53 protein-coding genes, 1 tRNA gene and 2 pseudogenes (2 of these 56 only partly in view) are annotated in these 55,175 nt (G+C 68.9%); 27 read left to right on the top strand and 29 right to left on the bottom strand.

Annotation, left to right across the window (positions count from 1 at the left end; genetic code table 11):
* The 3 genes and pseudogenes from dnaN to gyrB all read left to right on the top strand — a co-directional run.
* A pseudogene (dnaN, locus tag ACWPN8_RS02690) lies at nt 1-446 on the top strand (DNA polymerase III subunit beta); it begins 684 nt to the left of the window's first position.
* A 64-nt stretch (nt 447-510) separates the two neighbouring features.
* Entirely contained in the window at nt 511-1,689 is a 1,179-nt protein-coding gene (gene recF, locus ACWPN8_RS02685) for a DNA replication/repair protein RecF (protein ID WP_492241364.1), read from the top strand.
* Between the two features lie 90 nt (nt 1,690-1,779).
* A complete protein-coding gene (gyrB, locus tag ACWPN8_RS02680) occupies nt 1,780-4,263 on the top strand; it encodes a DNA topoisomerase (ATP-hydrolyzing) subunit B (RefSeq protein WP_109095914.1) in 2,484 nt (827 codons plus the stop codon).
* A 110-nt stretch (nt 4,264-4,373) separates the two neighbouring features.
* Here gyrB and ACWPN8_RS02675 read toward each other — a convergent pair whose 3' ends face one another.
* On the bottom strand, nt 4,374-5,144 hold the full coding sequence (locus tag ACWPN8_RS02675) for an SDR family oxidoreductase (protein WP_492239829.1): 771 nt from the start codon (nt 5,142-5,144) through the stop codon (nt 4,374-4,376).
* Between the two features lie 102 nt (nt 5,145-5,246).
* Between ACWPN8_RS02675 and ACWPN8_RS02670 the strand changes: the two genes are divergently transcribed.
* Nucleotides 5,247-5,741, top strand: a complete 495-nt coding sequence (locus ACWPN8_RS02670) for a winged helix-turn-helix transcriptional regulator (RefSeq protein ID WP_492239828.1) — start codon at nt 5,247-5,249, stop codon at nt 5,739-5,741.
* A gap of 19 nt (nt 5,742-5,760) precedes the next feature.
* Here ACWPN8_RS02670 and ACWPN8_RS02665 read toward each other — a convergent pair whose 3' ends face one another.
* The 4 genes from ACWPN8_RS02665 to ACWPN8_RS02650 form a co-directional block, all read right to left on the bottom strand.
* Complete coding sequence (locus ACWPN8_RS02665) at nt 5,761-6,570, bottom strand: transglutaminase-like domain-containing protein (protein WP_109095951.1); 810 nt, start codon at nt 6,568-6,570, stop codon at nt 5,761-5,763.
* Between the two features lie 232 nt (nt 6,571-6,802).
* Entirely contained in the window at nt 6,803-9,121 is a 2,319-nt protein-coding gene (ptsP, locus tag ACWPN8_RS02660) for a phosphoenolpyruvate--protein phosphotransferase (RefSeq protein ID WP_376957971.1), read from the bottom strand.
* 2 nt (nt 9,122-9,123) lie between these two features.
* A complete protein-coding gene (locus ACWPN8_RS02655; protein ID WP_109095952.1) occupies nt 9,124-10,209 on the bottom strand; it encodes an NAD(P)H-dependent flavin oxidoreductase in 1,086 nt (361 codons plus the stop codon).
* A 46-nt stretch (nt 10,210-10,255) separates the two neighbouring features.
* Nucleotides 10,256-11,491, bottom strand: a complete 1,236-nt coding sequence (locus ACWPN8_RS02650) for an aspartate kinase (protein WP_109095953.1) — start codon at nt 11,489-11,491, stop codon at nt 10,256-10,258.
* 183 nt (nt 11,492-11,674) lie between these two features.
* Here ACWPN8_RS02650 and ubiG point away from each other — a divergent pair, with 183 nt between their 5' ends.
* Nucleotides 11,675-12,469: a bifunctional 2-polyprenyl-6-hydroxyphenol methylase/3-demethylubiquinol 3-O-methyltransferase UbiG gene (gene ubiG / locus ACWPN8_RS02645; RefSeq protein ID WP_492239827.1), complete on the top strand. Its 795-nt coding sequence runs from the start codon at nt 11,675-11,677 to the stop codon at nt 12,467-12,469.
* A 163-nt stretch (nt 12,470-12,632) separates the two neighbouring features.
* Here ubiG and ACWPN8_RS02640 read toward each other — a convergent pair whose 3' ends face one another.
* The 10 genes from ACWPN8_RS02640 to ACWPN8_RS02595 all read right to left on the bottom strand — a co-directional run bounded on the left by ACWPN8_RS02640 (nt 12,633) and on the right by ACWPN8_RS02595 (nt 20,832).
* The gene (locus tag ACWPN8_RS02640; RefSeq protein WP_492239826.1) at nt 12,633-13,175 is read right to left on the bottom strand and encodes a Uma2 family endonuclease; all 543 of its coding nucleotides are present in this window, start codon (nt 13,173-13,175) and stop codon (nt 12,633-12,635) included.
* 150 nt (nt 13,176-13,325) lie between these two features.
* On the bottom strand, nt 13,326-13,784 hold the full coding sequence (gene ptsN / locus ACWPN8_RS02635) for a PTS IIA-like nitrogen regulatory protein PtsN (RefSeq protein WP_109095955.1): 459 nt from the start codon (nt 13,782-13,784) through the stop codon (nt 13,326-13,328).
* 34 nt (nt 13,785-13,818) lie between these two features.
* Nucleotides 13,819-14,409, bottom strand: a complete 591-nt coding sequence (gene hpf / locus ACWPN8_RS02630; protein WP_109095956.1) for a ribosome hibernation-promoting factor, HPF/YfiA family — start codon at nt 14,407-14,409, stop codon at nt 13,819-13,821.
* A gap of 152 nt (nt 14,410-14,561) precedes the next feature.
* On the bottom strand, nt 14,562-16,178 hold the full coding sequence (gene rpoN, locus ACWPN8_RS02625) for an RNA polymerase factor sigma-54 (RefSeq protein ID WP_492239825.1): 1,617 nt from the start codon (nt 16,176-16,178) through the stop codon (nt 14,562-14,564).
* A 33-nt stretch (nt 16,179-16,211) separates the two neighbouring features.
* The gene (lptB, locus tag ACWPN8_RS02620; RefSeq protein ID WP_109095958.1) at nt 16,212-17,003 is read right to left on the bottom strand and encodes an LPS export ABC transporter ATP-binding protein; all 792 of its coding nucleotides are present in this window, start codon (nt 17,001-17,003) and stop codon (nt 16,212-16,214) included.
* Complete coding sequence (locus tag ACWPN8_RS02615) at nt 17,000-17,896, bottom strand: LptA/OstA family protein (protein ID WP_492239824.1); 897 nt, start codon at nt 17,894-17,896, stop codon at nt 17,000-17,002. The genes lptB and ACWPN8_RS02615 overlap by 4 nt, the downstream gene beginning before the upstream one ends.
* Nucleotides 17,893-18,666, bottom strand: a complete 774-nt coding sequence (gene lptC, locus ACWPN8_RS02610; RefSeq protein ID WP_247872776.1) for an LPS export ABC transporter periplasmic protein LptC — start codon at nt 18,664-18,666, stop codon at nt 17,893-17,895. Before lptC ends, ACWPN8_RS02615 begins: the two co-directional genes overlap by 4 nt.
* 52 nt (nt 18,667-18,718) lie before the next feature.
* Nucleotides 18,719-19,756 (bottom strand): KpsF/GutQ family sugar-phosphate isomerase, encoded by a 1,038-nt coding sequence (locus ACWPN8_RS02605; RefSeq protein ID WP_492239823.1) that lies wholly within the window; start codon nt 19,754-19,756, stop codon nt 18,719-18,721.
* A gap of 241 nt (nt 19,757-19,997) precedes the next feature.
* Nucleotides 19,998-20,624 carry a ribonuclease D gene (locus tag ACWPN8_RS02600; protein WP_109095959.1) on the bottom strand — a complete coding sequence of 209 codons (627 nt, stop codon included), beginning with the start codon at nt 20,622-20,624 and terminating at the stop codon, nt 19,998-20,000.
* Between the two features lie 121 nt (nt 20,625-20,745).
* Nucleotides 20,746-20,832, bottom strand: a tRNA-Leu gene (locus ACWPN8_RS02595).
* Between the two features lie 278 nt (nt 20,833-21,110).
* Here ACWPN8_RS02595 and ACWPN8_RS02590 point away from each other — a divergent pair.
* Nucleotides 21,111-22,082, top strand: a complete 972-nt coding sequence (locus tag ACWPN8_RS02590; RefSeq protein ID WP_492239822.1) for a complex I NDUFA9 subunit family protein — start codon at nt 21,111-21,113, stop codon at nt 22,080-22,082.
* 197 nt (nt 22,083-22,279) lie between these two features.
* Entirely contained in the window at nt 22,280-23,467 is a 1,188-nt protein-coding gene (locus tag ACWPN8_RS02585) for an MFS transporter (RefSeq protein WP_492239821.1), read from the top strand.
* A 90-nt stretch (nt 23,468-23,557) separates the two neighbouring features.
* Here the strand turns inward: ACWPN8_RS02585 and ACWPN8_RS02580 are convergent, their stop codons facing one another.
* Nucleotides 23,558-24,358: an undecaprenyl-diphosphate phosphatase gene (locus ACWPN8_RS02580; RefSeq protein ID WP_109095962.1), complete on the bottom strand. Its 801-nt coding sequence runs from the start codon at nt 24,356-24,358 to the stop codon at nt 23,558-23,560.
* Nucleotides 24,359-24,743: 385 nt separating this feature from the next.
* On the opposite strand from ACWPN8_RS02580, the gene ACWPN8_RS02575 reads away from it, so the two are divergent.
* Nucleotides 24,744-26,192 carry an NAD(P)-dependent oxidoreductase gene (locus tag ACWPN8_RS02575; RefSeq protein WP_492239820.1) on the top strand — a complete coding sequence of 483 codons (1,449 nt, stop codon included), beginning with the start codon at nt 24,744-24,746 and terminating at the stop codon, nt 26,190-26,192.
* A 96-nt stretch (nt 26,193-26,288) separates the two neighbouring features.
* Nucleotides 26,289-30,836 carry a glutamate synthase large subunit gene (gene gltB, locus ACWPN8_RS02570; protein WP_492239819.1) on the top strand — a complete coding sequence of 1,516 codons (4,548 nt, stop codon included), beginning with the start codon at nt 26,289-26,291 and terminating at the stop codon, nt 30,834-30,836.
* A gap of 115 nt (nt 30,837-30,951) precedes the next feature.
* Here gltB and ACWPN8_RS02565 read toward each other — a convergent pair whose 3' ends face one another.
* The 3 genes from ACWPN8_RS02565 to ACWPN8_RS02555 all read right to left on the bottom strand — a co-directional run bounded on the left by ACWPN8_RS02565 (nt 30,952) and on the right by ACWPN8_RS02555 (nt 33,345).
* Complete coding sequence (locus ACWPN8_RS02565) at nt 30,952-31,458, bottom strand: GNAT family N-acetyltransferase (RefSeq protein ID WP_492239818.1); 507 nt, start codon at nt 31,456-31,458, stop codon at nt 30,952-30,954.
* Nucleotides 31,455-32,105: a glutathione S-transferase family protein gene (locus ACWPN8_RS02560; RefSeq protein WP_492239817.1), complete on the bottom strand. Its 651-nt coding sequence runs from the start codon at nt 32,103-32,105 to the stop codon at nt 31,455-31,457. Before ACWPN8_RS02560 ends, ACWPN8_RS02565 begins: the two co-directional genes overlap by 4 nt.
* Before the next feature lie 82 nt (nt 32,106-32,187).
* A complete protein-coding gene (locus ACWPN8_RS02555) occupies nt 32,188-33,345 on the bottom strand; it encodes a GGDEF domain-containing protein (RefSeq protein WP_492239816.1) in 1,158 nt (385 codons plus the stop codon).
* Between the two features lie 39 nt (nt 33,346-33,384).
* On the opposite strand from ACWPN8_RS02555, the gene ACWPN8_RS02550 reads away from it, so the two are divergent.
* The 4 genes from ACWPN8_RS02550 to ACWPN8_RS02535 all read left to right on the top strand — a co-directional run bounded on the left by ACWPN8_RS02550 (nt 33,385) and on the right by ACWPN8_RS02535 (nt 36,595).
* On the top strand, nt 33,385-33,540 hold the full coding sequence (locus ACWPN8_RS02550; protein WP_492239815.1) for a hypothetical protein: 156 nt from the start codon (nt 33,385-33,387) through the stop codon (nt 33,538-33,540).
* A 225-nt stretch (nt 33,541-33,765) separates the two neighbouring features.
* Nucleotides 33,766-35,145: a leucyl aminopeptidase family protein gene (locus ACWPN8_RS02545; RefSeq protein ID WP_492239814.1), complete on the top strand. Its 1,380-nt coding sequence runs from the start codon at nt 33,766-33,768 to the stop codon at nt 35,143-35,145.
* Nucleotides 35,146-35,222: 77 nt separating this feature from the next.
* Nucleotides 35,223-36,080 carry an AraC family transcriptional regulator gene (locus tag ACWPN8_RS02540; protein ID WP_492239813.1) on the top strand — a complete coding sequence of 286 codons (858 nt, stop codon included), beginning with the start codon at nt 35,223-35,225 and terminating at the stop codon, nt 36,078-36,080.
* Nucleotides 36,081-36,124: 44 nt separating this feature from the next.
* On the top strand, nt 36,125-36,595 hold the full coding sequence (locus tag ACWPN8_RS02535) for a DUF2000 family protein (protein WP_492239812.1): 471 nt from the start codon (nt 36,125-36,127) through the stop codon (nt 36,593-36,595).
* Nucleotides 36,596-36,626: 31 nt separating this feature from the next.
* On the opposite strand, the gene ACWPN8_RS02530 is transcribed toward ACWPN8_RS02535, so the two are convergent.
* Both ACWPN8_RS02530 and ACWPN8_RS02525 read right to left on the bottom strand, forming a co-directional pair.
* A complete protein-coding gene (locus tag ACWPN8_RS02530; RefSeq protein WP_492239811.1) occupies nt 36,627-37,823 on the bottom strand; it encodes a sensor histidine kinase in 1,197 nt (398 codons plus the stop codon).
* A 69-nt stretch (nt 37,824-37,892) separates the two neighbouring features.
* Nucleotides 37,893-38,390, bottom strand: a complete 498-nt coding sequence (locus tag ACWPN8_RS02525; protein ID WP_492239810.1) for a low molecular weight protein-tyrosine-phosphatase — start codon at nt 38,388-38,390, stop codon at nt 37,893-37,895.
* Nucleotides 38,391-38,499: 109 nt separating this feature from the next.
* Between ACWPN8_RS02525 and cobB the strand changes: the two genes are divergently transcribed.
* Entirely contained in the window at nt 38,500-39,240 is a 741-nt protein-coding gene (gene cobB / locus ACWPN8_RS02520; RefSeq protein WP_492239809.1) for a Sir2 family NAD+-dependent deacetylase, read from the top strand.
* Nucleotides 39,233-39,844, top strand: coding sequence for a uracil-DNA glycosylase family protein (locus ACWPN8_RS02515; protein ID WP_492239808.1), 612 nt, complete (start codon nt 39,233-39,235; stop codon nt 39,842-39,844). Before cobB ends, ACWPN8_RS02515 begins: the two co-directional genes overlap by 8 nt.
* A 68-nt stretch (nt 39,845-39,912) precedes the next feature.
* Here the strand turns inward: ACWPN8_RS02515 and ACWPN8_RS02510 are convergent, their stop codons facing one another.
* Nucleotides 39,913-40,209, bottom strand: coding sequence for a CCDC90 family protein (locus tag ACWPN8_RS02510; protein WP_492239807.1), 297 nt, complete (start codon nt 40,207-40,209; stop codon nt 39,913-39,915).
* Nucleotides 40,210-40,339: 130 nt separating this feature from the next.
* A pseudogene (locus ACWPN8_RS02505) lies at nt 40,340-40,631 on the bottom strand (metallopeptidase family protein).
* Nucleotides 40,632-40,833: 202 nt separating this feature from the next.
* Here ACWPN8_RS02505 and ACWPN8_RS02500 point away from each other — a divergent pair.
* Nucleotides 40,834-41,136 carry a 4a-hydroxytetrahydrobiopterin dehydratase gene (locus ACWPN8_RS02500; RefSeq protein ID WP_109452339.1) on the top strand — a complete coding sequence of 101 codons (303 nt, stop codon included), beginning with the start codon at nt 40,834-40,836 and terminating at the stop codon, nt 41,134-41,136.
* A gap of 60 nt (nt 41,137-41,196) precedes the next feature.
* Nucleotides 41,197-41,508: a polyhydroxyalkanoic acid system family protein gene (locus ACWPN8_RS02495; RefSeq protein WP_098740825.1), complete on the top strand. Its 312-nt coding sequence runs from the start codon at nt 41,197-41,199 to the stop codon at nt 41,506-41,508.
* A 60-nt stretch (nt 41,509-41,568) separates the two neighbouring features.
* On the opposite strand, the gene ACWPN8_RS02490 is transcribed toward ACWPN8_RS02495, so the two are convergent.
* From ACWPN8_RS02490 to ACWPN8_RS02480, 3 genes are read right to left on the bottom strand one after another with little or no spacing between them, the layout of a single operon-like run.
* Nucleotides 41,569-42,597 carry a site-specific tyrosine recombinase XerD gene (locus ACWPN8_RS02490; RefSeq protein WP_492239806.1) on the bottom strand — a complete coding sequence of 343 codons (1,029 nt, stop codon included), beginning with the start codon at nt 42,595-42,597 and terminating at the stop codon, nt 41,569-41,571.
* A 43-nt stretch (nt 42,598-42,640) separates the two neighbouring features.
* Nucleotides 42,641-44,575 (bottom strand): hypothetical protein, encoded by a 1,935-nt coding sequence (locus ACWPN8_RS02485; RefSeq protein WP_492239805.1) that lies wholly within the window; start codon nt 44,573-44,575, stop codon nt 42,641-42,643.
* Nucleotides 44,556-44,696, bottom strand: coding sequence for a hypothetical protein (locus ACWPN8_RS02480; RefSeq protein WP_167393297.1), 141 nt, complete (start codon nt 44,694-44,696; stop codon nt 44,556-44,558). Before ACWPN8_RS02480 ends, ACWPN8_RS02485 begins: the two co-directional genes overlap by 20 nt.
* A 308-nt stretch (nt 44,697-45,004) precedes the next feature.
* Between ACWPN8_RS02480 and ACWPN8_RS02475 the strand changes: the two genes are divergently transcribed.
* The 5 genes from ACWPN8_RS02475 (at nt 45,005) to ACWPN8_RS02455 (ending at nt 48,933) form a co-directional block, all read left to right on the top strand.
* Nucleotides 45,005-45,751 carry a shikimate kinase gene (locus ACWPN8_RS02475; RefSeq protein ID WP_492239804.1) on the top strand — a complete coding sequence of 249 codons (747 nt, stop codon included), beginning with the start codon at nt 45,005-45,007 and terminating at the stop codon, nt 45,749-45,751.
* Nucleotides 45,752-45,802: 51 nt separating this feature from the next.
* A complete protein-coding gene (gene aroB / locus ACWPN8_RS02470; RefSeq protein ID WP_492239803.1) occupies nt 45,803-46,948 on the top strand; it encodes a 3-dehydroquinate synthase in 1,146 nt (381 codons plus the stop codon).
* A 117-nt stretch (nt 46,949-47,065) separates the two neighbouring features.
* Complete coding sequence (locus ACWPN8_RS02465) at nt 47,066-47,554, top strand: SRPBCC family protein (RefSeq protein ID WP_109095977.1); 489 nt, start codon at nt 47,066-47,068, stop codon at nt 47,552-47,554.
* 167 nt (nt 47,555-47,721) lie between these two features.
* Nucleotides 47,722-48,183: a CBS domain-containing protein gene (locus tag ACWPN8_RS02460; protein ID WP_109095978.1), complete on the top strand. Its 462-nt coding sequence runs from the start codon at nt 47,722-47,724 to the stop codon at nt 48,181-48,183.
* A gap of 114 nt (nt 48,184-48,297) precedes the next feature.
* On the top strand, nt 48,298-48,933 hold the full coding sequence (locus ACWPN8_RS02455) for a DUF2889 domain-containing protein (RefSeq protein WP_109095979.1): 636 nt from the start codon (nt 48,298-48,300) through the stop codon (nt 48,931-48,933).
* A 60-nt stretch (nt 48,934-48,993) separates the two neighbouring features.
* On the opposite strand, the gene ACWPN8_RS02450 is transcribed toward ACWPN8_RS02455, so the two are convergent.
* The gene (locus ACWPN8_RS02450; RefSeq protein ID WP_247872779.1) at nt 48,994-49,461 is read right to left on the bottom strand and encodes a ribbon-helix-helix domain-containing protein; all 468 of its coding nucleotides are present in this window, start codon (nt 49,459-49,461) and stop codon (nt 48,994-48,996) included.
* A 301-nt stretch (nt 49,462-49,762) separates the two neighbouring features.
* Nucleotides 49,763-50,038 carry a BolA family protein gene (locus ACWPN8_RS02445; protein WP_085087049.1) on the bottom strand — a complete coding sequence of 92 codons (276 nt, stop codon included), beginning with the start codon at nt 50,036-50,038 and terminating at the stop codon, nt 49,763-49,765.
* 150 nt (nt 50,039-50,188) lie between these two features.
* On the opposite strand from ACWPN8_RS02445, the gene ACWPN8_RS02440 reads away from it, so the two are divergent.
* From ACWPN8_RS02440 to cobT, 5 genes are all read left to right on the top strand, one after another.
* Nucleotides 50,189-50,833, top strand: a complete 645-nt coding sequence (locus ACWPN8_RS02440; protein ID WP_348770320.1) for a J domain-containing protein — start codon at nt 50,189-50,191, stop codon at nt 50,831-50,833.
* A gap of 74 nt (nt 50,834-50,907) precedes the next feature.
* Nucleotides 50,908-51,912, top strand: coding sequence for a cobaltochelatase subunit CobS (gene cobS / locus ACWPN8_RS02435; protein WP_109095981.1), 1,005 nt, complete (start codon nt 50,908-50,910; stop codon nt 51,910-51,912).
* 45 nt (nt 51,913-51,957) lie between these two features.
* Nucleotides 51,958-52,506 (top strand): ribbon-helix-helix domain-containing protein, encoded by a 549-nt coding sequence (locus ACWPN8_RS02430; RefSeq protein WP_492239802.1) that lies wholly within the window; start codon nt 51,958-51,960, stop codon nt 52,504-52,506.
* The gene (locus tag ACWPN8_RS02425; RefSeq protein WP_492239801.1) at nt 52,503-52,901 is read left to right on the top strand and encodes a type II toxin-antitoxin system VapC family toxin; all 399 of its coding nucleotides are present in this window, start codon (nt 52,503-52,505) and stop codon (nt 52,899-52,901) included. Before ACWPN8_RS02430 ends, ACWPN8_RS02425 begins: the two co-directional genes overlap by 4 nt.
* 4 nt (nt 52,902-52,905) lie before the next feature.
* The gene (gene cobT, locus ACWPN8_RS02420; RefSeq protein ID WP_492239800.1) at nt 52,906-54,777 is read left to right on the top strand and encodes a cobaltochelatase subunit CobT; all 1,872 of its coding nucleotides are present in this window, start codon (nt 52,906-52,908) and stop codon (nt 54,775-54,777) included.
* Nucleotides 54,778-54,842: 65 nt separating this feature from the next.
* Here cobT and ACWPN8_RS02415 read toward each other — a convergent pair whose 3' ends face one another.
* Nucleotides 54,843-55,175, bottom strand: partial view of an adenylate/guanylate cyclase domain-containing protein gene (locus ACWPN8_RS02415; RefSeq protein ID WP_492239799.1) — the end only. The gene runs 1,680 nt beyond the window's last position; only the last 333 of its 2,013 coding nucleotides appear in the window; its start codon lies beyond the right edge, outside the window — the gene reads right to left on this strand; the stop codon is at nt 54,843-54,845.

The following is a 55,175-nucleotide window of genomic DNA, read 5'->3' as shown; positions in this document are numbered from 1 at the left end:
TCCGACAACAAGATCCGCTTCGGCTTCGACAGTGTCGTCGTCACCTCCAAGCTGATCGACGGCACCTTCCCCGACTATGAGCGGGTGATCCCGGTCGGCAACGACAAGGTGATGGAGGTGGACGCCAAGCTGTTCGCCGCCGCCGTCGACCGCGTCGCCACCATCTCCACCGAGAAGAGCCGGGCGGTGAAGCTGTCGCTCGTCCGCGGCGCGCTCACCCTGTCCGCCACCAGCCCGGAATCGGGCAGCGCGACCGAGGAGCTGGAGGTCAGCTACCAGGAGTCCCCCTGGAAATCGGCTTCAACTCTCGCTATCTGCTGGACATCACGCAGCAGATCGAGGGCGAGGGCGCCCAGTTCACGCTGGCCGACGCCGCGTCGCCGACCATCATCCGCGACGTCGCCGACTCGACCGCGCTCTACGTCCTGATGCCGATGCGCGTGTGATGGGGCTGCGGGGATCCTCCCCGCCCCAGGCGGAACGGACCAGTTGCACCACACGGCAGTTTCGATGAGCGGCGGCGTGTCCGCCGCGACCCCGGCTTTTGCTCCGGCCCTTGCGGTCAGGCGGATGACGCTGACGCGTTTCCGCGGCTACGACTCCGCGCGGCTGGAGCCCGACCGCCGGCCCGTCGCCTTGATCGGCCCGAACGGCGCCGGCAAGACCAACCTCTTGGAAGCCGTCAGCTTCCTTGCCCCCGGCCGCGGCATCCGCGGCGCCCGGCTGGCCGAAGTGGAACGGCTGGGCTCGCCGCCCGGCGCCGGCTGGGCGGTGGCGGCAACGCTCGACACCCCGCTGGGGCCGGTGGAGATCGGCACCGGCCGCGAGCCGCATGACGGAAGCCGCAGTTCCGAGCGCGACCGCCGGCTGGTCCGCATCGACGGCCACCCGGCCAAGGGCCAGACGGCACTCGCCGACCATGTCGCCATGGTCTGGCTGACCCCGCAGATGGACCGGCTGTTCCTCGAAGGGTCGAGCGGACGGCGGCGTTTCCTCGACCGGCTGGTCTTCGGCTTCGACCCCGCCCATGCCGGCCGGCTGTCGCGCTACGAGCATGCCTTGCGCGAACGCGCCCGGCTGCTGCGCGACGGCCGCTTCGACGAGGGCTGGCTAGGCGCGCTGGAGGACCAGATGGCGACCACCGGCATCGCCGTCGCCGCGGCAAGGCGCGAGGTGGTGCAGCGGCTGCGCGCCGCCTGCGCCCGCTCGGTCGGCCCCTTCCCCGGCGCCGACCTCGCCGTCGCCGGCACGGTGGAGCGCTGGCTGGACGAAGGCCCGGCGCTGGCGGCGGAGGATGCGCTGCGCGACAGCCTGCGCAGCGGTCGCCGCGCCGATGCCGACGGCGGCGGCGCCACCGTGGGTCCGCACAAGAGCGACCTCGCCGTCCGCCATGCGCCCAAGGACATGCCGGCGGCGCTGTGCTCCACCGGCGAGCAGAAGGCGCTGCTGATCGCCATCGTTCTGGCCAATGCCCGGCTGCTGGCGGCCGAACGCGGCGCCGCACCCATCCTTCTGCTGGACGAGGTGGCCGCCCATCTCGACCCCGAGCGGCGCGCCGCGCTGTTCGGCGAAATCCTGGCATTGGGCGCCCAGGCCTGGATGACGGGCACCGACGAGGGGGTTTTCGACCCGCTTGGGGACAACGCCCGCCGCTTCCACATCGAAGACGCGCACATCCGCCCCGGATAGGGGCGGAAATCGGGGAAAAATCCCGGAAAAAAAGCATGCCGACGCACGCTAAACCGCCGTATCCGCAACCGAATCTGTTATAGTCGACGCATGGCACAGGAAGCACTGAAGAACGACCTCCCGCAGTCGGAGCCCCAGCAGGCGGACTACGGGGCGGAATCGATCACCGTTCTGCGCGGGCTCGATGCCGTGCGCAAACGCCCCGGCATGTACATCGGCGACACCGATGACGGCTCCGGCCTGCACCACATGGTGTACGAGGTGGTCGACAACGCCATCGACGAGGCGTTGGCCGGCTATTGCGACAAGGTCGAGGTCGTGCTGAACGCCGACGGATCGGTCACGGTGCGCGACAACGGCCGCGGCATCCCGACCGACATCCATTCGGAGGAAGGCGTCTCGGCGGCCGAGGTCGTGATGACCCAGCTTCATGCCGGCGGCAAGTTCAACCAGAACAGCTACAAGGTCTCCGGCGGCCTGCACGGCGTCGGCGTCTCGGTGGTGAACGCCCTGTCCGAGACGCTGGATCTGCGCATCTGGCGCGGCGGCCGCACCTGGACCATGCGCTTCCGCCACGGCAACGCCGAGGCGCCGCTGGCCGACGTCGGCGAGGCGCCGATGGTGCCGGAGAAGGGCAGGCCGCTGTCGGGCACCGAAGTCACCTTCATGCCCTCGACCGAGACCTTCACCAACATCGAGTTCGATTTCGCCACGCTGGAACACCGGCTGCGCGAGCTGGCCTTCCTCAACTCCGGCGTCCGCCTGCTGCTGACCGACGCCCGCGGGGTGGAGCCGAAGGTGCAGGACCTGCACTACGAAGGCGGCCTCGAAGCCTTCGTCAGCTGGCTCGACCGCTCCAAGACGGCGCTGCACAAGCCGGCGATCACGCTGAAGAACGAGCGGCCGACCGAGCATGGCGGCGTGGTGACGGTGGAATGTGCGCTGCAGTGGAACGACAGCTACCACGAGACGACGCTCTGCTTCACCAACAACATCCCGCAGAAGGACGGCGGCACCCACCTCGCCGGCTTCCGCGCGGCGCTGACCCGTGCGATCAACAATTACGCGACCGAGTCCGGCATCGCCAAGAAGGAGAAGGTCAGCCTGTCGGGTGACGACGCCCGTGAAGGCCTGACCTGCGTCCTGTCGGTGAAGGTTCCCGATCCGAAATTCTCCAGCCAGACCAAGGACAAGCTGGTCTCGTCGGAAGTCCGCCCCGTCGTCGAGGCGGTGGTGGGCGAAGCGCTGGCCCAGTATTTCGAGGAGCATCCGGCCGACGCCCGCCGCGTCATCCAGAAGGTGGTGGAAGCCGCCGCCGCCCGCGAGGCCGCCCGTAAGGCGCGCGACATCACGCGTAAAAGCTCGCTCAGCATGTCGTCGCTGCCGGGCAAGCTGGCCGACTGCCAGGAGCGCGATCCGGCGCTGTCGGAACTGTTCATCGTCGAGGGCGATTCGGCCGGCGGCTCCGCCAAGCAGGGCCGCTCGCGCCAGTCCCAGGCCATCCTGCCCTTGCGCGGCAAGATCCTGAACGTGGAGCGGGCGCGGCTGGACAAGATGCTGTCGTCGGCGGAGATCGGCACGCTGATCGCGGCGCTGGGCACCGGCATCAGCGACGAGTTCAACGCCGACAAGGCGCGCTACCACAAGATCATCATCATGACCGACGCGGACGTGGACGGCAGCCACATCCGCACCCTGCTGCTGACCTTCTTCTTCCGGCAGATGCCCGACCTGATCGAGCGCGGCTATCTCTACATCGCCCAGCCGCCGCTCTACCGCATCAAGCGCGGCAACGCCAAGGAGCGCTACCTGAAGGACGACCGGGCGCTCGAGGAGTATCTGGTCGAGGCGGCGCTGGGCGACCTGTCGGTCCGGCTGTCGGACGGCTCGCTGCTGATCGGCGAGCAGCTGGCCGCCCTGGTCGAGCAGGCCCGCACCGCGCGCCCGGCGATCGACACGCTGTCGCGCAAGGTCGGCAACGCCATGGTGGTGGAGCAGGCGTCGGTCGCCGGCACCCTGTCCGCCGTCCTGGCCGACGACAAGGCGGCGGCCGAGGCCGCGGCCAAGGCGGTGGCCGAGCGGATGAACGGGCTGGACGCCGACGGCGGCTGGCGCGGCGAGGCGCTGCCCCAGGGCGGCTATGCCGTGATCCGCGCCCGGCGTGGCGTCACCCACCGCCACCTGTTCGACACCGACCTGCTGAAGAGCGGCGAGGCCCGCCGCCTGGACGCGCTGGCCGCCGACCTGAAGCGGGTGTTCGGCACCGCCGGCAAGGCCTTCGAGAAGCAGAAGGAAAGCCGCGCCCTGACCGGCCCCGTCGCCCTGTTCGACACGGTGATGGAGCTTGGCCGCCGCGGCGTCACCATCCAGCGCTACAAGGGCCTGGGCGAGATGAACCCGGACCAGCTGTGGGAAACCACGCTGGACCCGACCAAGCGCTCGCTGCTGCAGGTCCGCGTCAGCCACGTCGATCAGGCGGAGGAGGTCTTCTCCACCCTGATGGGCGACGTCGTCGAGCCGCGCCGCGAGTTCATCCAGGACAACGCGCTCAAGGTGTCGAACCTGGACGTGTGATCATCGGGGTGGCTGGTTGAGCGAAAACGAAAAAAGCGGAGCCTCCATGGCTCCGCTTTTTTTATGCCCTGACTTTTTATGCCCTGACGCAGCCGCCCTCGCCTGCGTCCTTACTGCTGCGCCTCGCGCGCTTTGCGGGCCATCTCGTTGAGCGTGGTTACCGCCTCGTCGAAGCGGTGCTCCGCCTCGGCCTGGCGCTGGAAAGCGACGCGCTGCACCAGGATCTCGCGCGGGGTCGGCTGCTGCCGGAACAGCGCCATCACCTCGTCGATGAAGTCGGCCAGCGGCAGATAGCCCGGACGGGTGGCCTGCCCGGGGGTGAGGTCGGTCTGGACCGCCGGCGGCACCAGCTCGATGACCTCTACCTTGCCCTTCAGCGCCTCGCGCAGGGCGACCGTGTAGAGGTGCATGGCCGCCTTGGTCGCCGAGTAGGTGGGCGCTGCCACGAGCGGCACGAAGGCCAGGCCGGAGGTGACGTTGACCAGGGCCGCGTCGGACTGGCGGCCAAGATGCTCGACCAGGGCGTCGGTCAGCCGGATGGGGCCGAGCAGGTTGGTGGCGACGGTCGCCTCCGCATCGCCAAGGTCGCGCTGCCGGTCGAGCGCCTCGAAGCGCATGATCCCGGCATTGTTGATCAGCACGTTGAGAGCCGGATGCTCGGCCGTCAGCCGTCGGGCGAAGTCGGCGATGCCCGCGGCGCTGTCGGCATCGAAGGTCATGGCGTGCATGTTCGGACGGCCGGAAATCGCCTGTTGCAGCACATCGTCGCGGCGGCCGGCGACGATCACCGTGTTGCCGAGATCATGGAAACGGTGGGCCAGAGCCTTGCCGATCCCTGAGCCGCCACCCGTGATCAGGATGGTGTTCCCTTCGGTCTTCATGGGCGTGACTTTCGCTGTTGTCTGTCCGTAAGCTATCGCCCACACTCTCCAGACAGAAGTAGGCACCGAAAAGATTTATACGCACCAAAAGGAGAGTGTGGGATGCGCAAGGCTTTGCCCGACCCGCAGATCGAGGCACGGCGCCGGCAACCGCCCCCCGACACGGTCGATCCGGCCATCAAGGCGCTGGTCCACGACATCATCGGCAAGGTGGCCGACAAATGGACCATGCTGATCCTCGAAGCCCTGCATGAACATGGCACCTTGCGCTTCACGCAGCTCGGCAAGGCGGTGGGCCGCATCAGCCAGAAGATGCTGACCCAGACCGTGCGCCAGATGGAGAGGGACGGGCTGGTGCGGCGGACGGTGCATCCGGTCATCCCGCCGCATGTGGATTACACGCTGACACCGCTCGGCGAGAGTCTGGGAGCGGCCTTCTGCGGCGTGTGGATCTGGGCGGAGACGCACCATGCCGAGATCGAGCAGGCGCGGGCGGCCTTCGCCGAGCGCGAGGCGGCATCCGGCACCCCGGCGATCCCGGCGCCGGACATCCTGCCGCCAGGCACCGGGCGGGGTCCCCACCCCGGCCCGGCTTGAGCGACGGGACAGGCGTCGATTACGCGCCCACCTCGTCCGTCCAGACCCGGAACTCCGTCAGCGTGTTGGGGCCGAAGGTGTGGGTGAGCGGCACATCGGCCGCATCGCGCCCCTGCGCGATCAGGATGCGCCCGATCCGGGGGGCGTTGTTGCGCGGGTCGAACACATGCCAGCGGCCGCCCAGATAGACCTCCATCCACGCCGCGAAATCCATCGGCCCATAAGGGGGCGGCAGCCCGATGTCGCTGATGTATCCGGTGCAGTAGCGCGCGGGAATGTTCATCGCGCGGCAGAAGGCGATGGCGAGATGGGCGAAGTCACGGCAGACCCCGCGCTTCTCGGCATAGGTCTGGGCGGCGGTCCGCGTCGGGCGCGAATGCTCGTAGCCGAATGTCACGTGGTTGTGGACGAAGTCGCAGATCGCCTGCACCCTGGCCCAGCCCGGCGCCGTGCCCGCAAACATCCGCCATGCCTCGTCCGACAGGACATCGGTCTCGCAATAGCGGCTTCCCAGCAGGAACAGCAGCGTGTCGGCCGGCAATTCGTCGACGCGGTGCTGGACGGCGCCGGGATCGACCGGGTCGAACGCCCCGCTGTCCCGGATGATGCTGTCGGCGCTGATGGTGACGGGACCGGCGGGCGCGACCAGCCGGCTGCACCAGTTGCCGAAGCTGTCGCGATAGCCCTGGATCGGCGCCGGAACGCTGGTGACGATATGGTCTGGCCGCTCCAGGTCGCCGACGCGGGAGTAATGCACGTTCAGCATCACGATCATGGGGGTAGGGGCGGGAAAGCTGAAATTCAGCTGGTAGCCCAGGCGTATGCGCATGAATGCCCTCCGATGAAAAAGCGTGCTGGCGCTGCCGGATACAGGTGTCGCCTCCGAGGCTGAAGAAGATCGAGGGAAAAGGATACTTATTTTATGGTATCGGCCGGCCAGCCTGGCAGGAATGGAAAATAAAAAAGGGCGGACCACACCGGCTCCGCCCGTTCTTTTCGCGACCTGCCTGAAAAAAGAGCAAACTTCCCAAACCGGCGGCACTGCGCGCCACCATCCGGCATCAGAAGATCACGCCATGATCCTTGCCGAAGGTCTTCAGCTTGTCGCGCAGGCTGTGGTCGGCACCGGTATAGAGCCCGCTCATATATTGCCGCAGGGCGGCGACGTCGAGCGAGCGCAGCATGGTCTTCACCGGGCCGACGGACGGCGGCGACATCGACAGGGTGCGGAAGCCGACGCCGATCAGCGCCATGGCGTCCAGCGGCCGCCCCGCCATCTCGCCGCAGATGCTGAGCGACACCTTGTGCCGGCTGCATTCGTCGACCAGACGGCGCAGCACGCACAGCATCGACGGCGACAGCGGGTCGTAGCGGGTCGAGGTGCGCGGGTTGCCGCGGTCGGCGGCGAACAGATACTGGGTCAGGTCGTTGGAGCCGACCGACAGGAAGTCCAGCTTCGGCAGCAGGGCCGGGAGTTGCCACAACAGCGACGGCACCTCCAGCATCGTGCCGACGCGCAGGCTGCTGGGCGCCTCGATCCCCTGGGCGGCAAGGCGCTTCAGCTCCAGCTCCAGCAGGCGGCGGGCGCCGTCGAACTCCGCGACCTCGGCGATCATCGGGAACATCACCGACAGCGGCCGGCCGGCGGCGGCCAGCAGCAAGGCCCGCAGTTGCTGGCGCAGCAGCGACGGGTGGTCCAGCCCGATGCGCACCGCACGCCAGCCCAGCGCCGGGTTCTCCTCCTCGCCGCCGGTCATGTAGGGCAGCATCTTGTCGCCGCCGACATCCAGCGTGCGGAAGACGATCGGCTTGTGGCCGACCTCGTCCATGATGCGGGAATAGAGGGTCGTCTGCGCCGTCACGTCAGGATATGACGCCCGGACCATGAAGGGGATTTCGGTGCGGTAGAGCCCGACGCCCTCCGCCCCGCTGGCGGTCAGATGCGGCAGGTCGATCAGCAGGCCGCAGTTCAGCTGGATGGAGATCGGCACGCCGTCGCGCGTCACCGAGGGCAGGTTGCGGATCTCCGCATACATCTGCTCCTTGCGGTGCTGCAACGCCACCGCCTCGCCGAAGGCCATCTGGATGTCTTCGGCCGGGCGGATGAAGACCGAGCCATGGTCGCCGTCGACGATCAGCTGGTCCAGCGGCTCGATCCGGTTCAGCGCGTCGGCGGCCTGAACCACCGGGATGTTGAGCGCGCGGGCGACGATGCAGACATGGCTGGCCGGCGACCCCTCCTCCAGCAGCAGGCCGCGCAGGCGGGTGCGGTCGTAATCCAGCAGCTCCGCCGGCCCCATCGAGCGGGCGACCAGGATCATGTCGTCCGGCAGGGTGGCGCCGTCGGTGGTGCCGGTCTTGCCGGCCAGATGTTGCAGCAACCGGTTGGTCAGATCCTCGAAATCCATCAACCGTTCCCGGATGTAGGGATCGGTCAGATGGCTCATGCGGGCGCGGGTGTCGTTCTGGACCTGCTGCACCGCCGCTTCCGCGGTCAGGCCGACGCGGATCGCCTCGCGGATGCGCGACAGCCAGCCGCGGTCCTCGGCGAACATCCGGTAGGTCTCCAGGATGTCGCGCGGCTCGCTCAAGCCCGCCAGCGACGCCGCCTCCAGCAGATCGTCGATGGCACTGTGCATGGTCTGGAGCGCCGTGTTGAAGCGCTCCAGCTCGGCATCGGCGTCCTCCGCCACCATCTGGCGGACGGTCAGCTGCGGCCGGTGGATGACGGCGAGGCCCATGGCCAGCCCGGCGCTCATCGCCGTGCCCGACAGGCGGGCCGGCGCCAGCACGGGGTCGCCGGTGGTGGTGACCTCGACCGGGTTGACCAGCTCGCTCTGCGCCACCAGTTCGGCGACGACCATGGCGATGGTCTGGAGGGTCTCGACCTCCTCCTCGACATAGCGGCGGCGGTCCTTGTGCTGGATCACCAGCACGCCGCGCACCTTGCTGCCGCGCAGGATCGGCACGCCGGCCAGCGACTGGAACGGATCCTCGCCGGTTTCCGGACGGTAGGCGAAGCTGGGGTGGGAGGGCGCGTTGTCCAGCGCCACCGGGCGGGCATGGCCGGCGATGTAGCCGACGATGCCCTCGCCCACGCGCAGGCGGGTGTTGTGGACGGCGGTCTTGTTCAGGCCCTCGGTGGAGAACAGCTCCAGCACCTCGCCGGCGCGCATGACGTAGCAGGAGCAGACGTCGGCCTTCATCTCGGCGGCGATCAGCGTGACGATCTTGTCCAGCCGGTCCTGCCCCGACCCCGACCCGGCCATGATGTCGCGCAGCCGGGCGAGCAGCCGGCGCGACGAGGTGCCGTCGAAGCGGGGATGCACACCCCCGCCCATACCGCCGTCACCGGCTGCCGTGTCGAGGGTGTCGGTCATCGCTACAGCGCTCCCACCGTCGGCTCCGTCATCACGCTTAACGATGCCTCATCCATCGCCCGCCGTGCCAGCGCCGATTCGGCCTGGGCGATCAATTCGGCCAGGATTTCGGCCACCGGCTGTTCGCGGGTGACCAGCCCGACGCTCTGCCCGGCCATCAGGGAGCCGCTTTCCACGTCGCCCTCGATCACCGCGCGGCGCAGCGCGCCAGCCCAGAAATGCTCGATCTCCAGCATGCCCTCGTCGCGGCTCATCGCGCCGGAATCGACCCTGGCGATGACGTCGCGCTGGAACTCCATGAAACGCTTTGACGCCTCGTTCGCCAGCGCGCGCACCGGGATGACGGGGAAGCGCGGGTCGATCTGCACCGACGGCTGGGCGTCGCGGGCGGACGCCCGGATGAAGGCCTGCTTGAAATTGGCATGGGCCACGCATTCGGTGGCGCAGACGAAACGGGTGCCGACCTGCACGCCGGCGGCCCCCAGCTCCAGATAGGAGAGGATCGTCTCGCCCCGGCCGATGCCGCCGGCGACGAACACCGGGACCTCGCGCAGGTCGGGCAAGATTTCCTGCGCCAGCACGGTGGTTGAGACCGGGCCGATGTGCCCGCCGGCCTCGGTTCCCTCGATCACCAGCGCGTCGGCGCCATGCTTCGCCAGCCGCCGGCCGGCGGTCAGGGTCGGGGCGAAGGCCATCGCCTTGGCCCCGCCATCCTTGATGCGGCGCAGGGTGGCGCCGGTCGGCAGCCCGCCGGCGACGACCACATGACCGACCGCCTGCTCGCGGCAGACGTCGATCAGCTGGTCCAGCGCCGGGTGCATGTTGATGAGGTTGACGCCGAACGGCTTGGTCGTAAGCGCGCGGGTGCCGGCGATCTCAACCGCCAGCTGGTCCGGGGCCATCGAGCCGCAGGCCAGCACGCCGAAGCCGCCGGCATTCGAGATGGCGGAGACCAGATGCCGTTCCGACACCCAGCTCATCGCACCGCCCATCACGGCGGTGCGGGTGCCGAGAAAGTCCCGGCCCCGCTGCCAGAGCCGGTCGAGCCGGGCCGATGCTGCCGCCGCGTAAGATGTGGCGTCGGTCATGGCCGGCCCTCTCCTGATGTTCCCGTCCCCGGCACCCACCTTGCGATCAGGCGGCGTCCAGGCCGTAGGCGGTGTGCAGGGCGCGCAGCGCCAGCTCCGCATACTCTTCGGCGATCAGGACCGAGATCTTGATCTCCGAGGTCGAGATGACCTGGATGTTGATGCCCTTGTCGGCCAGCGCCTTGAACATGCGCTGGGCGACGCCGGCATGGCTGCGCATGCCGACGCCGATGACCGACACCTTGACCACGTTGGCATCCGACACGATGCGCTTGTAGTTCAGGGTGGACTGCGCATCCTCCAGCACCTTCACGGCGCGGGCGATGTCCGCCTTGCCGACGGTGAAGGTCATGTCGGTGGACTTGCCGTCTTCCGACACGTTCTGGACGATCATGTCGACGTTGACGGCGTTGTCGGTCAGCGGACCGAAGATGGCGGCGGCGACGCCCGGCTGGTCGGCGACGCCCACCAGGGTGATCTTCGCCTCGTCGCGGCTGTAGGCGATGCCGCTAACAACTTCCTTTTCCACGATCTCGTCCTCGTCAACAACCAGGGTTCCGGGAAGCGAACTGCCCGCCGCCGCTTCGAAGCTCGACAGCACCTGCACGCGCACGCGGTGGTTCATCGCCATCTCGACCGAGCGGGTCTGAAGCACCTTGGCGCCTTGCGAGGCCAGCTCCAGCATCTCCTCGTAGGTGATCTTGTCGAGCTTGCGCGCCTTGGTGACGATGCGCGGGTCGGTGGTGTAGACGCCGTCCACGTCGGTGTAGATGTCGCAGCGGTCGGCCTTCACCGCCGCCGCCAGCGCCACCGCCGAGGTGTCCGAGCCGCCGCGGCCCAGCGTGGTGATGCGGCCATGCTCCGACACGCCCTGGAAGCCCGCGACCACGGCGACTTCGCCGGTCTGCAGGGACTTTTCCATCTCGGTGGTGTCGATGGAGACGATGCGCGCCTTGCCGTGCGTGTCGTCGGTGCGGATCGGAATCTGCCAGCCGGCCCAGGAGCGGGCGGGAATGCCGAGCGACTGCAGGGCGACGGCCAGGAGACCGGAGGTCACCTGCTCGCCCGACGCCACGACCGCGTCATATTCGCGGGCGTCGTGCAGCTTGTCGATTTCGTTGCAGTATTTGACGAGCTGGTTGGTCACGCCGGACATCGCCGACACGACGACGGCGACCTGATGCCCCGCCTTCACCTCTTGCTCGACCTTCCGGGCCACGTTCTTGATGCGGTCGATGTCGCCGACCGACGTGCCTCCGAACTTCAGGACGATCCGCGCCATACCTCACACCATGTCTGGCCGCCCGGTCATGCCGTCTGGATCTCGCCATCTGGGTCATGCGGGTCGGCTGTGCGCACCCCCGCTCCACCGTTGCCGGCGCGGGGCGGCGTATCCATACTCCGTCGCTGGAAGCGAGGCAAGTTGCCCGCGCCCGTCCCGCCTCACAGTTTACGGATTTTCACCATGACCGCCTCATCCTCCGCCTTCCCGCACGCGTCCGCAACCGCTCCTGCCGGCGGAATTGGCGGCGGAACCGTGGATCCGGAGGATGTCGCCCGCTTCTCCGCCATCGCCGCCGAGTGGTGGGATCCGGCCGGAAAGTTCAAGCCGCTGCACCGGCTCAACCCGCTGCGCCTGACCTACATCCGCGATGCCGTCTGCAGGCGGCTGGGCCGCGACCCGCTGGCGCCGAACCCGCTTGCCGGCCTGCGCATCGTCGATATCGGCTGCGGCGGCGGGCTGCTGGCGGAACCGCTGGCGCGGATGGGCGCCACGGTGGTTGGGGTCGATGCGTCGGAGAAGAACATCAAGACCGCCGCCACCCACGCCGCCGAGACCGGCACGACGGTGGACTACCGCGCCACCACCGCCGAGGCGCTGGCGGCCAGCGGCGAGACGTTCGACGTGGTGCTGGCGATGGAGGTGATCGAGCATGTCGCCGACGTGCCCCTGTTCGTGAAGTCGCTGTCCGACCTGCTGGCGCCGGGCGGGGTGCTGTTCCTGGCGACGCTGAACCGCACGCCGAAGTCCTTCGCGCTGGCCATCGTCGGGGCGGAGTACATCCTGCGCTGGCTGCCGCGCGGCACCCACAACTGGCGCCAGTTCCTGCGCCCGTCCGAACTGAACGCCATCGTACGCCCGTACGGCCTGAGCGTACGCGACCTGACCGGCATCACGTACAACCCACTGAGCGACGAGTTCCGGCTGAACGCGCGTGATCTGGACGTGAACTACATGGGCTGGGCGGAGCGGGGGTGAGGGGCGCGGGCGCCGGAAGCCGACGCCGTTTCATCTCGACCGTCATTCCCGCGCAGGCGGGAATCCAGCCGCTTCAGCCGCTTCACTGCGGAGTTTCCTGGATCCCCGCCTGCGCGGGGATGACGACCGACGGAGGGCCGGTATTGAAAAGCGCCGCGTGCCCTCAATCCTCGTACATCGCGTCCAACGGCAGAGAGAGGTCCAACGCGGCCAGCATGACCGGACCGTCGCGCACCACATCGACGGTCCAGCCGCTGCCGTCGCGGCGGTAGACCTCGACCAGACGCTCGCTCTGCGAGACCAGCACGATCTCGCGCAGGGATGGGATCTTCTGGTAGTTGGTCCGCTTCTCGCGACGGTCGATGGCTTCGGTGCTGTCGGACAGCACCTCCACGACCAGCACCGGGTCCTTGACGACATACGGGTCGTCGTCAGCGGCACAGGTCGCCACGATGTCGGGATAGTAGTAGGCGTTCGCCGCCTCCACCCTGACCTTTACGTCGTTGGTGAACGCATCACAGCCACGACGCAACGCCGCCTGCCGGATCGCATACCCGAGGCGCGCAACGATCCGTGCATGGTTCAGGCTCGCGCCGACCATGGCAAAGATCTCGCCATCGACATATTCGTGGCGGACCTCGGCGCTGCGTTCGGCGGCGAGGTAGTCCTGCGGCGAAATCCAGGGCTTGCGCTGTGGGTTTCCCATGGCCTTGGCCCCCGTCAAACAAGTCGACTCGGTCCAGTGTAGCAGCCCGTCCGTTCCGACACTAATTGGTGTTGAAGCACCAAAGAAAAAGGGCCGCGCACGAATGTGCAGCGGCCCTTTCGGCATACCATTCCCCTCACCGGCGGCCCGTCAGTTGGACGGGCTCGGCTCGTGCTGGGTCAGGAGCGCGTACATCGCGTCGCCCGACTGGGCTCCGCGCAGCTTCTCGCACATGGACTGGTCCCGCAGAAGACGCGAGACGCGGGCAAGGGCCTTCAGATGATCGGCTCCCGCCTGTTCCGGGGCGAGAAGGAGGAAGATCAGGTCGACCGGCTGCTCATCGATCGCATCGAAATCGATGGGCCGCTCCACACGGGCGAAGACGCCATGGACACGGTCCAGGCTGGACAGCTTGCCGTGCGGGATGGCGATGCCATGCCCCACGCCGGTCGTGCCCAGCCTTTCGCGCTCCAGAAGCACGTCGAAGATCGCCCGCTCGTGCTGACCGGTCAGCTCGGACGCTTTGCGCGCCATCTCCTGCAGGGCCTGCTTCTTGTTGCCGGCCTTCAGGTTCGGGAGGATGGCGTGCGGAGAAATGAGGTCGAGCATGACGCTTCTTGACCGGCGAGACGGGTCGGCGCCGTCAGGCGCCGGCCTTCTCCGCCGGGTCGACCCAGCCGATGTTCCCGTCGGCGCGACGGTAGACCATGTTCAGGCGGCCATGCGCACCGTTGTGGAACATCAGCGCCGGAGCCTGCGCCAGCTCAAGGCGCATCACCGCCTCGCTGACCGACAGGGTGGCGATGCTCGTCTCCATCTCGGCGACGACCATCGGGTTCGCGGCGCCGTCGGCGGCAGCCTCGACCTCGTCGTGATGCTCCTCGGTCTCGGCTTCCAGCACCCGGTAGCTCGCCGGGAGGGCGGCGCCGTTCTCGGCCGCGTGGTGGTCGCGCAGGCGGCGCTTGTAGCGGCGCAGGCGCTTGGCCAGCTTCTCGCAGGCGATGTCGAAGGCCGGATAGGGTTCGGTGGCGTCGCCCGCGCTCTGCAGGACGATTCCGCGGCCGACATGGGCCTGGATGTCGGCCTTGTAGAGGTGCGCGTCCTTGGTCAGGATCACGTTCGCTTCGATCGGCTTGTCGAAGTACTTGCCGACCACGGCGTTCAGGCTGTCGGCCACATGGGTGCGCAGAGCGTCACCCACATCGAGCTGCTTGCCTTTGACGGAGAGTTGCATGGTGGAACGTTTCCAATATTGGTCCGCTGGGGACGGTGTAGACACGACGTCCGAAGATGTCGGGCTCATAGATGCTGATCCGCCGCTTGCGGGCCGGGACGATAGGCAAGGGTCACCGGACTGTCAATCGAGCCCTCCCCCATCGAACCCGCTTACATGCGTGACATCTTGGCACGGCGTCGCTGCACCGATGACGGTATTTTCATCGCTTCACGATACTTCGCGACAGTCCTTCGCGCAATGTCGATCCCTTCCGCCCGCAGAATCTCCACCAGTTTGTCGTCGGACAGCACATCGTCGGGCTTCTCGGCATCTATCATGGTTTTGATGCGGTGCCGAACCGCTTCTGCGGAATGGGATGCCTGCCCGTCCGCCCCCTGGATTGCGGAGGTGAAGAAGTATTTCAGCTCGAAGACGCCGCGCGGGGTCGCCATGAACTTGTTGGTGGTGACGCGGCTGACTGTGCTTTCATGCATGCCGATGGCCTCCGCGATGTCACGCAGGATCAGCGGTCGCAGGTGCGAGACGCCATGGATGAAGAACGCATCCTGCTGGCGGATGATCTCGCTCGCCACCTTCAAAATGGTGGTGGCGCGCTGGTGCAGCGACTTGACCAGCCAGTTGGCCGACTGGAACCGCTCGGAGATGTATTCCTTGTCGGCCTTGTTGCGGGCGCCGTCGGAGATGCGGGCGAAATAGCGGTGGTTGACCAGCACCCGCGGCAGCGTGTCCGGGTTCAGGTCGATCAGCCAGCCGCCGCCGGGATTGGCCCGCATCAGGATGTCGGGGGTGACCAGCTGGGCCGGGGTGTGGTCGAAGGCCAGCGCCGGCTTCGGGTTCAGCTTGCGGATGTCGACGACCATGTCGGCGACGTCCTCGGCATCGACGCCGCAGACCTTCATGATGGCCGGCAGGTTGCGCGCGGCCAGAAGCTCCAGGTTGTCGAGCAGCGCCGCCATCGCCGGGTCGAGCCGGTTCTTCTCGCGCAGCTGGATGGCCAGGCATTCCTTCAGCGAGCGGGCGAAGATGCCGGGCGGATCGAAGCGCTGGCAGGCGGCCAGCACCCGCTCCACCCGGTCGGCACCGCAGCCGAGCTGCTCGGCCAGCGCCTGGGCGTCGAAGCCGATCAGCCAGCCGGCCTCGTCCAGCATGTCGATCAGGGCCAGCCCGATCAGCTGGTCGCCCAGGTCGGGCAGGTCGATCTTCAGCTGCTCGGTCAAATGGTCGCGGAGGTTCTTCTCGCTGGTCAGCGTCGCTTCGAGGTTGCTGTCGTCATCCTCGAAGCCGCTGCGGCCGCCGCGCTCGCCGTAGGAGCCGTAGACCTCGCTGCCGCCGTCCGAGCCGTCGGAGAAGCGGTCGTCGCTGTAGACATTCTCGAAATCGGTGTCGAGCGGCGACTCCGACGAGGAGGCCATCGTGTCCGACGAGGTCATCTCCACCGTGTCGCGGGTGCGTCCGTCGCTGGGGGCCAGACCCGGCCCGTCATCGCGGCCGTTCAGCCCGTCGACGCTGAGGCCGTTCGCCTCCATGCCGCCGGGGCCGTCCAGCCCGCCCGGAACATCGCCGCCGTCCGCCGGTCCCGCCGGATCGCTGCCGCCGTCGGCCGGTCCGCCGTCACGCTCCAGCAGCGGGTTCTGCTCGATCTCGCGGTCGACGAAGTCCGACAGTTCGATGTTCGACAGCTGCAGCAGCTTGATGGCCTGCTGCAGCTGCGGCGTCATCACCAGGGTCTGGGCTTGTCGAAGGTCGAGACGTTGAGCAAGCGCCATGGCTGTGGAACCGGAACCAGTGGAAACGGAGGGCTACAGACTGAAGCGGTCACCGAGATAGACCCGGCGAACCCCCTCGTGCGCCACGATCTCGTCGGGCCGTCCCTCCATTAGTACCACACCGTCGTGCAAAATGTATGCCCGATCGACGAGGTCCAATGTTTCACGCACATTGTGGTCGGTGATCAGCACGCCGATGCCGCGGTCGCGCAGGTGGCCGACCAGCTCGCGGATGTCGTTCACCGCGATGGGGTCGATGCCGGCCAGCGGCTCGTCCAGCAGGATGAAGTGCGGCTGCCCGGCCAGCGCGCGGGCGATCTCCACGCGCCGCCGCTCGCCGCCCGACAGCGCCAGGGCGGGGGAGCGGCGCAGATGCGTGACCGAGAACTCGGCCAGCAGCTCGTCCAGCATCGCCTCGCGCGCGTCGCGGTCGCTCTCGACCACCTCCAGCACGGAGCGGATGTTGTTCTCCACCGTCATGCCGCGGAAGATCGAGGCCTCCTGCGGCAGATAGCCGATGCCGAGCCGGGCGCGGCGGTACATCGGCAGCGCGGTGATGTCCTGGCCGTCCAGCGTGATCGTGCCGGAGTCGGCGGCGATCAGCCCGGTGATCATGTAGAAGCAGGTGGTCTTGCCGGCGCCGTTGGGGCCGAGCAGCCCGACCGCCTCGCCGCGCTGGACGCTGATCGAGACGTCGCGCACCACCGGCCGCTTCTTGAACGACTTGCCAAGATGCTGGGCCACCAGCCCTTCGGTCGGGACGGATGCTGCGGCGATGCTGCCGGCAGAAGCGGCGCCGGGCCCGTTCGCGGTCAGCACGGTCACTGCTTCTTGCCCGCGGGCGCGCCGGGCCCGTTCTTCTCGCCGGGAATCAGCAGGCCGCTGACCCGGCCGCCGGCGTCGCGGCCGGCGATGACGCGGTTGATCTTGGTGTTCATGTTCATCTCGGCGGCTTCGCCGTTCAGCTGGTTGTCGCCGCGGGTGATCTTCACGTTGCCGATCAGCACCGCGACATTGTCGGCGACCGAATAGACCAGCTTGTCGGACAGCGCCACGTCGGTGGGGGTGGTGACGACGATGTTGCCGGACCCGTCGATCCGCTCCATCTGGGTGGTGCCGTCCGGCATCTTCTTCAGCCGGCCGATCAGCACGTCGGCGCGCAGCCGGTCGTTGCCGCGCACCGCCACCGCGTCGCCGCGCGCCACGGTCAGGTCCTGCGCCTCGTAATATTCCAGGCTGTCGCGGGCGGTGACCACGTCCTTGGTGGTGATCAGCCTCAGATCCCGGCCGGTGACGACGGCGACCTGCTTGTCGACGTCATAGACGCCGTGGTCGCCATAGACCTGCTGGGTCGGGCTGACGATGCGGACGTTGCCGTCGGCCACCAGCTGGAACACCTCGTTCCCCTTGCCCGGGGTCTCGCGGTAATAGGCGGTCAGCACGTCGGCGAAGACGGTCGAGTCGTTGCGCTTGGCCGACGCGTTGCCGCGCGCCACATAGGCGCGGACGTCCTGGTGCCATTCGATCGCCTGGTCGGCGTTGATCTCCACCGGCTGCTTGCCGCCCATGCCGGGCAGGCCCTGGGCGAAGGCCGGAGCGGAGATCGGAGATGCGAAAGCGAAAAACCCGCCGGCCAGGATGGCCGACAGGGTCAGGGCGGTACAAAAGGGGGCGGTACGGAGTGTTGGGGGACGGATTGGCGACCGTTTGGACGTCACGGCTTCTTGCTCCCGGGGCGCTCGGCGGCCTGGACCTCGGCCTTCGACTGGTTGAGGAAGACGACATTCTTGCCGCGGTCCGTCATGCGGAAGCCGATGGCGTTGATCTCGCCCTGCGGACCCTGGCCGGTCACCGCCTTGTCGCCCCAGGCGTTGCCCTTGCGGATGTCGGCCTCGGCCTCGCTGGTGGTGAACTCGTTGCCGTCGTCGCGCAGCACATGGACGTTGCCGCGCATCAGCAGGATGCCGGTGGCCTGGTTGTACCAGCCCTTGTCGGACCGCATGGTCACCCAGGTGCCGGTGGTCTCCGTCATCTCCGCCTGCGGGTCGTCCAGCAGGACGATGTCGGGCTGGTCGGCCGACTTGTCGGCCTTGGCCGCCACCAGCGAGAAGGGCTGGTTGTGCTCGTCCAGGCTGAAATAGCGCGGCTTCAGCATCTCGCTCTGCCCGGCGTCGGCGCTGACGCGGGCGCTCTGCGGGCTGTTCAGCGACGGCCAGGCGGCCAGCAGGGCCACCATCGCCAGCGCCGCCGCCGGCAGCACGAACTTCATTGCGGAAACGAAACGGCTGTAGACCCGGCTGACCGGACGGGTGTCGCGCCGCCGGTGCGCCCGCAGCGCCGCCGGCGGTTCGGCGGCGGCCGACAGGCGGCGGTCCGGCGCGCGAAGGTTCGGCGCACCGGCAGCGGACAGGCCGCCGATGGAGCCTTGCCCGCTGCTCGGGGCGGCGGGGGCGGTGCGATCAGGGCTGCGCAGGTCGTCCAGGCTCAAATCCTCGTCCCTCCGGCTCGGCGCTTCGCTTCCATCATGGACAGAACAATCGTCAGGCCGCACCGGCGCGCAGGACATCGTGGATGTGCACGATGCCGAGCGGCCGGTCGGCCTCGATCACGAACAGGGTGGTGATCTTCTTGTCGTTCATCTCGCGCAGCGCTTCGACGATCAACGCCTTGGGGCGGATGGTCTTGGGCCGCGGCGACATGATGCTGTCCGCGCGTTCCGCCAGAAGCTCCGGCGTCAGATGACGGCGCAGGTCGCCGTCGGTGATGATCCCGACCAGCGCGCCGGCATCGTCGGTCACCCCGACGCAGCCCAGCCGCTTGGCCGTCATCTCGAAGATGACGTCGGACAGCGGCGAGTCAAGACGGCACAGGGGCAAATCCTCGCCCTTGTGCATGATGTCGGTGACTTTCAGCAATGCGCGGCCCAACTGGCCGCCGGGGTGGAACTCGCGGAAATCGGCGGCGGAGAAGCCGCGCCGTTCCAGCAGGGCCACCGCCAGCGCATCGCCCAGCGCCAGCATCATGGTGGTGGAGGTGGTGGGCGCCAGCCCCAGCGGGCAGGCTTCCGGTTCCGGCGGGATGACCAGCGCCACGTCGGACTGTTCGGCCAGGGCGGAGGCGGCGCGCCGCGTCATGCCGATCAGCGGAATGCCGAAGCGGCGGGTGTAGGCGATGATGTCCGCCAGCTCGTGCGTCTCGCCGGAATTGGACAGCGCCACCACCGCGTCGATCTTCGCGATCATGCCGAGGTCGCCGTGGCTCGCCTCGCCCGGATGGACGAAGAAGGCCGGCGTGCCGGTGGAGGCCATGGTGGCGGCGATCTTGCGGGCGACATGGCCCGACTTGCCCATGCCGGTGACGATCACGCGGCCTTCGATGCCCTGCAGGATGTCGAGCGCCCGCAGGAACTTGCCGTCGAGGCTGTCGGCCAGCGCCAGCAGCGCATCGGCCTCGGTCCGCAGAACGCGGGTGGCGCAGGCGAGATCGCGGTTTTCCACCGGGCTCGACTCCGTCGAAACGGCCTGGCTGCCGGCGAGGCTGGACGTAATGACACTGGTCAAGGCTGTGATGCCTTCCATTCGCAAGGCCCGGCGATGGGCCGTTCACAAAGACGGCGCCTGCCCGGAGGACTCCCGGACAGGCGCATCAGGCAGTATGCCCACCGGCGGACGCCGGGTCAAATCAACGCCCGGTCAGCCCCCTCTCCTCCCCGCTTTCGCGCAAACGAAGTTTGCGCTGTCGCGACAGGCGGACCGAAGGTCCGCTGAGAGCGGGGAGAGGGATTCCTCCCGCCATTTGAAGCACCAAAGACGCCCGCTGTCAGTGCGCCAGAATGTCCGGGGTTTCCCAGCCGCCGAGGTCCAGCTCGCCGCGGGCGGGCAGGAAGTCGAAGCAGGCCTGGGCCAGGTGGGTGCGGCCCTCGCGCGCCAGCATGACGTCCAGCTTCGCCTTCAGGTCGTGCAGGTGCAGCACGTCCGACGCGGCGTACTTCATCTGGTCGGTGGTCAGCTCGGGCGCCCCCCAGTCGGAGGACTGCTGCTGCTTGGAGATCTCCACGCCCAGCAGGTCCTTGCACAGGTCCTTCAGGCCATGGCGGTCGGTGAAGGTGCGGACCAGCTTGGAGGCCACCTTGGTGCAGTAGACCGGCTGGCAGCTGACGCCCAGATAGGCCTTCATCACCGCCACGTCGAAACGGGCGAAGTGGAACAGCTTGGTCACGGTGGGATCGGTGAGCAGGCGCTTCAGGTTCGGCGCCTCATACTGGCCGGGGCGGAACTGCACCAGATGGATCGCACCGTCGCCGGCCGACAGCTGCACCAGGCAGAGGCGGTCGCGGTGGGGGTTCAGCCCCATGGTCTCGGTGTCGATGGCGACGCAGTTGTCGCGGGCGCCGGCGCCGAGGTCGAGGCCGTCGGGGAGGTCGCCGTCATGAAGGTCGATGGGCATGGTCGCGTCCCGGGGTGGTCAGGCCCCCGGCCATGGACCCTAGAAACGACGAACGCCGCTCTGCACGTCCTCCTTCTCGATCGAAGGAGCTGTGCATGCGGCGCAGCCGGGTAGAAAGAAATGGTGCCCAGGAGAAGACTCGAACTTCCACGACATTTCTGCCACAGGTACCTGAAACCTGCGCGTCTACCAATTCCGCCACCTGGGCTCGGTGCTCGGTGTGTGGGCGGTTGTTTAATGATCCTTCCGGGGGGCGTCAACAGCTTTTTTCCGGCCCCTTCATTTTTTTGCCGCATCGCGGGTTTTCGCCCGCGGAGCACCGGCCGCGGCGATGCAGTCCCTAGATTGGGCGCGGTCCATTCGCTATAAGCAGGACCGCAGTTCCAGCAGTCCTTTATGGCGACACACAGTCGGACGACGCGCGGGGGCGCGCGCAAAAAGCGCGAAGACCCCGGTTTCGGCGCGCAACGGCACGGGAGACGGTCGATGTCCTATCGCACTCAGGTTATCACGGTGTTCGGCGGTTCGGGCTTCATCGGCCGCCACCTGATCCGGCGCCTCGCCAAGTCGGGCGCCGTCATCCGCATCGCCACCCGCAACCCGGGCAAGGCCGGCTTCCTGAAGACGGCCGGCGCCGTCGGCCAGATCGTGCCGTTCGCCACCGACTGCACCGACGACGTGTCGGTCGGCCGCGCGCTGCAGGGGGCGGATGTCGCCATCAACCTGCTGGGCGTGCTGTACGAGCGCGGCAGCCAGAGCTTCCAGGGCGTGCATGTCGACGCCGCGTCGCGCATCGCCCGGCTGGCCGCCGCGGCGGGCGTCAACCGGCTGATCCAGATCTCCGCCATCGGCGCCGACGCCTCCTCGCCGTCGGTCTATGCCCGCTCCAAGGCGGCCGGCGAGCAGGCGGTGCTGTCCGCCTTCCCGGCGGCGACCATCCTGCGCCCCAGCATCGTCTTCGGGCCGGAGGACAATTTCTTCAACAAGTTCGCTGCGATGGCGCAGAAGGCCCCGGTCCTGCCGCTGATCGGCGGCGGCAAGACCCTGTTCCAGCCGGTCTATGTCGGCGACCTGGCCGACGCCGTGATCGCGGCGCTGGACAGCGACGCCAGCCGCGGCAAGACCTACGAGCTGGGCGGTCCGCGCATCTACACCTTCCGCGAACTGCTGGAGCTGACCCAGAAGGACATCCAGCGCCACCGCCCGCTGGTGACCATCCCCTGGAACGCCGCCGAGTCGCTGGCCGGCATCCTGGAGAAGGTGCCGGTGCTGGCCCCGGCCCTGACCCGCGACCAGGTGGCATTGCTGAAGCAGGACAACGTCGTCTCGCCGGGCGCGCTGGGCTTCAAGGATCTGGGCATCACCGAGCTGGCGGCCTGCGAGGTGATCCTGCCGACCTACCTGTCGCGCTTCATCGTCGGCGGCAAGTTCAGCGGCCAGACCAACAGCGCGCACTGACAACGCCTGCCGGGCCAAGGCCCGCCAGCAGGCAGGTTCGCGCCCATGCCTCCCGAAAGCCCCGGCCCTGCGCCGGGGCTTTTCCTTTGCCCGGACCATCGGCCTGCTGCCGCGGGCATGGCACGCCTGCTCCAACGCCGCTTGAATTACCCCGCCGCCGCCGTCATGTGGGCGGTTCAACCAGGGCGGGAACGGTGATGACGGGAGCAGAGGATATCCGGGGCGTGTCGGGCCGGATGGCGGAACAGGCATCGGTCGCGCGCTGGGCGACCGTCGCCGCCTTCTTCCTGAACGGCACCGTCTTCGGCGTGTGGGCGACGCAGATTCCGCTGCTGAAGAACCGGCTCGACCTCAGCCCGGCGGTGCTGGGTGCCGCCCTGCTCTGCCTCGCCGTCGGCGCCCTGACGGCGATGATCGCCAGCGGGCCGCTTCTGGGCCGGCTGGGCAGCGCGCCGGTGACGCGGGTGACCGCCCTGCTGTTCGCCGGGCTGCTTCCCCTGCCCTCGCTGGTGCCGGACGTGACGACGCTGTGCATCGTGCTGGCGCTGTTCGGCGCGTCGGGCGGCACCATGGACGTCGCGATGAACGCCCAGGGCGCGCTGGTGGAACGGCGGATGGGCCGGCCGATCATGTCATCGCTGCACGGAATGTGGAGCCTCGGCGGGCTGGCCGGCGCCGGCCTGGGCGGGCTGCTGTTGCCGCTGATGCCGCCGGCGGCGCAGGCCGGGCTGGTGTCGGCCGGGCTGCTGGCGCTGTTCCTGGCCTTGCAGGGGCGCTTCCTGCCCGACCGCAATTCCGGCGGCGGCGGGCTGGTGCTGCCCGACCGCAAGACCCTGCTGCTTGGCCTGCTCGCCGCGATGGCCTTCATGGGCGAAGGCGCCATCCTGGACTGGAGCGCCATCCACCTGCGCGACGATCTGGGGGCGCCGGCTTCCATCGCCGGCATGGGCTTCGGCGTGTTCTGCGCCGCCATGGCGGCCGGGCGGTTCAGCGGCGACCGGCTTCGCCACCGCTTCGGCGGGGCGACGCTGATGCGTGCCGGCGGCCTGCTGGCCACGGCCGGGCTGGGCTGCGTGCTGGCCGGGGGGATCGTCGGAGGGGGAGCGCCGGTGCTGGCGATGGTCGGTTTCGGACTGACCGGGATCGGCCTGTCGAACATCGTCCCGGTGCTGTTCAGCACCGCGGGGTCGGTGGACAGCGGTCATCCCGACCATGCGGTCGCCGCGGTGTCCACCATGGGCTATGCCGGCGTGCTGGCCGGTCCGCCGCTGGTCGGCTTCATCGCCGAGGCCACCAGCCTCGCCACCGCCTTCGCGATGATCGCGCTGCTGGCGCTGGGCATGGCCGCCGCCGCGGCCCGTGCGGTGCCGCGGCGGGTGGTTTAGCTTTTTTGCCCTCAATCGGCGGGCGCGGCCATCCGGCCGCTTGCCTGCGCAGGCATGGGCCTGCGGGGGCCGCAGTCGCGGCCCTCGTCCTTACAGGTAAAGGAACGCCAGCATGCCGGTGCCGACGGCGATGCGGTACCAGCCGAACGGGGTGAAGCCGTAGCGGCCGACGAAGTCCACCAGCGTCCTCACCACCAATGCTGCGGCAATGAAGGCGGTGACGAAGCCGACCAGGATCAGCAGGCCGCTGTCCAGGCTCATCACCGACCAGTTCTTGTAGAGGTCGTAGACGGTGGCGCCGGCCATGGTCGGCACCGCCAGGAAGAAGGAGAACTCGGCCGCCGCCTTGCGGTCGACGCCCATCAGCAGGGCGCCCAGGATGCTGGCACCCGACCGCGACACGCCCGGCACCAGGGCGAGGCACTGGCAGAAGCCGATCTTCAGCGCCAGCGGGGCGGAGAAATTCTCGATCTTGTGGTAGCGGGCGACCGGGATCAGCCGCTCCACCAGCAGGATGGCGATGCCGCCGACGATCAGCGCGATGCTGACCACGGTGGGGTTGAACAGCACCGCCTTGATGACGCCGTGCAGGCCGGCGCCCAGCACCATCGCTGGCAGGAAGGCGATGACCACCGCCATCACGAAGCGCCGGGCGCCGGGATCGTCCTTCAGCCCTGTGGCGACATGCCACAGCCGCTGGAAATAGACCACGCAGATCGCCAGGATGGCGCCGAGCTGGATCACGACTTCGAACACCTTGCCGGGCGGGCCCTCGAAACCCAGCAGTTCGTCCAGCATGATCAGGTGGCCGGTGGAGGAGACGGGGAGGAACTCGGTCAGCCCCTCGATCAGCCCCAGGAGGGTGGCGTCCAGATATTGATCGATCATCATCGCGGCACGCAGCCTTCGGCACGGTGAATGTTGCAGCGCTTATAGCAGGCGGCGGCGGCGGTTGGCGATGGCGTGGGGTCGGTACCCCTATTCGGGCGATAGTCCTGAATTGGGACTAATTTTCTGTCGCGTTTTTGTGACACCCCACCGCCACGCCCACGCATTTCAGCCTTGCGGAAGAAAAGGTCAACAAACCGGACCTATCGGTGTTTTTGTGCTTCCGCGGGGTGGGCGCATGCGTTATATGACGAGCGTCCGCCACTTCGCGGACGTTCGATTTCAACCCATCCGGTCGGTGTAGGCCACAGCCGCAGCCCCCGGTCAGGCCCAGCAAGGCGATGCCCCCGCGACAGCGGGCGGGGCCGCGAAGCAAGGAGCAGACGTCATGGCGAACCAGAAAATGTTGGGCTTCGTGCACACCGCGCAGAAGATGCCCGACAAGCGGTCTGCCGCCGACCGCCGCCAGGACTTCGCCGAGATCTATGCCCGCTTCAGCAACGAGCGCGCCGGCGAGCAGGCCAACCGCTGCTCGCAGTGCGGCGTTCCCTTCTGCCAGGTGCACTGCCCGGTCTCCAACAACATCCCCGACTGGCTGAAGCTGACCGCCGAGGGCCGTCTGGAGGAGGCCTACGAGGTCTCCCAGGCCACCAACAACTTCCCCGAAATCTGCGGCCGCATCTGCCCGCAGGACCGGCTGTGCGAGGGCAACTGCGTCATCGAGCAGTCGACCCACGGCGCCGTCACCATCGGCTCGGTCGAGAAGTACATCAACGATACCGCCTGGGAAAACGGCTGGGTCAAGCCGCGCAAGCCGGCCCGCGAGCTGGGCCTGTCGGTCGGCGTGGTCGGCGCCGGCCCGGCCGGTCTCGCCGCCGCCGAGGAGCTGCGCGCCAAGGGCTACGAGGTCCATGTCTACGACCGCTACGACCGCATGGGCGGCCTGCTGGTCTACGGCATCCCCGGCTTCAAGCTGGAGAAGGACGTCGTCGCCCGCCGGGTCCAGCGTCTGGCCGATGCCGGCGTCATCTTCCATTCCAATTTCGAGGTCGGCCGCGACGCCACCCTGGCCGAGCTGCGCGAGCGCCACGTCACCATCCTGATCGCCACCGGCGTCTACAAGGCCCGCGACATCAAGGCCCCCGGCTCGGGGCTGAAGAACATCGTCCCGGCGCTGGAATACCTGACCACCTCGAACAAGGTCGGTCTCGGGGATTCCATGGAGGCCTATGAGGACGGCTCGCTGAACGCCGCCGGCAAGAAGGTGGTGGTTCTCGGCGGCGGCGACACCGCGATGGACTGCGTCCGCACGGCGATCCGCCAGGGTGCGACCTCGGTCAAGTGCCTGTACCGCCGCGACCGCAAGAACATGCCGGGCTCGCAGCGCGAGGTGGCGCATGCCGAGGAAGAAGGCGTCGAGTTCGTCTGGCAGGCCGCACCCGAGGCCTTCACCGGCACCGATGTCGTCACCGGTGTGCGCGCCGTGCGCATCCATCTGGGTGTCGCCGACGCCACCGGCCGCCAGACCCCGCAGGTGATCGAGGGCTCCGACTTCACCGAGCCGGCCGACCTCGTCATCAAGGCGCTCGGCTTCGAGCCGGAGGATCTGCCGGGCATGTTCGGCTCGCCGGACCTGACCGTCACCCGCTGGGGCACGCTGCTGGTCGACCACCGCACCAAGATGACCAGCCTGGACGGCGTCTTCGCCGCCGGCGACATCGTCCGCGGCGCCTCGCTGGTGGTGTGGGCCATCCGCGACGGCCGCGACGCCGCCGACGCCATGCACGCCTACGCCCAGACCGTCGGCGCGCCCAAGCTGGCCGTCGCGGCCGAGTAAGGCGCTCCGTCTTTCCGCTATCAGAACACCGTCTACCCCAGGGGGCCTTCCCTTCGGCCCCCCAGGTCAACGTCCAGACTGTGAAAGGGTCGTTCCATGACCACCGAGATGAACCAGGGTGAGCAGTTCGTCGCCGATTTCCGCGCCAACGCCGCGGCGCTGACCACTGCCCACGCCTACAATCCGGCCGACGAGCACGACGCCTGCGGCGTCGGCTTCATCGCCGCGATCGACGGCAAGCCCCGCCGCTCGGTGGTCGAAAAAGGCATCGAAGCCCTGAAGGCGGTCTGGCACCGCGGCGCGGTCGATGCCGACGGCAAGACCGGCGACGGCGCCGGCATCCATGTCCAGGTGCCGCAGAAGTTCTTCAAGGACCACGTCAAGATCATCGGCCACCTGCCGCCGGAGAACAATCTGGCGGTCGGCCAGGTCTTCCTGCCGCGCATCAGCCTGGACGCCCAAGAAGCCTGCCGCTGCATCGTCGAGACCGAGATCCTGGCCTTCGGCTACTACATCTACGGCTGGCGCCAGGTGCCGATCAACGTCGACATCATCGGCGAAAAGGCCAACGCCACCCGGCCCGAGATCGAACAGATCATCATCGGCAACGCCAAGGGCGTGTCGGACGAGCAGTTCGAGCTCGACCTCTACATCATCCGCCGCCGGATCGAGAAGGCGGTGCAGAACGAGCGCATCAACGACTTCTACATCTGCTCGCTGTCGGCGCGCTCGATCATCTACAAGGGCATGTTCCTGGCCGAACAGCTGTCCACCTTCTATCCGGACCTGACCGACGACCGCTTCGAGTCGTCCTTCGCCATCTACCACCAGCGCTATTCGACCAACACCTTCCCGACCTGGCCGCTGGCGCAGCCCTTCCGCATGCTCGCCCACAACGGCGAGATCAACACGCTGAAGGGCAACGTCAACTGGATGAAGGCGCACGAGACCCGGATGGAGCATCCGGTGTTCGGCGCCAACATGGGCGACCTGAAGCCGGTCATCGGCGTCGGCCTGTCCGACTCCGGCGCGCTCGACAGCGTGTTCGAGGTGATGGTCCGCGCCGGCCGCAGCGCGCCGATGGTCAAGATGATGCTGGTGCCGCAGGCGCTGACCAGCTCGCAGACCACGCCGGACAACCACAAGGCCCTGATCGCCTACTGCAACTCCGTCATGGAGCCGTGGGACGGCCCGGCAGCACTCGCCATGACCGACGGCCGCTGGGTCGTCGGCGGCATGGACCGCAACGGCCTGCGCCCGATGCGCTACACCATCACCACCGACGGCCTGATCATCGGCGGCTCCGAGACCGGCATGGTCAAGATCGAGGAGAACCAGGTGGTCGAGAAGGGCCGCCTCGGGCCTGGCGAGATGATCGCCGTCGATCTGCAGGCCGGCAAGCTGTTCAACGACCGTGAGCTGAAGGACCATCTGGCCAGCCAGAAGCCCTGGGGCCAGTGGGTCAAGAACACCACCCATCTGGACGAGCTGGTGAAGACCGCCGCGCTGAAGGGCGAGCCGTCGGAGATGGAGAAGGACGAGCTGCGCCGTCGCCAGATGGCCTTCGGCCTCGCCATGGAAGACATGGAGCTGATCCTCCACCCGATGGCGGAGGACGGCAAGGAGGCCGTCGGCTCGATGGGCGACGACAGCCCCATCGCCGTGCTCTCCGACAAGTACCGCGGCCTGCACCATTTCTTCCGCCAGAACTTCTCCCAGGTCACCAATCCGCCCATCGACTCGCTTCGCGAGCGCCGGGTGATGAGCCTGAAGACGCGTCTGGGCAATCTCGGCAACATCCTGGACGAGGATGAGAGCCAGACCCGGTTGCTGCAACTCGACAGCCCGGTGCTGACCACCGCCGAATTCCACGCCATGCGGGACTATATGGCCGACACCGCGGCGGTGATCGACGCCACTTTCCCGGTCGACGGCGGCCCCGACGCGCTGCGCGACGCGCTGCGCCGCATCCGCCAGGAGGCGGAGGACGCCGTCCGCGGCGGCGCCAACCACGTCACCCTGACCGACGAGGCGATGGGCCCGGCCCGCGCCGCCATCCCGGCGATCCTGGCGACCGGTGCGGTCCACACCCACCTGATCCGCTCCAACCTGCGCACCTTCACCTCGCTGAACCTGCGCACGGCGGAGTGCCTGGACACCCATTACTTCGCGGTGCTGATCGGCGTCGGCGCCACCACCGTCAACGCCTATCTGGCGCAGGAAGCGGTGGCCGAGCGCCAGCGCCGCGGCCTGCTCGGCTCGCTGTCGCTGGAAAAGGCGATGACGAACTACAAGAAGGCCATCGACGACGGCCTGCTGAAGATCATGTCCAAGATGGGCATCTCGGTCATCAGCAGCTACCGCGGCGGCGGCAACTTCGAGGCCATCGGCCTCAGCCGCGCCCTGGTCGCCGAGCATTTCCCGGCGATGGTCAGCCGCATCTCCGGCATCGGCCTGAACGGCATCCAGAAGAAGGTCCTGGAGCAGCACGCGCTGGCCTATGCCGGCGAGGCGCTGCCCCTGCCGGTCGGCGGCTTCTACCGCTTCCGCAAGTCGGGCGACCGCCATGGCTGGGAGGGTGGGATCATCCACACCCTGCAGCAGGCCGTCACCAACGACAGCTACACCACCTTCAAGAAGTATTCCGAGCAGGTGAACAAGCGGCCGCCGATGCAGCTGCGCGACCTCTTGGAGTTCCGCACCACCAAGGCCGCCGTTCCGGTGGACGAGGTGGAGAGCATCACCTCGATCCGCAAGCGCTTCATCACGCCCGGCATGTCGATGGGAGCATTGTCGCCCGAGGCGCACGGCACGCTGAACGTCGCGATGAACCGCATCGGCGCCAAGTCCGACTCGGGCGAGGGCGGCGAGGATCCGGCGCGCTTCCGTCCCGACAAGAACGGCGACAACTGGAACTCCGCCATCAAGCAGGTGGCGTCGGGCCGCTTCGGCGTCACCGCCGAGTACCTGAACCAGTGCCGCGAGCTGGAGATCAAGGTCGCCCAGGGCGCCAAGCCCGGCGAGGGCGGCCAGCTGCCCGGCTTCAAGGTGACGGAGATGATCGCGCGGCTGCGTCACTCGACGCCGGGCGTCATGCTGATCAGCCCGCCGCCGCACCACGACATCTACTCGATCGAAGATCTGGCGCAGCTCATCTATGACCTGAAGCAGATCAACCCGGACGCCAAGGTCACGGTGAAGCTGGTCAGCCGGTCGGGCATCGGCACCATCGCCGCCGGCGTGGCGAAGGCCAACGCCGACATCATCCTGATCTCCGGCAACTCCGGCGGCACCGGCGCGTCCCCTCAGACCTCGATCAAGTTCGCCGGCCTGCCCTGGGAGATGGGCCTGTCGGAGGTCCATCAGGTCCTGACGCTGAACAAGCTGCGCCACCGCGTGCGGCTGCGCACCGACGGCGGCCTGAAGACCGGCCGCGACATCGTCATCGCCGCCATGCTGGGCGCGGAAGAGTTCGGCATCGGCACCGCCAGCCTGATCGCCATGGGCTGCATCATGGTCCGGCAGTGCCATTCCAACACCTGCCCGGTCGGCGTCTGCGTCCAGGACGAGAAGCTGCGCGAGAAGTTCGTCGGCTCGCCGGAGAAGGTCGTCAACCTCTTCACCTTCCTGGCCGAAGAGGTCCGCGAGATCCTGGCCAAGCTGGGCTTCCGCTCGCTGACCGAGGTGATCGGCCGCACCGACCTGCTGCATCAGGTCAGCCGCGGCGGCGCCCATCTCGACGACCTCGACCTCAACCCGCTGCTGGCCCAGGTCGATCCCGGCGAGAACGCGCGCTACTGCACGCTGCAGGGCCGCAACGAGGTGCCGGACACGCTGGACGCCCGCATCGTCGCCGATGCCCGCCCGCTGTTCGAGGAAGGCGAGAAGATGCAGCTCGCCTACAACGCCCGCAACACGCAGCGCGCCATCGGCACGCGGCTGTCCTCGATGGTGACGCGGAAGTTCGGCATGTTCGGGCTCCAGCCCGGCCACATCACCGTCCGTCTGCGCGGCACCGCCGGCCAGTCGCTGGGCGCCTTCGCGGTCCAGGGCATCAAGCTGGAGGTGATGGGCGACGCCAACGACTATGTCGGCAAGGGCCTGTCGGGCGGCACCATCGTCGTCCGTCCGGCGACCAGCAGCCCGCTGGAGTCGAACCGCAACACCATCATCGGCAACACGGTGCTGTACGGCGCCACCGCCGGCAAGCTGTTCGCCGCCGGCCAGGCCGGCGAGCGGTTCGCGGTGCGCAACTCCGGCGCCACCGTGGTGGTGGAGGGCTGCGGCTCCAACGGCTGCGAGTACATGACCGGCGGTACGGCGGTCATCCTGGGCAAGGTCGGCGACAATTTCGGCGCCGGCATGACCGGGGGCATGGCCTACATCTACGATCCGGAGGACTCGCTGCCGCTCTTCATCAACGAAGAGAGCGTCATCTTCCAGCGGGTCGAGGTGGCCCATTACGAGGCCCAGCTGCGCGCCCTGATCGAGGAGCATGTCGCCGAGACGCAGAGCCGTTTCGCCGCCGAGATCCTCAACGACTGGCAGCGTGAACTCGGCCACTTCTGGCAGGTGGTCCCGAAGGAGATGCTGCACCGTCTGGCCGTGCCGGTGACCCTGCCGCGCGCCATCCCGGCGGAGTGACCGACGGCCGAACCTCCGCCCCGCCCTCACCGGCGGGGCGGCGGGCGGATAGGAGAACGGCGCGCCATCCGGCAGGACGGCGCGCCGTTTTCCGTTTCCGCGGGGCGAGGCCTGGCTAAAGGCCCCGCTCCATCACGATGCTGTCGAAGCGGTTGCCGGGCGGGAACTCCATCGAATTCCGGCCGGTCGCCACGAAGCCGGCGGAGGCATAGAACTCCTCCGCCACCAGGCTGGCGTAGCACAGCATCCGCGATGCACCAGCATCGGCGGCATCGGCGAAGCAGCGGTCGAGCAGCGCCCGTCCGACGCCGCGGCGCAGCCAGCCGGGATGGGTGGCGAAGTGCCGGACATGGGCCAGCCCGGCTTGCTGCGGACGCACCGGCTCACCCGGCCAGTCGAAGCTCCAGCCGCCGGAGCCCACCGGCGTGCCATCCGCGGCCTCCGCCAGATAATAGGTGCCGGCGCCCAGCAGCGCCGGATTCGACCGGGTGATGATGGGCAGCACCCGGTCCATGACCTCGGGCGGATAGCCGGCCGGCATCAGGGCCGGGTAGGAGGCCGACAGCACCCGGTCCACCGCCGCGGCATCCTCCGGCCAGGCGGTGCGGACGGTAAAGCTCACGGTTCAAATTCCCACGGCTCATCCTTGGCCGCCGCGGTCCAGTCCCGCATCGCCGGCAGCGCCAGCACGGCGTCCATATAGGCGCGCGACACCGGCGAAACCGCGACGCCATAGGTCTCCAGCCGCGTCACCACCGGGGCGAACATGGCGTCGGCGATGGTGAAGGCGCCGAACAGGAAGGGACCGCCGGCCGGGACGCCGAAGCGGGTGCGGGCATCGGCCCACAGCGCCTCGATCCGGGCGATGTCGGCGGCGGTCGCCTCGGTCATGCCCTGGCCCTTGCGGTCGCGCTTGAGGTCCATCGGCATGGTGGTGCGCAGCGAAACGAAGCTGGAATGCATCTCCGCCGCCACCGAGCGCGCCACCGCCCGCGCCGCCCGGTCCGCCGGCCACAGCCCGGCCTCCGGCGCCAGTTCCGCCACATACTCGCAGATCGCCAGCGAATCCCAGACGGTCAGCCCGTCATGGATCAGGGCGGGCACACGGCCCGACGGCGAATGCTCGGCGATGCGCGCGGCGCTGTCCGGCTGGCGAAGGACGATCGGGGTCTCGGCGAAGGCGATCCCGGCCTGCTTGAGGACCAGCCATGGACGCAGCGACCAGGACGAATAGGCCTTGTTCCCAATCACCAGGGTCGGGTCGGACATCGGACGGCACCTTTCGCGCGAAGGAATAGGATGGGAACGGTTGGAGCGACGGATTGCGCCTTCGCGCAACCGCTCCCCCTTCTTACGCCGGCACGAGGTCCTGGGGAACCCGCGGCGCGTGCGCGACACGGTTGCGGCCGTCGCGCTTGGCCTCGTAGAGCGCCATGTCAGCGGCATGGACGAGGTCGGGCCAGTTCTCCCCCAGCCGGACGACCTGGGCGACGCCGATGCTGGCCGTCACCCCCAGCGGGTTTCCCTGAAGCTGGAACGGGATCGCCTGGATCGCCTCGCGGATCCGCTCGGCGACCGGCAGCGCGTCCGATGTCCGCAATTCCGGCAGGAACAGCAGAAATTCCTCCCCGCCCATCCGCGCCAGCACATCGTCGGAACGCTTCAGGTTGCGCAGCGTCGCCGCCACCGCGACCAGTACGGTGTCGCCGGCGGCATGGCCGAACCGGTCGTTGATCCGCTTGAAATGGTCGAGGTCGATGCAGAAGACGGTGTCGCCGGGACGCAGATGGCCGGGCAGCATCCGTTCCAGCCAGCGCCGGTTGCCGATGCCGGTCAGGCTGTCCAGCTCCGCCATCAGGCTCAGCTTGCGCTCCGCCCGGTCGGTGGCGACGCTGTAGATCAGGATCGAGACGGCGAAATTGCCCAGGATCTGGATGAAGAACTCCCAGGCCAGCCAGGGCACGAAATCCGCGACGAACAGGATGACCACAGCACCGAGCAGGAACGACGCCCCGCTGAGCGCCAGCACCGCCGCCAGCGGCCGGCAGGACGGCAACTGCTCGACCCGCCGGAGCCGGGTCACGATCCGCGCCGCCAGCATCAGGCAAAGCGCCGCATTCAGATGAAAAAAGGCGGCGCGGAGCTGGTTGTCCAGGTGGAAACCGGTCGCCCAAGCGGCGATCAGGACCGAAAGCGGATAGAGCGCCAGCAGGCGCCACCCCCGCGGCAGGCGCCCGGACCGCAGGCGTTCGATCCCCAGCGCCAGCAGCCCATGCCCGACCACGCCGAGCAGCAGGCTGCCCAGGGTCCAGACGAACTTCGGCAGCATGGCCTGCTCGCCGAATCCGGCCAGGGCGCCGCCGGTCCCCACCAGGGAAAACGCCGCCGCCAGCGTGCCGAATCCCGATGCGGGGACGTTTCGCAACCGCGCGAGCAGAAAGACGGCCGCCCCCACCAGAAGTGATGACTGGTACAGAAACAGCACTGTGGCGATGTCGAGCACAATCATGGACGGCAACGCCGGTTGATGATCACAGGGTCTTATACCGTGAACGTCGCTGTTGGTGAACCGGGCCGTTGGGGAAAATCTCTCAGTCTGAAATATCGGACACCGCAATCGAGCTTTGCAAAAATGATCGGGGCCATGAAATTTTCCGCTGATTTTGGTGAAGTGGGTGAAATCGAAGGCTTCTGGTTCGCATGACGGATTTTCCTTTTCCCTGTCCTTAAAGGCTTGTTGAGGCATGGATTCGGCAGTCACCGGACCTGACGCCCAGCGCCCATGCCGATCGGAGGAAACATCCATGCGCCAACCGTTTCACTCCGTTCCACGCCCCCCCTTTCCAGCCGGCTCCAGGCGCGCCATCCTTGGGGGATGGGCATCCGCATCGGATGCGTGACGTGTTCTCGTGAAAAGGAACCCCCCGTCTTGCTCGCCACCCTGCTTGCCGTCGACGGTCCCGACACCGTCGCCCTCACCCCCGTGACCAAGGCCGGGCTGGCCGACTGGCTGGCGGCGCAGTCGCCGGCCGTTGCCTCCTGGGTCAAGGCCGTGGGCTTCACCGGCGAGGCCGGATCGACCGTCTTCCTGCCGGGGCCGGACGGCGCCGTCGCCCGCGTGCTGGCCGGCGTGTCGGCGGTCGACGACCTGTGGGCCTTCGCCGGCCTGCCCGCCGCGCTGCCGGCCGGCTCCTACCGGATCGACGCGGCGCTGGATGCGCGGGCGGCGACGCGGGCGGCGCTGGGCTGGGCGCTCGGCAGCTACCGCTTCACCCGCTATCGCAAGCCGCCCGAGAAGGGCTTCGCCGCCCTGGTCTGGCCGGCGGAGGCCGACCGCGGCGAGGTGGAGCGGGCGGCGACCGCCACCTGGCTGGTGCGCGATCTGGTCAACACCCCGGCCTGCGACATGGGTCCGGCCGAGCTGGCCCAGGCGGCGCAGGATCTGGCCGCCGAGTTCGACGCGGCGGTCGAGGTCATCGTCGGCCAGGATCTGCTCGACCGCGACTATCCGGCCATCCATGCCGTCGGCCGCGCCAGCCCGCGGGCGCCGCGGCTGGTCGACCTGCGCTGGGGCAATCCGGAACACCCGAAGGTGACCATCGTCGGCAAGGGCGTCTGCTTCGACACCGGCGGGCTGGACCTGAAGCCGTCGTCCGCCATGCTGATCATGAAGAAGGACATGGGCGGTGCGGCGCATGCGCTGGCGCTCGGCCGGATGATCATGATGGCCGGGCTGCCGGTGCGGCTCCGCGTGCTGGTGCCGGCGGTGGAGAATGTCGTGTCCGGCGACAGCTTCAAGCCGCAGGACGTGCTGAAGACCCGCAAGGGCCTGACCATCGAGGTCGGCAACACCGACGCCGAGGGCCGCCTGATCCTGTGCGACGCGCTGGCCGAGGCTGATTCGGAGAAGCCGGAGCTGCTGATCGATTTCGCCACCCTGACCGGGGCCGCCCGCGTGGCGCTCGGTCCCGACCTGCCGGCGCTGATGTCCAACAACGACACGCTGGCCAACGACCTGACCGAGGCCGGGACCGCGGAGGACGATCCGATGTGGCGGTTGCCGCTGTGGGCGCCCTACCGCAAGGGGCTGGACAGCAAGGTGGCCGACATCAACAACGTCACCGCCAACGGCTTCGCCGGCGCCATCACCGCCGGGCTGTTCCTTCAGGAATTCGTGTCGAAGGAAACGCCCTGGGCGCATCTCGACACCTATGCCTGGAACGGTTCGGCCCGTCCCGGCCGTCCGGAAGGTGGCGAGGCGCTGGGCCTGCGCGCCGCCTATGCGGTGATCGCCAAGCGGTTCGGCTGACCATCCACGGCGGTGGAGACTGGGGGAAGGACGGCGGCATGCTTCGCCGTCCTTCGATCCGGTGACGGAGGTGCCACATGGCCGAAAGAACGGCAGCCGGAAAGAATGACTGGGTGGCGGTGCGCCGCGATGCGGAGACCGGCATCGAGACCATCCGCGCCCATTTCCGCGGCCATGCCTATGACCTGCACGACCATGACGAGCTTCTGGTCGGCGTCACCGAGCAGGGGGTGCAGGCCTTCCGCTGCCGGCGGCGGCTGCACACCAGCGTTCCCGGCCGCGTCATCCTGATCGAACCCGGCGAGGCCCATGACGGCCACAGCCCGGGGGAGGATGGCTTCACCTACGCCATGCTCTACCTGCCGGTGCCGCTGCTGACCGCCCGCAGCGAGGCGCTGCGCAGCCTGACGCCGCGCGGAACCGGCATGCCGCTGGGCTTCCGCGACACGCTGGCCGACGATCCCGGCCTTGCGGCGACGATCCGCTCCGCCTTCCTGGCCCTGCACCGGCGCGAGGGGCGGCTGGCCCGCGACCTGTCGCTGGACCGGCTGGCGGCGAGGCTGGCCGGCCATCTGGCACCGCCGGAGGGCCGCCGGCCGCAGCAGCCCGACCGCGCCGCCCGCTTGGCGCGCGACCTGCTTCATGCCCGGATGGCCGAGGATGTCGGGCTGGACGCGCTGTCCGCCGCGGCCGGCGTCGACCGGTTCCGGCTGAACCGCGGCTTCCGTGCAGCCTTCGGCCTGTCGCCGCATGCCTATCTGGTCCGGCTGCGCCTGCGCGCCGCCCGGCGCCGGCTGGCCGAGGGCGAGGCGCCGGCCCTGGTGGCGGCCGAGGTGGGGTTCGCCGACCAGAGCCATCTCGGCCGCTGGTTCCGCCGCGCCTATGGCCTGACGCCGGCCGCCTACCGCGATCTGTGCACGAACGTTCCAGACTGAGGCGCCGCCGTCGGGCATCTGAAGGGGCAAAGGAGATGATTGCCATGCCCGACAGCCAGATGCCCCACAGCCAGATGCCCGAAACCACCCCCGCGGACGCACCCGTCCGCTTCGACACCAAGGTCGCGCTGGTCGTCCGCGCCGATCTGGCGGTCTGGCAGAAGCTGAACGTCGCCGCCTTCCTCGCCACCGGGATCGCCGCCGCGGCACCGGATGCGCTGGGCGAAGAGTATGTCGACGGTGCCGGCCGCCGCTATGGCCGCATGCTGGGCCAGCCGATGATGATCTTCGCCGCCGACCGCGACCAGTTGCGCGCCGTCCGCGATGCGGCGCTGGAGCGGGGCCTGACGCTGGTGCCCTATGTCGCCGCCATGTTCGCCACCGGCCACGACGCCGCCAACCGCGCCGCCTTCCAGGCCGAGGACCCGGACAGCCCCGATCTGGTCGGGCTGGCCCTGCGCGGGCCGAAGAAGGCGGTGGACAAGACGGTGAAGGGCCTCACCCTGCACGGATGAGGAACAACAGGGGGTAGCGTCAACCCGCCCGTCACAGCTCCTGCGGGACGGTGATCGTCACTGTGGTGCCGTTGCCCGGCGCGCTGTCGATGGCGAGCCGGCCGCCGAGCGGGCCGGTCACCGTGTTGAACACCACCGCCAGCCCCAGCCCCTTGTGGCCGCGGTAGCGCGCGGTGGTGAAGAAGGCATCGGTCAGGGTCGGCAGGTTGTTGGCCGGAATGCCGGCGCCGCGGTCGCGGACGATCAGGTTCCAGGCCGGGACCGCATCCAGCGTCGCCGGCTCCACCGTCACCTCCACCTCGCCCGGGCCGCCGCCATAGCCATGGGCGGCGGCGTTGGTGAACAGATGGTGCAGCACACGCTCCAGATGCGGGGCATAGCCGATCCAGGGGCAGGCGGTGCCGGGTACGACCCGGACGGCCAGCGGCAGGTCGGGATGCTGGACCGCGAACAGGCTCGCCGCGTCCTCCGCCATGCAGCGGAGGTCCAGCGCCTCCAGCGGTTCGGCGGTCTGGCAGGCGGCGATGGCGGAAAATGCCTCCACCAACTCCACCGCGCGGGCGAGGTTGGCGTCGAGCAGGGCTGCCGGCTCCCGCAGTTCCTCGGTCGCCAGCGGGCCGTTGCCGGGGCGGGCCAGATCCTGCAAATGGCTGGCCGCGGTGACGCAGACGCCGAGCGGCGTGTTCAGCTCATGCGCCAGCCCGGTCACCGCCTGGGTGATGGCGCGCTGGCGGGCCAGCGCCGATTCGGCGATGCGGGCGCGGCGCTCCAGATCCTCGCGCACCACCCGCTCCGACACCTCGCGGATCATGCGGCTGAGTTCGCGCAGCAGCTTCGCCAGCAGGTCGGGCGAGGGGGAGATCAGCGCCAGGAACAGGTCGCGTTCCAGTTCGAACACCGTGACCGGCGTGGCGGCGATGACCGAGGCGGAGCGGGCGCCGCCGTCGATCAGCGCCATCTCGCCGAAACAGTCGCCGGCCCGGCGGAACCCGACCTCCACCTGACCGCCGAAGGGATCGTCGCGCACCACGCGCACCGTGCCGTCGAGCAGGACATAGAGCGAGCTGGCGCTGTCGCCCTCGCGCATCAGGACGGCGCCGGCCGGGGCGTCGAACACCCGCCCGCGCGAGGCCACGGCCGCGCGCTCCTCCGGCGAGAAGGCCTCGAACAGGACGATGCCGTCGAGGATTCCGCCGGGCGCGGTTGTGCCGGTGGTGGCGCTGGTCATGGTGAGGGGATGCTCCGAATGGGCCTTGTCCCGGCAGCATAGATCAAGCAGCCGGGAAACCGCGAGACGTTACCCGAGGCTTTCGCGAATCGGAAACCGGCTTTCGCGCGACAGGCGGTCCAGCAGGCCGCGCGACCCGGCATCGCACAGGTCCAGCACCTGCTCGAAACCGTCGGGGCCGCCATAATAGGGATCGGGCACCTCACGGCCTTCCAACCCAGGCGCATCGTCCAGGAACAGGCGCAGCGCCGCGGTGGCGCCCGCCGGGGCGATGCGGCGCAGTTGGGCCAGATGGCCGTGGTCCATCGCCAGGATGTGGTCGAAGCGGGTGAAGTCGGCCGCCGTCACCTTGCGGGCGCGCAAGCCCGACAGGTCGACGCCGCGGGCCAGCGCCGCGCGCACCGTGCGCGGATCGGGCGGATCGCCGACGTGATAGCCGTGGGTGCCGGCGGAGTCGGCGCTCACCAGGGCGCCGAGCCCGGCGCGGTCGGCCAGATGGCGGAACACTCCTTCGGCGGTGGGCGAGCGGCAGATGTTGCCCGTGCAGACGAACAGGACCTTGACCACCTTCGGTATCCCCTCTCTCGTGTTTCTTGCGGCTTTACATCGGGGCGTGACGGGCGTACGCCGCAGAAGTTTTCCACATGACCGGTTTCCGAACCGCTAAGGGGATTTCATGCCCGCTCCCGCCCTGACCAACCGCCTGCGCCCGACCGACCGGATCGTCATCCTGACCGGGGCCGGGATTTCCAAGGAATCGGGGCTGGACACCTTCCGCTGCGCCGGCGGCATCTGGAGCCAGGTCGATCTGGAGGATGTGGCGACGCCGGAAGGGTTCGCCCGCGACCCCGATCTGATCCACCGCTTCTACAACGACCGCCGCCGCGGCCTCGCCGATCCGGCGGTGCAGCCCAACGCCGCGCACAGGGCGCTGGCGGAGCTGGAGCGGCGCTGGACGGGCAATGTCCTGCTGGTGACCCAGAACATCGACGATTTGCACGAGCGCGGCGGCTCGAAGGCCCCGCTGCACATGCATGGCGAGCTGCTGAAGGCGGTCTGCCTGCATTGCCGCACGGTGGTGGAGGTGCAGGGCGACCTGTCGGTGCACGACCATTGCCTGACCTGCGGCCGCAAGGGCGGCATGCGGCCCGACGTGGTGTGGTTCGGCGAGATGCCCTATCAGATGGAGCGCATCCAGCGGGCGCTGGAGGAATGCGACCTGTTCGTGTCGGTCGGCACCTCGGGCCATGTCTATCCCGCCGCCGGCTTCGTGGCGGAAGCGCGGTCGGCCGGCGCCTATACGGTCGAGCTGAACCTGGAACCGTCGGAGGGCGCCTCCTATTTCCACAGCTCGATCCACGGCCCGGCGACCCAGGTGGTGCCGGCCTTCGTCCAGGATTTGCTGACGCTTGTCTGATGAAACCGTTGACGGCGGCTCTGATCTCGACCGCCTGTTCTCGCGGGTGCGCGCCTGCACCCTGTGCCAAGGCGTGCTGCCCCATGGCTGCCGCCCGGTGCTGCGCGGCAGCCCGACCGCCCGCCTGCTGATCGTCGGGCAGGCGCCCGGCGCGCGGGTGCATGCCAGCGGCATCCCCTGGGACGACGCCTCCGGCGACCGGCTGCGCAAATGGCTGGCGATGGGCCGTGCCGCCTTCTACGACGAGTCCCGCATCGCCGTGGTGCCGATGGGGCTGTGCTATCCCGGCACCATGCCGAAGGGCGGCGATTACCCGCCGCGTCCGGAATGCGCGCCGCTGTGGCACCCGCCGCTGCTGGACGCGCTGTCGGGCGTCCGGCTGACCCTGCTGATCGGGCAGTACGCCCAGGCGCGCTATCTGGGCGAGCGGCGCAAGGCGACGATGACGGAAACGGTGGCGAACTGGCGGGAGTACGGCCCGGCCTATATGCCTCTGCCGCACCCGAGTTGGCGCAACACCGCCTGGCTGAACCGCAACCCGTGGTTCGATGAGGATCTGGTGCCGGCCCTGCGCCGCCGGGTGGCCGACGCGCTGGACGATTGAATGCGCCCCCTGCTCTTCGCGCCGTCGAAGGCGAAGCATAGGGGAGAACTGGGAATGTGCGGCAGCCGTTACGGATGCGGTGGCAGGTACCGGATCGCAGCGAGCAGCAATCCGGCCAGCGCCAGCAGCATGGCCCCCAGCTTGATCGTCATCCGCTGCTCGATCTGCTTCAACTCGGCGCGCAACCCGGTTTCAACGAGCCTGAGTTCGGATTTGACCTCGGTGATCTTTACATCGAGCCGGTGCTCGGTCGATTCCAGGTCCGCCTTGCTGGCGGCCTGGGTGTCCATGAAGTCGGCCAGAGCCTCCACCTGCTCGGAGGTGAAGCCAACTTTCTGAAGCTTCAGGATCGCCGACGCGCTCATCTATCGATTCCGCTACAGAGTACCAGGGTGGGAAACGCTTTCCGAAGGTACATTATTCCAAGACGGAGCGGTGCGATTTTCACTCGTAGGTCTCGGCCGCCACCTCCTCCCAATTGTCGGGATTGTCGGACTATTCCATCGTCTCGATCCGTTCCATGTCGTCGTCGGAGAAGCCGAAATGGTGGCCGATCTCGTGGATCAGGACATGGCGGACGATGGCCGGCAGTTCCTCCCCCGTCTCGCACCAGTAATCGAGGATCGGGCGGCGGTAGAGGAAGATCATGTCCGGCCCGCCTCGCAGGTCGGCGACGCTTTGCCGCGTCAGAATCCACGCCCCGATAGAGGCCCAGCAGGTCGAATGGGCTTTCCAGCTCCATCTCCCGCTCGGTATCCTCATCGGGGAAATCCTCGACATGGATCACGAGGTTCCCGACCGGGGCGAGCAGCTCCGCCGGGATGGTGTCGAGCGCCTCTTCGGCCATGCGCTCCAGGTCTTCGACCGTGGGCGGAACCGTATGGGGACCTGAAGGTTTCCGTATCATGCCGCAGAAGGTAGCGAACCGCCGCCCGTTCGCCAAGAAGCTGCGGGCGGCAAAAGAGAGACTTGAGGAAAGGGAGGTCATCATGTCGGATCGTCTTGTCGGCGCGCATCGCCAGACGGCGCTGAAGGAACTGCACGGCTGGGCGGAGGTGCTGGAACGCGACGCCATCCGCAAGACCTACCATTTCGCCGATTTCCCCGCCGCCTGGGGGTTCATGAACCAGGTCGCCCTGCTGGCCGAGAAGACCGGCCACCATCCCGAATGGTTCAACGATCTGGGCCGGGTCGAGGTGATCCTCTACACCCGCAACAACGACGCGGTGACCCAGGCCGACATCGACTTCGCCCATCGCCTGGACCAGATGGCGCCCCTGCACGACCGCTGATGGACCCAACGCCCGCTTGCGGGCGTTACCCTAGCCCTGTGACGTGCGGAGCCGCCGACCATGCCGAAACCCCTGACCCTGTCCATCCCCCACTCGCTTGGCCGGGCGGAGGCCAAGCGCCGGCTGGTCGACGGCATGGGCGAGGTGCGGGCGCGCCTGAGCGCCGTGTCGGCCAGCGTCGACGACAGCTGGACCGACGACCGCCTGAACTTCCACGTCGTGGCGCTGGCCCAGACCATCGCCGGCCACATCGACGTGCTGGACGACCGGGTCGAGATGGAGGTGCAGCTGCCCTGGGCGCTGGCCCTGCTGGCCGACAAGATCAAGAACAAGGTCTCGCGCCAGGGCACGCTGATGCTGGAGAAGAAGTAAGGGTTGACCGGGGAGGTGCGGGACTCGACGCCCTCACCTCCCCACCCATCCTTACCTGCCCTACCCCTCCGACGCCTCCTCCACCTTGCGGCGCGCCAGCGGATGGTGGTCGTGCATGACCCGCTTCAGACGTTCCGTCACGACGTGGGTGTAGATCTGCGTCGTCGCGATGTCGGCATGGCCCAGCATCTTCTGGACGGAGCGCAGATCGGCGCCATGGTCGAGCAGATGGGTGGCGAAGGCGTGGCGCAGGACGTGGGGGCTGACCTTTTCCGGGTCGATGCCGGCGTCGATGGCCAGTTGCTTCAACAGTTGGGCGAAGCGCTGGCGCGTCAGGTGCCCTTCGGCGGAGATGCGGGACGGGAACAGGAAGGGGCTGTGCCCGGCCTCGCCTGCTCCCCCTGCACCGGCGGCGGGCGGGATGAAGTGGCCGCGGAACGGGATGTAGCCGGCCAGCGCCGCCAGCGCCGGGTCGGACAGCGGCACCATGCGTTCCTTGCCGCCCTTGCCGCGCACCAGCAGGCCGCGGCCGTCGCGCATGATCGCCGTCATCGGCAGGCCGACCAGCTCCGACACGCGCAGGCCGGTGGCGTAGAGCACCTCCAGCAGGGCCACCAGCCGCAGCCCCTCCGGCCCGCCGCGCACCTCGGCGGTGGACAGCATGGCGCCGACCTCCGCCTCCGTCAGGATCTTGGGCAGCGGACGGCCCTGCTTGGGGCTGTCGAGCGGCGAGGCGGGATCGTCGAGGCGGCGGCCTTCGGACAGCAGGAAGCGGTAGAACTGCCGCATCGCCGACAGCCGCCGCGCCACGGTGCGGGGGGCGCCGTCCTTGCTCTGCACCGCCAGATAGGCGCGCAGATCCTCGGTGCCCGCCGCCTCCAGCGCCACGCTGCGCTGGGCCAGCCAGCGGCCGAGGTCGGCGAGGTCGCGCTCGTAGGCCAGCCGGGTGTTCACCGCCGCCCCGCGCTCCGCCGTCAGCATGTCGAGGAAGGCGTCCAGATGCGGCGAGGTGGCGAGCGGGCGCGGCTTGCACGGCCGGCCGCGCCGCTTGGCGCCGGCTTTGACGGCGGTCTTTTTGCTGCCGGTCATGGTGTCGGCGTCATGGTGGTGGCGGGCTCCACGGGGCGGAAGGTCATTCGGCAGTCGGATTTGGAGTCGGATTTGGGGTCGGATTCGGGATGGGGGCCTGGGCGGTGGGGCCGGCGATTGCGGCCATCGCCTCGCGAACCAGCGCGCGGGCGTCCGGTTCCAGCCCGACCGCCTTCAGGTTGGCCGCCACGCGGGCGGTGACGACGGGCGGAAGGATGGCGGGTCCGGTCTCCCCAAGCAGGATCAGGGCGACGGCCACCGTCTCGCCGATGCGCCCGCCGGCCGCGGCGTCGCCCAGCCGCTGCCACAAGGCGGGATCGACACCGGCCTCGCTGCCGCTGGGCGGGCCGGCACCGTCGGTGACGGTCATCCAGGCCTCGTCCGGGACGGCGACCCCGGTCGCCTGGAGAAGCGCCAGCTGGCCGGCGATGCGGCTGCGGGCGGCGGTGTCGGCGCCGCGCAGCGCCTCGTCCAGCCATTCGGTCAGGGCCCTCGGGTCTTGAGCCCCCTGCCCCGTCGCCACCACCGCCAGCGGCCACAGCCAGGCGGTGTCGGCGCTGCGGCCGCTGCGCAGGGCCAGATCGTGCCAGCGCTGCGCCTGGTCGAGCCGGCCTTGCGCGTAATAGAGCCGCGCCGCCGCCGGGGCCAGCGCCGCGGCGTCGCCGGTCGGCGACACGCCGTCGAGCAGACCGGCGGCGGCACCGCCGACCGGCCCGGCGCGCAGGCGCGGATCGACCAGCTCCACCGCCAGCGCGGCCAGCGCCACGCGCCGCCGCCCGTCCATCGCCGCCGCCATCGCCTGATGGACCAGCGCGCGGGTGCGGGCGCCGCGGTCGCGCCGGGCGATGTCGCGGACCCGCAGCAGCTCGTCCCCCACCGCCGGGATCTGGGCATAGAGATCCTGCAACTGGCGGGCATCGAGGAACAGGGATGCCGCCGCCCGCTCGCCGGCGGCGGCCCGGGTGGTGGGATCGACGGCGGGGTTGGTGGCGATGGCGGCCAGCGCCGGCAGATTGTCCAGCGGCAGCCGGTCGGGCGGCACGCCGATCCGCGCGATGCGCAGGGCGGCGAGCAGCAGCGCCAGCCCGTCCGCATCGGCTTGCAGCGACAGCGAGCGGGCCGGCGGTGGGGCGGCACCGGCCAGCGCCTCGGCAACCGGCAGGAAGGGGTCGGACCGGCGGCTGTCGCGCAAGACCGCCAGCGCCTCGTCCGTGCCGGCCCGGTCGCCGGAACGGGCACGGCAGAACAGGCCCAGCTTGGCCCAGTAGGCGGAGGCGAAGCTCTTGCCGCGGGCCAGCGCGCGCGGGCAATCCAGGCCGCCGCGCACCAGCTCCGCATCGGTCAGCGCCCGGGCCGCCGGCTCGTCCGCCGCCAGCGCCGCCGGCAGGCGCCCGGCCAGCTCGGCCGCCCCGGCGGGATCGCCGAGCCGCGCCAGCTTTTCGATGCGCAGGGCGCCGAGGCGGCGGGGCGGCGGCGCTTCCCCGGTCGCGACCGCCGGAGAGCCGGCGCTCAGCAGCAGGCGGCGCTCCAGCGCCTTGACGGTGGGAGACGGGGTGTCGACCGGCAGGGCGGCGATCAGGGGCAGAAGCTCGGCCCGGCCGATGCCGCGCCAGGGGTCGCCGCCCAGCCCCTGCACCCCGTCGAGGAGGCCGGCGCCGTCCGGGTCGGGCGCCCCCAGCGGCTCGCGCGCGACCGGCGCCGGCCGCGCCACCACCGGGGAGACGGCGGGCGGCGGCGTGACGATGGGCGGATAGGCCGGCACGATGACCGGAGCGGGGATGGAAGGCCGGGACCGGACGGGGGTTTCCACCGCGGCGTCGGGCGTCAGCCGGACCGGCGGGCCGAAGGCTTGCGCGGCGGCGGCCATGGACCAGACGGCCGTCAGCAGTCCGGCCAGCAGCGGAACGGTTGCCTGTCGGACACCCTGGGGCCTGACCTTCCCGGCCGATGGTCGGGGTTCAGCGCGGGAAGCGCTCATCCGGCAGAACCTTCTCCACCGTTTTCGACGGAGCCGGCAGGTCCCACGAGGCGAGGAACACCATGCCACCGGCGATCACCAGCAACAGCAGGACGAAGAGGATCGAAAGAAACCGGCTCATGGCACCAGGGACGTGTTGTGTCGGAAAACGGAGGATCGGAGCGGAGCTACCATGTCCTGCATCCGCAGGGCTTGGGACAAGCAAGGGCTTTTCTGCTAAAGCATCCGCGGCCCCGGCCGGCGGCCGGAGGACGGCGCAGTGTAGCCACAGGTTGGACCGCGGCGCAACCCGTCCACCGGGCCATTCGCCGGCTCCGCAGCAGGATGCGGGGCAGGGCATGGCGGAACCGGGGCGCTTGTGCCGGCCAGCTTTCGGCGGGTATGAGTGTTGTCTGTTGCAGCGGTGTGACGGCCGGCGAAGACGCCGGCATGCTGGCGCCGGGAGTGCGGGTGGCGGATCGGATGGATGTTATGGGACTGCGCAAGGCGATGACGGCCCAAGGTCCGGGAGCAGGTCCGGGCACGGGTGCGGCGGAGGATGCGGTGCCGCTGCTGCCGCGCACCGTGGTGCTGGTCGGGCTGATGGGAGCCGGCAAGAGCGCCATCGGGCGCCGGCTGGCCACGCGCCTGCACCTGCCCTTCCGCGACGCCGACACCGAGATCGAGGCCGCGGCCGGCTGCACCATCGCCGAGATTTTCGCCCGCGACGGCGAGCCGGTCTTCCGCTCCGTCGAACGGCGCATCATCACCCGCCTGGTGAAGGACGAGCCCGTGCACATCCTGGCGACCGGCGGCGGCGCCTTCATGGACCCGGAGACCCGCGCCGCCATCCGCCAGCACGGCATTTCGGTCTGGCTGCGCGCCGAACTGGACGTGCTGGTCGCCCGCACCGCCCGGCGCACCCACCGCCCCATCCTGAACCAGGGCGATCCGCGCACCATCCTGGGCCGGCTGATGGAGCAGCGTTATCCCGTCTATGCCGAGGCCGACCTGACCGTGGTCAGCGACGAACGCCCGCCCGACGTGACGGTGGAGCTGGTGATCGACGCGCTGGAGGTGCATTTCGGCGTCCAGCTTCCCCACCGCCAGCCCCAGGGCCAACCGCAGGGCCAGGGCAACGCCCAGCGCGGCGGCCGGCCCGGAAAGCCCGACGCCCCAAAAACCGACGCGCCCTGATCCCCGCCTCCCGCCCCTTGTCATGAACCACCAGCTTCGCGGACTGCCCCGATGACCTCCGTCAACGCCACCACCCCGGCCGCACTCGACACCGTCCGCCTGGAGCTGGGCGCCCGCAGCTACGACATCCTCGTCGGCGACGGGGTGCTGGCCGATGCCGGCGAGCGCATCGCCGCGATCACCCGCGGCCGGGCGCCCATCGTGGTGACCGACGCCAACGTCGCGCCTCTGCATCTGGACACGCTGAACGCCGCGATGCTGGCGGCGGGGATCGCACCGCAGCCGGCCATCGTCCTGCCGGCCGGCGAGAAGACCAAGGACTTCGCCCATTTCCAGCAACTGATGGACGACGTCCTGGGCCGCGGCATCGAGCGGTCCACCGTTCTGCTGGCGCTGGGCGGCGGGGTGATCGGCGACATCACCGGCTTTGCCGCGGCGTCGGCGCTGCGCGGCATCGACTTCATCCAGGTGCCGACCACGCTGCTGTCCCAGGTCGACAGCTCGGTCGGCGGCAAGACCGGCATCAACAGCCGGCACGGCAAGAACCTGATCGGCGCCTTCCACCAGCCGCGCCTGGTCATCGCCGATACCGCCACGCTGGACACCCTGCCGCGGCGCGAGGTGCTGGCCGGCTATGCCGAGGTGGTGAAATACGGCCTGATCCGCCAGCCCGACTTCTTCGCTTGGCTGGAGCGGAACGGCCGGCGGGTGGTGGACGGCGACAGCGACGCCCGGCGCCATGCGGTGACCGTCAGCTGCCGCGCCAAGGCCGACATCGTCGGCGTCGACGAGCGCGAGAGCGGCGACCGCGCCCTGCTGAACCTGGGCCACACCTTCGGCCATGCGCTGGAGGCGGCGACCGGCTTCGGCCAGACCCTGCTGCATGGCGAAGGGGTGGCGATCGGCATGGTGCTGGCCTTCGACCTGTCGGTCCGGCTCGGGCTGTGCCCGGCCGACGACGCGCGGCGCGCCCGCGCCCATCTGGCCGATGTCGGCCTGCCGGTGCGCCCGGCCGACATCCCCGGCGTCGCCTGGGACGTGGATGGGCTGGTGCGGTCGATGGCGAAGGACAAGAAGGTGCAGGACGGCCGCATCACCTTCATCCTGGCTGACCGCATCGGCAACGCCTTCACCCGCCGCGACGTCGATGCCGCCGCCGTCCGCGCCGTTCTGGACGAGTCGGTCCAGCCCGCCTGATCCCCGGTCATCACGGATAATCCGTCTTTCGCACAATAGCAGCGGCGGCGGTTGCCCGCCCATACTCCCTCCAACACCGCGGCCATCCCGCCGCGGCCGCAACGGGGAGGATGAGCGATGAAGGCGACGCTTGGGATGTCGGCGATGGGTGCGGTGCTGCTGGCGGCGGCGCCGGCCATGGCGCTGGAGGTGCGCGAGCAGGCGACGATCAAGGCGCCGGTCGAGCAGGTGTGGAAGCAGATCGCCCCCTTCTGCGCGATCAGCGACTGGCACCCGGCGGTGGAGGGCTGCACCCTGCGCAAGACCGGCGACCGCCAGGAGCGTGACATCGCCCTGAAGGGCGGCGGTGCGATCCAGGAACGGCTGACCGGCCTTTCCGCCGCCAAGCACCGGCTGCGCTACACCCTGCTGAACGGGCCGCTGCCGGTGAAGAACTACAATTCCACCATCCGGCTGAGCGCGGTGGACGCCCGCACCACCCGCATCACTTGGTCCTCGCGCTTCCAGGCCAGCGGCGCCTCCGATGCGGACGCGCGCAAGGCGATTGCCGGCATCTACACCAGCGGCTTCGACGGGTTGCGCAAGCGGCTGGAGTCCGGCCAGTAACGACAACGCCGTCGGCAGTGCCCCGGCACATGCGGGAAGTTCCAGACAATCAGTTCTATTGACGATCGGTCCATCAAGCTGACAGGATCGTGTATGCCGCGCTGCGAAATCGCGGTCGAGTGCATCGTTCGTCCACAAAACCTGCAATCACGAGGGAGATGGGACACATGCCGACACGCCGACTGATGCCCGATGTCATCAAGAACCAGGAACTGACCTGCCTGCCGCCGGGCGCCACCGTGCGCGATGCCGCCACGCTGATGGCGCAGAAGCGCATCGCCGCGGTGCTGGTCACCGACGGGAGGACGCTGAAGGGCATCGTCACCGAGCGCGACATGACCGCCCGCGTGGTCGCGGCCGGGCTCGACCCCGACACCACCCTGCTGTCGTCGGTGATGACCGCCGATCCCGACACGCTGGAGCCCTCGGCGACGGCGCTGGAGGCGCTCGACCTGATGGAGCGTCACCATTACCGCCACCTGCCCATCGCGGTGGAGGGCGAGGCGGTCGGCATGGTGTCGATCCGCGACCTCTTCGCCGTGGTGCGCACCCATCTGGAGGACGAACTGCGCAGCCGCGAAGCCTACATGTTCGGCAGCGGCTATTCGGCGGAGGCCACGCTGGGCTGACGGCAAGCTTGACCCATAGGTAACGCTGCGTTGCGGTGGGGTCGGGTTGACCGGGCGCCCGGCCCCACCGATAGTCGAGGGTGAGCCATCCTCTTTGCTGAACTGGAAAGCCCGATGTCCGCGCCCTCGCTGTCCGCCCCCGCCGCGCGCGAGCCGATCCACACCCGTCGTGTCACCTGCCAGGGCTTTCGGCGCGCCGACGGGCTGTGGGACATCGAAGGCCATCTGACCGACGTCAAAAGCTATGGCTTCCATACGGAGGAGCGCGGGCATCTGGAGCCGGGAACCCCGATCCACCAGATGTGGATGCGCCTGACCGTCGACGACAAACTGACCGTCCAGGCGGTGGAGGCGGTGACCGAACACAGCCCCTACAAGGCCTGTGGCAGCATCACGCCGCAGTTCCAGCAGCTGGTGGGCCTGCGCGTCGGACCGGGCTGGACCCGGGCGGTGAAGGACCGGCTGGGCGGAGCGAAGGGCTGCACCCATCTGGTCGAGCTGCTGGGTCCGCTGGCGACCACCGCCTTCCAGACCGTCTACCCGATCCTGGCCCGCGAGGCGGCGGACCGCGCGAAGGCGTCCGGCAAGCCGGCCCAGGACGACGGCAAGCGGCCGGTGCTTCTGAACATGTGCCATATCTTCGACAGCAACGGCGAGGCGGTGCGCAGACATTGGCCTGCGCACTACACCGGCGATGATCGCGCCGGCCCTGAAAACGAAGACGCCGCCCGGGACGAGGCGGCGGAATAGGATAGCCTTCGCCCCGGGCGCCCGCCGGAAATCAGCCGGGCGGGCGCCGGGTGGCGCCGCTCAGGCGTCCAGGCCGGGCTGGGCCGGACCTGCGGCCTGGGTCGGGCCGGGGGTCGGACCGGGCGTGGGGAAGCTGCCGCCCGCGGCGACCGCGGCCTTGACACCGTCCTCCTCGTCAGCCAGCGGCAGCTCGAACGGCGTGCCGACGAACGGGTCGCTGCCGCCATGGCCGGCACGCAGATGACCGTCCTCGGTGCAGGCCCGCCGGTAATAGGACGCAATGAAGACGCGCACGGCCGATGTCAGGGTGACATCGGCGTCTTCCGGCTTGATGCCCTTGCGGCGCGCCTGCTCCTCGATCCGCTCCTTGATCTGGGTGCAGAGGCGGTTGACGGTCAGGCCTTCCCGACGGCCGATCTCCTCCAGAGCATCCCACATCGACGGTTCCAGCCGCATGCTCGTGCGGTGCCCGCCGATCATGATGTTCTGGCTCCTCAGCGGTTCCACCCCCGCATGGGAAGTGATCACGCGCTTTTTCTTCGGCCCACGCTTCGCCATCCGCAGCCCCTTCCACGAAGCCGCCAGCGGACATGCGAAGTTTGTGTCCGCCACGGCGCGATAAATGGTTGCATATATCATACTTTACTAAACGCAGCGGGAAATGCAACCACGCTAGCGCCTCTCATTCTTACAAGTTTTCCTAAAATCGACTCTTGGTTGCATCCATATGTATGTCATTTCGGCCGCTCAACCGCTCGTTATTTGAGGCGCACGAACGATCGACGGGAACGCCCCGCGGACGGGATGGGTGCGGGCTTTCCGGCCCCGTTCAGGCCCCGGCTTCACCGGGGGCGTGGGTGGTCAGCCCCAGCGCATGCACCCGCTCGCGCAACTCGTCGGCCAGCAGCGCATAGACCATCCGCTGGCGCTCCACCCGCGACTTGCCGGCAAAGGCGGCGGAGACCACGGTGACGTGGAAGTGGGTTTCCCCGGCGGCGTCCGCCCCGGCATGGCCGGCATGGCGGGCGCTGTCGTCGACGACCTCGAGCCGGTCCGGCGCCAGTCCGGCGGTCAGCTTTTCGCGGATGCGGGTGGCGTATTCCATGGCGGATCCTGATGTCTCGTCGCTGGTCGGGGAGGGATGGGAGAGGCTGCGGCGGGACGTCGTGACCCGCCCGGCGCGCCAACGGTCAGGAGACGGTGCGATCCCTGCCCTGTCAAGCGTCTGTCAAGCCCGGCGACCCGCAGATTGCGGATGACGGAAGCTCGATTCGGCGCGCTTGCCAGAGGCACCGGCTCTTCCCATACTTGGCCGATGACCAGGAACCGCGCCCGCTCCAGTTACGACAGCTACGCCGCCCCGCGCGCGGCCACCCGTGTGTGCGACCATCCCGATTGCGTCGCCGCCGGCGAATTCCGTGCGCCGAAAAGCCGCAGCAGCCTCAACGAGTACTGGTGGTTCTGCCTGGAGCATGTCCGGGAGTACAACCGGGCCTGGGACTATTACGCCGGCATGTCCACCGACCAGATCGAGGCGGAGGTGCGGCAGGACACCACTTGGCAGCGGCCGAGCTGGCCGCTCGGCAAATGGGCGACGCAGGAGCGCTTCATCCGCGACCGCGTGGTCAACGGCTTCAGTTTCGAATTCGGCCAGGACACCGGCAAGACGAAGACCGAGGAAAAGGCGCACCGGCGCCACCACGCCCGTACCGAAGAGGAAAAGGCGCTGGCGGTCCTTGAACTGACTCCGCCGGTGGACTTCGCACGGATCAAAGCACGCTATCGGGAGCTTGCGAAAAAGCATCATCCCGATGCCAACGGCGGCGACAAGGCTGCGGAAGAACGCCTGAAAGAAATCAATCAGGCCTACAATACGCTGAAAGCCTGTTATGCTGCCTGAACCCCCGTTGGCGGGCCGGGTCAATCCCGCGGCCGCTGGACAACCGACACTCGCTGGAACGTAAGAAACCACCCATGGCTTCCCAAGGAGCGACCCAGGCCAGCTCGGCCCTGTTCGACCACAAGCCCGACACGACGGTCTCGGTGCGTGAGGTCTTCGGCATCGACAGCGACATGCAGGTGCCGGCCTTCAGCCAGCGCTCGGAGCATGTGCCCGACCTCGACAGCGCCTACCGCTTCGACCGGGACACGACCCTGGCCATCCTCGCCGGCTTCGCCTACAACCGCCGCGTCATGGTCCAGGGCTATCACGGCACCGGCAAGTCGACCCACATCGAGCAGGTCGCGGCCCGGCTGAACTGGCCCTGCATCCGCGTCAACCTGGACAGCCACATCAGCCGCATCGACCTGATGGGCAAGGACGCCATCGTGCTCCGCGACGGCGTGCAGGTCACCGAATACCGCGAGGGCATCCTGCCCTGGGCCCTGCAGCATGCCTGCGCCCTGGTGTTCGACGAATATGACGCCGGCCGCCCCGACGTGATGTTCGTGATCCAGCGCGTGCTGGAGGTGGAAGGCAAGCTGACGCTGCTCGACCAGAACCGCGTCATCCGCCCGCATCCGGCCTTCCGCCTGTTCGCCACCGCGAACACCGTCGGGCTGGGCGACACCACCGGCCTCTATCACGGCACCCAGCAGATCAACCAGGGCCAGATGGACCGCTGGAACATCGTGGCGACGCTGAACTACCTGCCGGTCGACGCCGAGGTGAAGATCGTCCAGGCCAAGGTCGCGTCCTATGACGACGCCAAGGGCCGCGACACGGTGGCGTCGATGGTGCGTCTGGCCGACCTGACCCGCGCCGGCTTCATCAACGGCGACATCTCCACCGTCATGAGCCCGCGCACGGTGATCACCTGGGCCGAGAACGCCAAGATCTTCAGCGACGTCGCCTTCGCCTTCCGCATCACCTTCCTCAACAAGTGCGACGAGGTGGAGCGGCCGACGGTGGCCGAATACTACCAGCGCTGCTTCGGCGTCGAGCTGCCGGAGACGGGGGTCCAGGCGAACCTCGTGTGAGAGGTCGGCCGATAGACCGGGCGGCAGACCGGGCGGAGGAGAGCGATGGGATACGCATGGATCGGACCGGACGGGAAACTCACGCTTCCGCAAAGCGTGCGTGACCGGCTTCGGCTCGGTCCCGGCGATTCCCTGCGGGTCGAGGTGACCGGCGACGACCACGGTCTCGCGCTTTCCCCGGCCTCGCCGCCGCTGGAGCCTTTCTTGTGGGATGCCCTGGCGGACATCGCGAAGCGGGAAGGGCGCTCCGTCGAGGAGCTGTGCGATCTGGTGCGGGAGCGGATCGCCGCCATCGCCCGCCGCGGCGACCGGGCACCGGACAATGGACCGCAGACCCTGGCGTCGGCACTGCGGGTCTACATCACCGGCTACTACCGCCGGGCCTGCGAGGGAGGGGAATCGACCGCTGCGGACCCGTTCGCCGGCACGCCTCTGGCCTTGCCAGGGGTCGCGGCAACTGCGACACCCTCCCCTCCGCAGCACCGGATCGAGGATCTGTTCGGCATCGCCGGCCGGTTCCACCCGCCGGTGTCGGTCGAGGACATGGACGAGGCCATCCAGGATGCCACCGCCGAGAGATTCCGGCGGACATGATCGGACTGGACACGAACACACTCGTCCGCCTGATCGTCGACGATGACCAGGAACAGGCCGCCCGCGCCCGCAACGCCGTCAGCCGCGCGGTGGCGGAGGGCAAGCGGCTGTTCGTGAACAGGATCGTGCTGACGGAGGTCGTCTGGGTGATGGAGCGGGCCTACAAACGCCCGCGTGCGGAGATCTGCTCGATCCTCGACCGCCTTCTGAACACCGTGGACCTGATCGTCGAAGACCACGAAGTGGCGCTTGAGGCCTTGGAGCGTTACCGTGCCGGCCCGGCCGGTTTCGCCGACGGGCTTATCGCCGTGGGCAACCGGGTTTCCGGCTGCGCCTGCACACTTACGTTTGACCGGAAGGCCGCGCGCCTGCCCGAATTCCAACATCCGGCTTGATGAAATGACCACCCAGAACGACACCCCCGTCGAAGCCTTCAAGCGGTCCACCACCGCCACGGTGCGCGCCATGTCCCGGCGGGCGGAGGTGCAGGTGGGCTTTTCGTCCGATCCGCCGGGTCTGGCGGGCCAGCGGGTGCGGGTGCCGCTGCCGGCGCGCGACCTGAACCCGGTCGAGGTCGCCAAGCTGCGCGGGGCGGCCGATGCCGTCGCGCTGCGGCTGCGCCATCACGACGCCACGGTGCATGCCCACCGCATGCCGCTGGGCGACGCCGCGCGCCAGGCCTACGACGCGATGGAGCAGGCGCGCTGCGAGGCGCTGGGCAGCCGCGACATGGCCGGCGTCGCCCACAATCTGGAAGCGGCGCTGGAGGATCGCTACACCCGCCAGGGCTTCGACCGCTTCGACGACCGCGGACAGGTGCCCTTGTCGGAAGCGCTGCGGATGATGGCGCGCGAGGCGATGACCGGTGCGCCGCCGCCGCCCGCCGCCGCCCATGCCGTCGACCTCTGGCGCCCCTGGATCGAGGAGCGGCTGGGCCGGGACATGAAGGGGCTGGCCAACTACGTCGGCGACCAGGAGGCCTACGCCAAGGCCGTCCGCCGGCTGCTGGCCGACCTCGACATGGAAGTCGGGCAGGAAGCCGACCAGGAGGAGGAGGAGGACCAGCAGACCCAGTCCTCCGAGGACGAGGAATCGCCCCAGCACGGCCAGACCCGCGGCCAGGACGAGGACCAGTCCGACGCCGAATCGATGGCCTCGTCGGAGATGCAGGACTCGTCGGAGGCCGGCGAGAGCGCCGAGGAGGGCGCCGGCGAGGAAGGCGACATGGAGATGGGCGAGGGCGAGGGGGCGGAGGAGCCCGCCGGCCCCGGCCAGCCCTGGCGCAACGACCTCAACCGCCGCAACGAGCCCGATCCCAACGCCTACAAGGCCTTCACCACCCAGTATGACGAGGTGGTGGACGCCGCAGACCTCTGCGACCCGGCCGAGCTGGAACGGTTGCGCCACCTGCTGGACCAGCAGTTGCAGAACCTGCAGGGCGTGATCTCCAAGCTGGCGAACCGGCTGCAGCGGCGGCTGATGGCCAAGCAGCAGCGTTCCTGGAACTTCGACCTGGAGGAAGGCATCCTCGACGCCGCCCGGCTGGCCCGCGTCGTCGCCAACCCGGTCCTGCCGCTCTCCTTCAAGGCGGAGAAGGAGATGGACTTCCGCGACACCGTGGTATCGCTGCTGATCGACAATTCCGGCTCGATGCGCGGCCGGCCGATCTCCATCGCCGCGATGAGCGCCGACATCCTCGCCCGCACGCTGGAGCGCTGCGCGGTGAAGGTGGAGGTGCTGGGCTTCACCACCCGCGCCTGGAAGGGCGGACAGGCGCGCGAGGCCTGGGTGGCCGGCGGCAAGCCGCCGCATCCCGGCCGGCTGAACGACCTGCGCCACATCGTCTACAAGGCGGCCGACATGCCGTGGCGCCGCGCCCGCAAGAATCTCGGCCTGATGCTGCGCGAAGGCATCCTGAAGGAGAACATCGACGGCGAGGCGCTGCAATGGGCGCACAACCGGCTGCTCGGCCGGCCGGAACAGCGCCGCATCCTGATGGTGATCTCCGACGGTGCCCCGGTCGACGACTCGACCCTGTCGGTGAATGCCGGCAACTATCTGGAACGCCACCTGCGCCAGACCATCGAGCAGATCGAGACCCGCTCGCCCGTCGAGCTGGTGGCGATCGGCATCGGCCACGACGTGACCCGCTATTACCGCCGCGCCGTGACCATCGTCGATGCGGAGCAGCTGGGCGGCACGATGATGAACAAGCTGGCCGAACTGTTCGACGAGGACGACCGCCGCGGCGGCCGTCGCAGCTGGCGCTGAGGTAAGGAAGCGGGCAGGGGCGTTTCCAGTCTTTCCAATGACTTATCTGGAAACGCCGGCCCGCTTCAGGGCGTATCCTTACCTGCGAACACCGGCTTGGCAGTCTCACCCGCCACCGGCGGGGGTGCGGCGGGCGGCGCTGCCGGCGCCACTGCCGCCGCTGCCACTGCCGCCGCCTTCGCGGCGTCCTTCTTCTCCTCCTCCAGCACCAGGCGCCAAAGTTCGGTCATCCCGGTCCGGCCGCGCAGCGACCGGCCGCCCTGGCGGACCAGCGGAACGGCGTCCTTGCCCTTGGCGGCGGTGACGCCGCTGGTCAGGACGATCACCTCGGACTCGCCCTGGAGGGCGGCCGACAGCTCCTCGATCCGGGCGGCGACGTTCACGGTGTCGCCGACGAT

The organism is Azospirillum sp. UENF 112521 (assembly GCF_058780665.1).
The sequence above is the reverse complement of the archived record's forward strand: the minus strand, read 5'-3'. Positions and strand labels throughout refer to the sequence as shown.

What these genes read in the sequence shown, in the direction of transcription:
- recF (WP_492241364.1), top strand. Translation starts at nt 511, where the DNA reads ATGAGCGGCGGCGTGTCCGCCGCGACCCCGGCTTTTGCTCCGGCCCTT.
- gyrB (WP_109095914.1), top strand. Translation starts at nt 1,780, where the DNA reads ATGGCACAGGAAGCACTGAAGAACGACCTCCCGCAGTCGGAGCCCCAG.
- ACWPN8_RS02675 (WP_492239829.1), bottom strand. Translation starts at nt 5,144, where the DNA reads ATGAAGACCGAAGGGAACACCATCCTGATCACGGGTGGCGGCTCAGGG.
- ACWPN8_RS02670 (WP_492239828.1), top strand. Translation starts at nt 5,247, where the DNA reads ATGCGCAAGGCTTTGCCCGACCCGCAGATCGAGGCACGGCGCCGGCAA.
- ACWPN8_RS02665 (WP_109095951.1), bottom strand. Translation starts at nt 6,570, where the DNA reads ATGCGCATACGCCTGGGCTACCAGCTGAATTTCAGCTTTCCCGCCCCT.
- ptsP (WP_376957971.1), bottom strand. Translation starts at nt 9,121, where the DNA reads ATGACCGACACCCTCGACACGGCAGCCGGTGACGGCGGTATGGGCGGG.
- ACWPN8_RS02655 (WP_109095952.1), bottom strand. Translation starts at nt 10,209, where the DNA reads ATGACCGACGCCACATCTTACGCGGCGGCAGCATCGGCCCGGCTCGAC.
- ACWPN8_RS02650 (WP_109095953.1), bottom strand. Translation starts at nt 11,491, where the DNA reads ATGGCGCGGATCGTCCTGAAGTTCGGAGGCACGTCGGTCGGCGACATC.
- ubiG (WP_492239827.1), top strand. Translation starts at nt 11,675, where the DNA reads ATGACCGCCTCATCCTCCGCCTTCCCGCACGCGTCCGCAACCGCTCCT.
- ACWPN8_RS02640 (WP_492239826.1), bottom strand. Translation starts at nt 13,175, where the DNA reads ATGGGAAACCCACAGCGCAAGCCCTGGATTTCGCCGCAGGACTACCTC.
- ptsN (WP_109095955.1), bottom strand. Translation starts at nt 13,784, where the DNA reads ATGCTCGACCTCATTTCTCCGCACGCCATCCTCCCGAACCTGAAGGCC.
- hpf (WP_109095956.1), bottom strand. Translation starts at nt 14,409, where the DNA reads ATGCAACTCTCCGTCAAAGGCAAGCAGCTCGATGTGGGTGACGCTCTG.
- rpoN (WP_492239825.1), bottom strand. Translation starts at nt 16,178, where the DNA reads ATGGCGCTTGCTCAACGTCTCGACCTTCGACAAGCCCAGACCCTGGTG.
- ACWPN8_RS02605 (WP_492239823.1), bottom strand. Translation starts at nt 19,756, where the DNA reads ATGGAAGGCATCACAGCCTTGACCAGTGTCATTACGTCCAGCCTCGCC.
- ACWPN8_RS02600 (WP_109095959.1), bottom strand. Translation starts at nt 20,624, where the DNA reads ATGCCCATCGACCTTCATGACGGCGACCTCCCCGACGGCCTCGACCTC.
- ACWPN8_RS02590 (WP_492239822.1), top strand. Translation starts at nt 21,111, where the DNA reads ATGTCCTATCGCACTCAGGTTATCACGGTGTTCGGCGGTTCGGGCTTC.
- ACWPN8_RS02585 (WP_492239821.1), top strand. Translation starts at nt 22,280, where the DNA reads ATGACGGGAGCAGAGGATATCCGGGGCGTGTCGGGCCGGATGGCGGAA.
- ACWPN8_RS02580 (WP_109095962.1), bottom strand. Translation starts at nt 24,358, where the DNA reads ATGATGATCGATCAATATCTGGACGCCACCCTCCTGGGGCTGATCGAG.
- ACWPN8_RS02575 (WP_492239820.1), top strand. Translation starts at nt 24,744, where the DNA reads ATGGCGAACCAGAAAATGTTGGGCTTCGTGCACACCGCGCAGAAGATG.
- gltB (WP_492239819.1), top strand. Translation starts at nt 26,289, where the DNA reads ATGACCACCGAGATGAACCAGGGTGAGCAGTTCGTCGCCGATTTCCGC.
- ACWPN8_RS02560 (WP_492239817.1), bottom strand. Translation starts at nt 32,105, where the DNA reads ATGTCCGACCCGACCCTGGTGATTGGGAACAAGGCCTATTCGTCCTGG.
- ACWPN8_RS02555 (WP_492239816.1), bottom strand. Translation starts at nt 33,345, where the DNA reads ATGATTGTGCTCGACATCGCCACAGTGCTGTTTCTGTACCAGTCATCA.
- ACWPN8_RS02540 (WP_492239813.1), top strand. Translation starts at nt 35,223, where the DNA reads ATGGCCGAAAGAACGGCAGCCGGAAAGAATGACTGGGTGGCGGTGCGC.
- ACWPN8_RS02535 (WP_492239812.1), top strand. Translation starts at nt 36,125, where the DNA reads ATGCCCGACAGCCAGATGCCCCACAGCCAGATGCCCGAAACCACCCCC.
- ACWPN8_RS02530 (WP_492239811.1), bottom strand. Translation starts at nt 37,823, where the DNA reads ATGACCAGCGCCACCACCGGCACAACCGCGCCCGGCGGAATCCTCGAC.
- cobB (WP_492239809.1), top strand. Translation starts at nt 38,500, where the DNA reads ATGCCCGCTCCCGCCCTGACCAACCGCCTGCGCCCGACCGACCGGATC.
- ACWPN8_RS02510 (WP_492239807.1), bottom strand. Translation starts at nt 40,209, where the DNA reads ATGAGCGCGTCGGCGATCCTGAAGCTTCAGAAAGTTGGCTTCACCTCC.
- ACWPN8_RS02500 (WP_109452339.1), top strand. Translation starts at nt 40,834, where the DNA reads ATGTCGGATCGTCTTGTCGGCGCGCATCGCCAGACGGCGCTGAAGGAA.
- ACWPN8_RS02495 (WP_098740825.1), top strand. Translation starts at nt 41,197, where the DNA reads ATGCCGAAACCCCTGACCCTGTCCATCCCCCACTCGCTTGGCCGGGCG.
- ACWPN8_RS02490 (WP_492239806.1), bottom strand. Translation starts at nt 42,597, where the DNA reads ATGACCGGCAGCAAAAAGACCGCCGTCAAAGCCGGCGCCAAGCGGCGC.
- ACWPN8_RS02485 (WP_492239805.1), bottom strand. Translation starts at nt 44,575, where the DNA reads ATGAGCGCTTCCCGCGCTGAACCCCGACCATCGGCCGGGAAGGTCAGG.
- ACWPN8_RS02480 (WP_167393297.1), bottom strand. Translation starts at nt 44,696, where the DNA reads ATGAGCCGGTTTCTTTCGATCCTCTTCGTCCTGCTGTTGCTGGTGATC.
- ACWPN8_RS02475 (WP_492239804.1), top strand. Translation starts at nt 45,005, where the DNA reads ATGCTGGCGCCGGGAGTGCGGGTGGCGGATCGGATGGATGTTATGGGA.
- aroB (WP_492239803.1), top strand. Translation starts at nt 45,803, where the DNA reads ATGACCTCCGTCAACGCCACCACCCCGGCCGCACTCGACACCGTCCGC.
- ACWPN8_RS02465 (WP_109095977.1), top strand. Translation starts at nt 47,066, where the DNA reads ATGAAGGCGACGCTTGGGATGTCGGCGATGGGTGCGGTGCTGCTGGCG.
- ACWPN8_RS02460 (WP_109095978.1), top strand. Translation starts at nt 47,722, where the DNA reads ATGCCGACACGCCGACTGATGCCCGATGTCATCAAGAACCAGGAACTG.
- ACWPN8_RS02455 (WP_109095979.1), top strand. Translation starts at nt 48,298, where the DNA reads ATGTCCGCGCCCTCGCTGTCCGCCCCCGCCGCGCGCGAGCCGATCCAC.
- ACWPN8_RS02445 (WP_085087049.1), bottom strand. Translation starts at nt 50,038, where the DNA reads ATGGAATACGCCACCCGCATCCGCGAAAAGCTGACCGCCGGACTGGCG.
- ACWPN8_RS02440 (WP_348770320.1), top strand. Translation starts at nt 50,189, where the DNA reads ATGACGGAAGCTCGATTCGGCGCGCTTGCCAGAGGCACCGGCTCTTCC.
- cobS (WP_109095981.1), top strand. Translation starts at nt 50,908, where the DNA reads ATGGCTTCCCAAGGAGCGACCCAGGCCAGCTCGGCCCTGTTCGACCAC.
- ACWPN8_RS02430 (WP_492239802.1), top strand. Translation starts at nt 51,958, where the DNA reads ATGGGATACGCATGGATCGGACCGGACGGGAAACTCACGCTTCCGCAA.
- ACWPN8_RS02425 (WP_492239801.1), top strand. Translation starts at nt 52,503, where the DNA reads ATGATCGGACTGGACACGAACACACTCGTCCGCCTGATCGTCGACGAT.
- cobT (WP_492239800.1), top strand. Translation starts at nt 52,906, where the DNA reads ATGACCACCCAGAACGACACCCCCGTCGAAGCCTTCAAGCGGTCCACC.